This is a genomic window from Curtobacterium flaccumfaciens, assembly GCF_013359815.1.
Taxonomy (GTDB): Bacteria; Actinomycetota; Actinomycetes; order Actinomycetales; family Microbacteriaceae; genus Curtobacterium; species Curtobacterium flaccumfaciens.
Genome location: NZ_JABMCF010000035.1, coordinates 341408 through 397603, shown reverse-complemented (window position 1 = coordinate 397603; position 56196 = coordinate 341408). Strand labels below are relative to the sequence as shown.

55 protein-coding genes and 2 tRNA genes (1 of these 57 running past the window's edge) are annotated in these 56196 nt (G+C 71.5%); 22 read left to right on the top strand and 35 right to left on the bottom strand.

Translation table 11 applies throughout. The features are described 5' to 3' along the window. Positions 1-35 precede the first annotated feature (35 nt). From HP445_RS08035 to galU, 5 genes are all read right to left on the bottom strand, one after another. Complete coding sequence (locus HP445_RS08035) at positions 36-1913, bottom strand: glycoside hydrolase family 25 domain-containing protein (protein WP_128780594.1); 1878 nt, start codon at positions 1911-1913, stop codon at positions 36-38. 197 nt (positions 1914-2110) lie between these two features. After that, a tRNA-Ala gene (locus HP445_RS08030) sits at positions 2111-2186 on the bottom strand. Between the two features lie 73 nt (positions 2187-2259). Continuing rightward, the gene (locus HP445_RS08025) at positions 2260-3360 is read right to left on the bottom strand and encodes a hypothetical protein (RefSeq protein WP_128780593.1); all 1101 of its coding nucleotides are present in this window, start codon (positions 3358-3360) and stop codon (positions 2260-2262) included. Positions 3361-3478: 118 nt separating this feature from the next. Further along, on the bottom strand, positions 3479-4138 hold the full coding sequence (locus tag HP445_RS08020; protein ID WP_110865431.1) for a GNAT family N-acetyltransferase: 660 nt from the start codon (positions 4136-4138) through the stop codon (positions 3479-3481). A gap of 87 nt (positions 4139-4225) precedes the next feature. Continuing rightward, positions 4226-5116, bottom strand: coding sequence for a UTP--glucose-1-phosphate uridylyltransferase GalU (galU, locus tag HP445_RS08015; protein WP_027466560.1), 891 nt, complete (start codon positions 5114-5116; stop codon positions 4226-4228). A gap of 114 nt (positions 5117-5230) precedes the next feature. Here galU and HP445_RS08010 point away from each other — a divergent pair, with 114 nt between their 5' ends. The 3 genes from HP445_RS08010 to mscL all read left to right on the top strand — a co-directional run bounded on the left by HP445_RS08010 (position 5231) and on the right by mscL (position 6679). Then, positions 5231-5815, top strand: coding sequence for a 5-formyltetrahydrofolate cyclo-ligase (locus HP445_RS08010; RefSeq protein ID WP_111024332.1), 585 nt, complete (start codon positions 5231-5233; stop codon positions 5813-5815). A gap of 1 nt (position 5816) precedes the next feature. Beyond that, a complete protein-coding gene (locus HP445_RS08005; RefSeq protein WP_027466562.1) occupies positions 5817-6107 on the top strand; it encodes an FmdB family zinc ribbon protein in 291 nt (96 codons plus the stop codon). 77 nt (positions 6108-6184) lie between these two features. Continuing rightward, on the top strand, positions 6185-6679 hold the full coding sequence (mscL, locus tag HP445_RS08000) for a large conductance mechanosensitive channel protein MscL (protein ID WP_128780592.1): 495 nt from the start codon (positions 6185-6187) through the stop codon (positions 6677-6679). 93 nt (positions 6680-6772) lie between these two features. Here mscL and HP445_RS07995 read toward each other — a convergent pair whose 3' ends face one another. Both HP445_RS07995 and HP445_RS07990 read right to left on the bottom strand, forming a co-directional pair. After that, on the bottom strand, positions 6773-7357 hold the full coding sequence (locus HP445_RS07995; RefSeq protein WP_051596961.1) for a CDP-alcohol phosphatidyltransferase family protein: 585 nt from the start codon (positions 7355-7357) through the stop codon (positions 6773-6775). A gap of 302 nt (positions 7358-7659) precedes the next feature. After that, positions 7660-11487: an ATP-binding protein gene (locus tag HP445_RS07990; protein ID WP_111038986.1), complete on the bottom strand. Its 3828-nt coding sequence runs from the start codon at positions 11485-11487 to the stop codon at positions 7660-7662. A gap of 185 nt (positions 11488-11672) precedes the next feature. Here HP445_RS07990 and HP445_RS07985 point away from each other — a divergent pair, with 185 nt between their 5' ends. The 3 genes from HP445_RS07985 (at position 11673) to HP445_RS07975 (ending at position 14083) form a co-directional block, all read left to right on the top strand. Then, positions 11673-12545, top strand: a complete 873-nt coding sequence (locus HP445_RS07985; protein WP_017887994.1) for an HpcH/HpaI aldolase/citrate lyase family protein — start codon at positions 11673-11675, stop codon at positions 12543-12545. A gap of 10 nt (positions 12546-12555) precedes the next feature. Beyond that, entirely contained in the window at positions 12556-13023 is a 468-nt protein-coding gene (locus tag HP445_RS07980) for a DUF6264 family protein (protein ID WP_111030703.1), read from the top strand. Between the two features lie 181 nt (positions 13024-13204). Beyond that, the gene (locus HP445_RS07975; RefSeq protein WP_071244093.1) at positions 13205-14083 is read left to right on the top strand and encodes an aldo/keto reductase; all 879 of its coding nucleotides are present in this window, start codon (positions 13205-13207) and stop codon (positions 14081-14083) included. Between the two features lie 93 nt (positions 14084-14176). Here HP445_RS07975 and HP445_RS07970 read toward each other — a convergent pair whose 3' ends face one another. Both HP445_RS07970 and HP445_RS07965 read right to left on the bottom strand, forming a co-directional pair. After that, entirely contained in the window at positions 14177-14665 is a 489-nt protein-coding gene (locus HP445_RS07970; RefSeq protein WP_128780591.1) for a hypothetical protein, read from the bottom strand. Beyond that, on the bottom strand, positions 14665-15072 hold the full coding sequence (locus tag HP445_RS07965) for a hypothetical protein (RefSeq protein ID WP_071404030.1): 408 nt from the start codon (positions 15070-15072) through the stop codon (positions 14665-14667). The genes HP445_RS07970 and HP445_RS07965 overlap by 1 nt, the downstream gene beginning before the upstream one ends. Before the next feature lie 148 nt (positions 15073-15220). Between HP445_RS07965 and HP445_RS07960 the strand changes: the two genes are divergently transcribed. Next, positions 15221-16186 carry an NAD(P)H-quinone oxidoreductase gene (locus HP445_RS07960; protein ID WP_128780590.1) on the top strand — a complete coding sequence of 322 codons (966 nt, stop codon included), beginning with the start codon at positions 15221-15223 and terminating at the stop codon, positions 16184-16186. Here HP445_RS07960 and HP445_RS07955 read toward each other — a convergent pair. The 6 genes from HP445_RS07955 to HP445_RS07930 form a co-directional block, all read right to left on the bottom strand. Then, positions 16183-16959 (bottom strand): amino acid ABC transporter ATP-binding protein, encoded by a 777-nt coding sequence (locus tag HP445_RS07955; RefSeq protein ID WP_128780589.1) that lies wholly within the window; start codon positions 16957-16959, stop codon positions 16183-16185. The genes HP445_RS07960 and HP445_RS07955 overlap by 4 nt on opposite strands. Further along, positions 16956-17834: an amino acid ABC transporter permease gene (locus HP445_RS07950; RefSeq protein WP_110862374.1), complete on the bottom strand. Its 879-nt coding sequence runs from the start codon at positions 17832-17834 to the stop codon at positions 16956-16958. The genes HP445_RS07955 and HP445_RS07950 overlap by 4 nt, the downstream gene beginning before the upstream one ends. Before the next feature lie 4 nt (positions 17835-17838). After that, positions 17839-18660 (bottom strand): ABC transporter substrate-binding protein, encoded by an 822-nt coding sequence (locus tag HP445_RS07945; protein ID WP_111032377.1) that lies wholly within the window; start codon positions 18658-18660, stop codon positions 17839-17841. Between the two features lie 83 nt (positions 18661-18743). Further along, positions 18744-19262: a cupin domain-containing protein gene (locus HP445_RS07940; protein ID WP_241660406.1), complete on the bottom strand. Its 519-nt coding sequence runs from the start codon at positions 19260-19262 to the stop codon at positions 18744-18746. Then, positions 19259-20644 carry an amidohydrolase family protein gene (locus HP445_RS07935; protein WP_241660405.1) on the bottom strand — a complete coding sequence of 462 codons (1386 nt, stop codon included), beginning with the start codon at positions 20642-20644 and terminating at the stop codon, positions 19259-19261. The genes HP445_RS07940 and HP445_RS07935 overlap by 4 nt, the downstream gene beginning before the upstream one ends. Beyond that, positions 20641-22362, bottom strand: a complete 1722-nt coding sequence (locus HP445_RS07930) for an adenosylhomocysteinase (RefSeq protein ID WP_128780588.1) — start codon at positions 22360-22362, stop codon at positions 20641-20643. The genes HP445_RS07935 and HP445_RS07930 overlap by 4 nt, the downstream gene beginning before the upstream one ends. Positions 22363-22443: 81 nt before the next feature. Here HP445_RS07930 and HP445_RS07925 point away from each other — a divergent pair, with 81 nt between their 5' ends. The 6 genes from HP445_RS07925 (at position 22444) to HP445_RS07900 (ending at position 26650) form a co-directional block, all read left to right on the top strand. Further along, a complete protein-coding gene (locus HP445_RS07925; protein ID WP_017888006.1) occupies positions 22444-22713 on the top strand; it encodes a glutaredoxin family protein in 270 nt (89 codons plus the stop codon). A gap of 136 nt (positions 22714-22849) precedes the next feature. After that, positions 22850-23824, top strand: coding sequence for an amidohydrolase family protein (locus HP445_RS07920; RefSeq protein WP_206647606.1), 975 nt, complete (start codon positions 22850-22852; stop codon positions 23822-23824). A gap of 42 nt (positions 23825-23866) precedes the next feature. Next, positions 23867-24715: a fumarylacetoacetate hydrolase family protein gene (locus HP445_RS07915; protein WP_128780587.1), complete on the top strand. Its 849-nt coding sequence runs from the start codon at positions 23867-23869 to the stop codon at positions 24713-24715. Further along, on the top strand, positions 24715-25500 hold the full coding sequence (locus tag HP445_RS07910) for an SDR family NAD(P)-dependent oxidoreductase (RefSeq protein WP_128780586.1): 786 nt from the start codon (positions 24715-24717) through the stop codon (positions 25498-25500). The genes HP445_RS07915 and HP445_RS07910 overlap by 1 nt, the downstream gene beginning before the upstream one ends. A 100-nt stretch (positions 25501-25600) precedes the next feature. Continuing rightward, positions 25601-26278, top strand: a complete 678-nt coding sequence (locus tag HP445_RS07905; protein ID WP_110862381.1) for a FadR/GntR family transcriptional regulator — start codon at positions 25601-25603, stop codon at positions 26276-26278. A gap of 96 nt (positions 26279-26374) precedes the next feature. Then, positions 26375-26650: a GlsB/YeaQ/YmgE family stress response membrane protein gene (locus tag HP445_RS07900; RefSeq protein WP_110865416.1), complete on the top strand. Its 276-nt coding sequence runs from the start codon at positions 26375-26377 to the stop codon at positions 26648-26650. A gap of 93 nt (positions 26651-26743) precedes the next feature. Here the strand turns inward: HP445_RS07900 and HP445_RS07895 are convergent, their stop codons facing one another. The 9 genes from HP445_RS07895 to HP445_RS07855 all read right to left on the bottom strand — a co-directional run bounded on the left by HP445_RS07895 (position 26744) and on the right by HP445_RS07855 (position 36985). Continuing rightward, the gene (locus tag HP445_RS07895) at positions 26744-27712 is read right to left on the bottom strand and encodes an aldo/keto reductase (RefSeq protein WP_128780585.1); all 969 of its coding nucleotides are present in this window, start codon (positions 27710-27712) and stop codon (positions 26744-26746) included. Next, on the bottom strand, positions 27709-28053 hold the full coding sequence (locus tag HP445_RS07890; RefSeq protein WP_128780584.1) for an L-rhamnose mutarotase: 345 nt from the start codon (positions 28051-28053) through the stop codon (positions 27709-27711). Before HP445_RS07890 ends, HP445_RS07895 begins: the two co-directional genes overlap by 4 nt. Further along, a complete protein-coding gene (locus tag HP445_RS07885; protein WP_111030695.1) occupies positions 28053-29378 on the bottom strand; it encodes an alpha-L-fucosidase in 1326 nt (441 codons plus the stop codon). The genes HP445_RS07890 and HP445_RS07885 overlap by 1 nt, the downstream gene beginning before the upstream one ends. Positions 29379-29428: 50 nt before the next feature. Beyond that, positions 29429-30319 carry a carbohydrate ABC transporter permease gene (locus tag HP445_RS07880; protein ID WP_111092779.1) on the bottom strand — a complete coding sequence of 297 codons (891 nt, stop codon included), beginning with the start codon at positions 30317-30319 and terminating at the stop codon, positions 29429-29431. After that, positions 30312-31286 (bottom strand): carbohydrate ABC transporter permease, encoded by a 975-nt coding sequence (locus HP445_RS07875; protein WP_111032368.1) that lies wholly within the window; start codon positions 31284-31286, stop codon positions 30312-30314. Before HP445_RS07875 ends, HP445_RS07880 begins: the two co-directional genes overlap by 8 nt. Positions 31287-31394: 108 nt before the next feature. Continuing rightward, positions 31395-32630: an ABC transporter substrate-binding protein gene (locus tag HP445_RS07870; RefSeq protein ID WP_217499764.1), complete on the bottom strand. Its 1236-nt coding sequence runs from the start codon at positions 32628-32630 to the stop codon at positions 31395-31397. A 45-nt stretch (positions 32631-32675) separates the two neighbouring features. Beyond that, positions 32676-34013 carry an enolase C-terminal domain-like protein gene (locus HP445_RS07865; RefSeq protein ID WP_110863061.1) on the bottom strand — a complete coding sequence of 446 codons (1338 nt, stop codon included), beginning with the start codon at positions 34011-34013 and terminating at the stop codon, positions 32676-32678. 240 nt (positions 34014-34253) lie between these two features. Next, positions 34254-34847, bottom strand: a complete 594-nt coding sequence (locus HP445_RS07860; RefSeq protein WP_128780582.1) for a TetR/AcrR family transcriptional regulator — start codon at positions 34845-34847, stop codon at positions 34254-34256. A gap of 77 nt (positions 34848-34924) precedes the next feature. Beyond that, the gene (locus HP445_RS07855; protein ID WP_175330796.1) at positions 34925-36985 is read right to left on the bottom strand and encodes an MDR family MFS transporter; all 2061 of its coding nucleotides are present in this window, start codon (positions 36983-36985) and stop codon (positions 34925-34927) included. A gap of 169 nt (positions 36986-37154) precedes the next feature. Here HP445_RS07855 and HP445_RS07850 point away from each other — a divergent pair, with 169 nt between their 5' ends. Beyond that, the gene (locus HP445_RS07850; protein ID WP_128780580.1) at positions 37155-38105 is read left to right on the top strand and encodes a phosphotransferase family protein; all 951 of its coding nucleotides are present in this window, start codon (positions 37155-37157) and stop codon (positions 38103-38105) included. Between the two features lie 71 nt (positions 38106-38176). Continuing rightward, a complete protein-coding gene (locus HP445_RS07845; protein WP_110893574.1) occupies positions 38177-38566 on the top strand; it encodes a hypothetical protein in 390 nt (129 codons plus the stop codon). Between the two features lie 34 nt (positions 38567-38600). On the opposite strand, the gene HP445_RS07840 is transcribed toward HP445_RS07845, so the two are convergent. Together HP445_RS07840 and nadE are read right to left on the bottom strand one after the other, a co-directional pair. Then, complete coding sequence (locus tag HP445_RS07840; protein WP_128780579.1) at positions 38601-40058, bottom strand: SPFH domain-containing protein; 1458 nt, start codon at positions 40056-40058, stop codon at positions 38601-38603. 175 nt (positions 40059-40233) lie between these two features. Continuing rightward, on the bottom strand, positions 40234-41061 hold the full coding sequence (gene nadE, locus HP445_RS07835) for an NAD(+) synthase (protein ID WP_110863289.1): 828 nt from the start codon (positions 41059-41061) through the stop codon (positions 40234-40236). Positions 41062-41514: 453 nt separating this feature from the next. Here nadE and HP445_RS07830 point away from each other — a divergent pair, with 453 nt between their 5' ends. Then, complete coding sequence (locus tag HP445_RS07830; RefSeq protein WP_111030686.1) at positions 41515-41952, top strand: MarR family winged helix-turn-helix transcriptional regulator; 438 nt, start codon at positions 41515-41517, stop codon at positions 41950-41952. Between the two features lie 208 nt (positions 41953-42160). Continuing rightward, the gene (locus tag HP445_RS07825; RefSeq protein ID WP_128780578.1) at positions 42161-43588 is read left to right on the top strand and encodes an MATE family efflux transporter; all 1428 of its coding nucleotides are present in this window, start codon (positions 42161-42163) and stop codon (positions 43586-43588) included. A 193-nt stretch (positions 43589-43781) separates the two neighbouring features. On the opposite strand, the gene HP445_RS07820 is transcribed toward HP445_RS07825, so the two are convergent. Further along, complete coding sequence (locus tag HP445_RS07820) at positions 43782-44381, bottom strand: copper resistance CopC family protein (RefSeq protein WP_128780577.1); 600 nt, start codon at positions 44379-44381, stop codon at positions 43782-43784. A 41-nt stretch (positions 44382-44422) separates the two neighbouring features. Further along, positions 44423-44590 (bottom strand): hypothetical protein, encoded by a 168-nt coding sequence (locus tag HP445_RS07815; RefSeq protein WP_155896891.1) that lies wholly within the window; start codon positions 44588-44590, stop codon positions 44423-44425. Positions 44591-44812: 222 nt separating this feature from the next. On the opposite strand from HP445_RS07815, the gene HP445_RS07810 reads away from it, so the two are divergent. Continuing rightward, positions 44813-45526 carry an alpha/beta hydrolase gene (locus HP445_RS07810; protein ID WP_128780576.1) on the top strand — a complete coding sequence of 238 codons (714 nt, stop codon included), beginning with the start codon at positions 44813-44815 and terminating at the stop codon, positions 45524-45526. A 91-nt stretch (positions 45527-45617) separates the two neighbouring features. Here the strand turns inward: HP445_RS07810 and argG are convergent, their stop codons facing one another. Then, a complete protein-coding gene (argG, locus tag HP445_RS07805) occupies positions 45618-47060 on the bottom strand; it encodes an argininosuccinate synthase (protein ID WP_042540079.1) in 1443 nt (480 codons plus the stop codon). A 104-nt stretch (positions 47061-47164) separates the two neighbouring features. On the opposite strand from argG, the gene HP445_RS07800 reads away from it, so the two are divergent. Beyond that, a complete protein-coding gene (locus HP445_RS07800; RefSeq protein WP_128780575.1) occupies positions 47165-47617 on the top strand; it encodes an HTH domain-containing protein in 453 nt (150 codons plus the stop codon). Positions 47618-47660: 43 nt separating this feature from the next. On the opposite strand, the gene HP445_RS07795 is transcribed toward HP445_RS07800, so the two are convergent. From HP445_RS07795 to HP445_RS07785, 3 genes are all read right to left on the bottom strand, one after another. Continuing rightward, positions 47661-47735, bottom strand: a tRNA-Arg gene (locus HP445_RS07795). 13 nt (positions 47736-47748) lie between these two features. Next, positions 47749-48852 carry an epoxide hydrolase family protein gene (locus HP445_RS07790; protein WP_128780574.1) on the bottom strand — a complete coding sequence of 368 codons (1104 nt, stop codon included), beginning with the start codon at positions 48850-48852 and terminating at the stop codon, positions 47749-47751. Positions 48853-48900: 48 nt separating this feature from the next. After that, on the bottom strand, positions 48901-49626 hold the full coding sequence (locus HP445_RS07785) for a GntR family transcriptional regulator (RefSeq protein WP_164941170.1): 726 nt from the start codon (positions 49624-49626) through the stop codon (positions 48901-48903). Between the two features lie 175 nt (positions 49627-49801). Between HP445_RS07785 and HP445_RS07780 the strand changes: the two genes are divergently transcribed. The 3 genes from HP445_RS07780 to HP445_RS07770 are packed head-to-tail and all read left to right on the top strand — an operon-like array spanning position 49802 to position 52678. After that, positions 49802-50497 carry an HAD family hydrolase gene (locus HP445_RS07780; RefSeq protein WP_128780572.1) on the top strand — a complete coding sequence of 232 codons (696 nt, stop codon included), beginning with the start codon at positions 49802-49804 and terminating at the stop codon, positions 50495-50497. After that, a complete protein-coding gene (locus HP445_RS07775; RefSeq protein ID WP_128780571.1) occupies positions 50494-51561 on the top strand; it encodes an alcohol dehydrogenase catalytic domain-containing protein in 1068 nt (355 codons plus the stop codon). The genes HP445_RS07780 and HP445_RS07775 overlap by 4 nt, the downstream gene beginning before the upstream one ends. A gap of 7 nt (positions 51562-51568) precedes the next feature. After that, complete coding sequence (locus HP445_RS07770) at positions 51569-52678, top strand: alpha-D-ribose 1-methylphosphonate 5-triphosphate diphosphatase (protein ID WP_128780570.1); 1110 nt, start codon at positions 51569-51571, stop codon at positions 52676-52678. A gap of 29 nt (positions 52679-52707) precedes the next feature. Here the strand turns inward: HP445_RS07770 and HP445_RS07765 are convergent, their stop codons facing one another. The 3 genes in view from HP445_RS07765 to phnC are tightly spaced (each overlapping or abutting the next) and all read right to left on the bottom strand, a layout consistent with a single transcriptional unit that may run on beyond the window. Then, a complete protein-coding gene (locus HP445_RS07765; RefSeq protein WP_128780569.1) occupies positions 52708-53808 on the bottom strand; it encodes a TIGR03364 family FAD-dependent oxidoreductase in 1101 nt (366 codons plus the stop codon). Continuing rightward, entirely contained in the window at positions 53805-55550 is a 1746-nt protein-coding gene (locus HP445_RS07760; protein WP_241660404.1) for a PhnE/PtxC family ABC transporter permease, read from the bottom strand. The genes HP445_RS07765 and HP445_RS07760 overlap by 4 nt, the downstream gene beginning before the upstream one ends. Beyond that, on the bottom strand, positions 55547-56196 hold the 3' portion of the coding sequence (gene phnC / locus HP445_RS07755; RefSeq protein ID WP_128780568.1) for a phosphonate ABC transporter ATP-binding protein. 187 nt of this gene lie beyond the right edge of the window; 650 of the gene's 837 nt are visible here — the last part of the coding sequence; the start codon falls outside the window, past its right edge; it ends in the stop codon at positions 55547-55549. Before phnC ends, HP445_RS07760 begins: the two co-directional genes overlap by 4 nt.

Genomic DNA, 56196 nt, shown 5'->3' with positions numbered 1-56196 from the left:
CGCTCGCGAACCGTCGCAGATCGCGTGCCCCTGCGTCAGCTGCAGGACCAGTCGCGGTCGATCGCGGTCGAGCCGAACGGCGTCACGTACTGCGTCATCCTGATGGGTCCACCGAGCAGACGAGCGCCGGAGCAGGCCGCCTGAGCCTGGTCGAGACGGGCTGCACCGAGCGCGATCCAGCTCGGCAGCGGCCGCAGCGGACTCGATGCCGGGACGGTCCCCATGATCTTGTTGAACTGGTACGAGGTCGAGTAGACCCCGATCTGGGTCACTCCCGCGTCCTGCAGGGCCTTCGTCATGCCCTCGAGCGCAGCACGGTTCTGCCCGGCGTCCGAGGTGACGTACGACAGTCCGGTCTCGACGTCGAGCCACCAGCGGTACTGACCAGGATTGGTGACTCCGCGGGTGTTGGCTGCTTCGTAGGCGCGGGCGTACCCGTACATGTACGAGCACGCTGCCGTCGTCTTCCAGGTCGACTGCGCACCGGACTGCGGTGTGCAGGTGCCGTACGCCGTGGGCACAGCGACTGTCTGGCCGTTCGGCGCGAGGTTCGACGTCGGCCAGACCGAGGCTGCCCGTGCCCCGGGGTTCGTGAAGAGCGAGTAGACCTGCGTCGTCGGCTGGGCGGTGCCCCCGGCGGAGGCCGCGGCCCAGCCGAGCTGCTGTTGCAAGCAGGGGTTCGTCGTGTTGGCCCGTTCACCGTTCACCCCGACGATCCCGAACGACTGGTCGCTGGGGACGGTCTTGCCGCACTGCGGCCAGGAGATGTCCACGCCGGTCCCCGAACCCGTCGATCCATCCAGGAAGTACCCGACGACGTCGACGTAGACCGTTGCAGTCCCGCCGGACACCTTCGCCTGCACCTGTCCTCCGGCTGCGAGCGGCGCGATCAAGGCGTTCCCGATCGTCTGACCCTTGGCGTAGACCTGCGTCGGCACGCTCGAGGCCAGCCCCGCGCCGACGACGCGGAGTGATCCGCCGGTGCTTCCCTTGCCGACCTTCGCGTTGATGACCGCAGCGGTCGCATTGCGCGGGACACCTGCGGTGCCGGCGACGGTGACCTTCTTCGCGGTGGTCCCGGCAGCGACGGTCGCAGCTCGGACCGGGTGCGCGGGGACGAAGACCGAACCGTCGGCGTTCGGCGCGTAGTACCCGACCACGTCGGCGAGCACCCGTGCGGATCCGGAGGAGACTCGCGCCTGCACGGCGCCCCCGGAGAGCCTGACCGTGGTCGTGTTGGCGACGGTGATGCCCTTCTCGTACATCAACGAGACGACCCCGGCGTTGTTGCCGGACGGGGTGATCCGCAGCCGACCACTCGTTGCGGGGCGGGAGACGTCGGTCTGGAGCACCACTGCGGTGGCGTTCGCCGGGACACCCGCCTTCCCCGCGACCACGATCTTCTTCGCCGCGGTGGACACCGTTCCGTTCAACACGTTCGTCGGCGGCAGCGGCGTGTACGTGGAACCGGATGCACTCGTGCCGTACCACCCCGCAACGTCGAGCGAAACGGTGGCCTTGCCCGCGGACACCTTCACCTGGGCCTTGCCCGAGGTGAGGCCGACCGTGGTCGTGCCGGAGATCGGCTGCGCCCGACGGAAGTTCTGGATCGCGGGGCTCGCCGTGCTGCCTGCAGGGGCAACACTGACGTACCCGGCGGCGCTCGGGGCGTTCACCGTCGCGGTGAGCACGACAGCCGTGGCCGAAGCGGGGATGCCGTTCCTGCCGCCGAGGGTGACCGTCGTCGCGGTGCTCGTCGCGGTTCCGGACCAGGCTCGTGCCGGTGCGACGGGGGTGAATCGGCCGGTCGTCGGGGCCGCTGCCGATGCCGGCGCGACCGGCCCGACGACGGCGAGCCCGGCGGCGACGGCGAGCACCGTGCCGATCGATGCGATGGCGGTCCTGAAGCGCACGTGTTCCCCCGTTTCCCGCGCCGGTCGGCGCACGGGGAGTCTAGGGCGGTGCGTTGGACAACACACCACCCCTGTCCGTGAACTGTGTCGAACGATCCACCTGACTCGGCATGTGGAGGACGATCGACTCGCCATGACCGCCAACGACAGAACGGCCCGGAACCTGTGGGTTCCGGGCCGTTCTCGTGGTTGCTACCTGGTGGAGCTAAGGGGATTCGAACCCCTGACCTTCTCATTGCGAACGAGACGCGCTACCAACTGCGCCATAGCCCCAAGTGCTCGACCACACTAGCACCCTCGTTCGGCCCAGCCGAAATCGCCGGTGGGCCTTCGGGCGTGCCGCGGGTCAGACCGCGCGGCGCCGTCGCATGATCGCGTCGAGGTCGGCCTGCTGGTAGGCGTCGTCGTCGAGGACACCCATGCCGGCCCACTTGCTCGGCGGCCCGGCGGGCTCGTCGGCGGGAGCAGGAGCGGCGGGAGCAGGAGCAACGCCGGCCGACGCAGCAGGGGCCCGGAGCCCGAGCCGCTCGGCCAGACGCCCCTGGTCGTGCGCGGACAGCGACGCCGCAGCCTCTTCGAGCTCGGGCCGCATCCGCGACACCCTCGCCAGCGACGGGTCGGACTCCCCGGCGCGGATCGCCGCAGCTTCGGCCTCGGCTTCCGCCTTGGCCGCGGCGACGCGCTCCTTCAGGCGGGCAGCGAGTTCCGCCGACGACTCGGGCGACGCGGCCGGAGCGGCCGGCCGCTCCACGTAGAGGGGTTTCGGCACGTGGTTCGGGGTCCAGGAGCGGTCTGCTGCAGGCCCAGCGGGCTGCTCGGTCGACAGGGGCGGCGCCGGGTCCGTCCATGCGGTGGCCGGCCGGGAGGCGCGGGTCGCGCCCGTCTCGGCGGCCGCGAGACGCTGCTTCCGCGCCGTCGCCACCTGGTGCAGCTGGGCCAGGACCGCTGCGGACCCACCGGCGGCGACGAGTCCGGCGACACCGACGAGCCAGAGTGACGGTGCCGTGACGAAGACCACGAGGGCGATGACGACGCCGAGCGTGCCGAACAGGGTCGCCCCGAGCCGGGAACGGCGCATGCGCATCGCGGTCAGGGCCGGCACGGCGGACGCCCGCTCGAGCACCGGAGCCTGCTCGGCCAGACGGCGGGTGATCTCACGCTGCCGTGCGGCTTCGTGGGCTCGGACGATGGCGGTGCGCTTGGCCTCTTCGGACCGGGCGACGCGTTGCGCCTGGGCGAGGGACTTCGCGTTCATCTCGATGCGGACCTCGTCCGGCAGCTCGGCGGTCTGCGCGAGGATCCGGAGGGTCTGCTGCAGCCGGATGGCGTTCCGCTCGGTGGCCAGGTACTGGCGGCGGGCGGCCCACGACGGCATCAGGTAGACGAGCCAGAGGACGGCCGCGACGAGCAGGACGATGCCGCCACCCCACGAGCCGATTCCTGCCATGCGAACACGGTAGGGGCGGCGGTTCCCGCGCCGCGTCATTGCCGGACGCGTGTTGCGCGTGTCGGGACGGAATCCGTGGGAGGCGAGCCGCGCCTCCAGGCCCGTCAGACGTGGGACGTCAGATGCGGGGCGTCGTGTCCAGCGGCATCGCCGCCTCGTCGCGTGCGGCGAGCGGCACGGCCCCCACGCCGGGCGGCACCTGCCCCTGCACCCAGCGCTCGAGGACGCCCCCGCGGACCTCTTCCGCCACAAGCGCGAAACAGAAGTGGTCGCGCCAGTCCCCGTTGATGTGGATGTACCGGCGTCGGAGTCCCTCGTACCGGAAGCCGAGCTTCTCGACGACGCGCAGGCTCGGGGCGTTCTCCGGCCGGATGCAGATCTCGATCCGGTGCACGCCGAGCGAGCGGAAGCAGTGGTCGACGGCGAGGGCGACCGAGATCGGCGTCACGTTGTGGCCGGCGGCGTCCTCGACGACCCAGTAGCCGATGGAGGCGCTCGCGAGCGAGCCGTAGGAGATGCCGGAGACGTTGAGCTGCCCGACGAAACGGCCGTCGAGCTCCATCGCGAACGGCAGTCCGAGTCCCGCGCGGGCGTTGGCCTGGAGCGCGCGGATGCTGCCCCGGACGTCGGTGGAGACGTGTCCGGAGGGGTTCGTGGCCTCCCAGGTGCGGAGCCACGAGCGGTTCGTCGCGAGTGCCGCGTCGAGGTCGCGGGTGTCGCGGAGCCGGAGGGGCCGGATGGTGACCCGCCCGTGGGACAGGGTCGGGATCGTCGTCATCGCTGGGTTCCTCCGGGGTCCCGCCCCGGTGCGGGACGGGGTGTCCCGCCCGGGTCCGTGATCACCGGACCCGAGCGGGATGGCCGACTATTCGCCCGCGTTGAACTCCTTCAGCCACGACTTGAGGTCGGGGCCGAGGTCATCGCGGTCCGAGGCGAGCTGCACGATCGCCTTGATGTAGTCGAGTTTGTCACCCGTGTCGTACCGGCGTCCACGGAACACGACGCCGTACACGCCGCCGGTCCACTCTTCGGCGCTCGCCATCTTCATGAGCGCGTCGGTCAGCTGGATCTCGCCGCCCTTGCCCGGCTCCTGCTTCTCGAGGACGTCGAAGACCTCGGGACGGATGACGTAGCGGCCGATGATGGCCAGGTTCGAGGGCGCTTCGCCCTGCGGGGGCTTCTCGACGAGGCCGGTGATCTTCACCACGTCGTCGGTGTCGGTCGGCTCGACCGTGGCGATGCCGTACAGGTGCGTCTGCGACTCGGGGACCTCGAGCAGGGCCACGATCGTGGCGTTCTTCTCGCCCTGGACCTCGATCATGCGCTGGAGCAGCGGGTCACGAGCGTCGATGATGTCGTCACCGAGGAGCACGGCGAACGGCTCACGCCCGACGTGCATCTTCGCGCGGAGCACCGCGTGGCCGAGGCCGAGCGGGTCACCCTGTCGCACGTAGTGCATGTCGGCGAGGTCCGTCGACTGGTTCACCTTCTGCAGCTTCTCGTGGTCGCCCTTCTTGCGGAGGGTCTCCTCGAGCTCCGACACGTGGTCGAAGTGGTTCTCGAGCGCGTTCTTGTTGCGCCCGGTGATCATCAGCACGTCGGTCAGCCCGGCACCGACAGCCTCTTCCACCACGTACTGGATGGCCGGCTTGTCGACGACGGGGAGCATCTCCTTCGGCATCGCCTTGGTTGCGGGGAGGAAGCGGGTACCCAGCCCTGCGGCCGGGATCACCGCCTTCGAAATCTGGAAGCCCATGCTCAGACCGTATCCGATCCCCCTTTCGAGGGCATGTCGTCGCTCCGGGGGACACGGGACCCCGCGTGTTCCCGGCGGGAAGCCGCAACCGTGCCCCTCGGTAGACTCCTGCGCATGATCGCCGATCTCGGGAACGAGAAGCGCGCCCTGCGAGCCGAACTCCGGCAGCGGCGGCGCACCCGGACCACGACCGAACGCGACGCGGACACCGAGACCCTGACCGCGACCCTGCAGCGCTTCGTCGAGGAGCGCCAGGTGACGTCCCTCGCCCTGTACCTGTCCGCACCGGACGAGCCGAACGTCCGGCCGTTCCTGAACTGGGCGTTCGGGCAGGGCATCCGCGTGCTGCTGCCGATCACCCGCGAGGACGGCCTGCTCGACTGGGCCGTGGGCGACGGTGAGAGCGAGACCGAGAGCCTGCTCGGCCTGCCCGAGGTCGTCGGCGAGGTCCTGTCCCCGCTCGCGATCAACGACGTCGACGCGATCCTCGCCCCGGCGGCGGCGGTCGGGCACGACGGCGTCCGCATGGGCTGGGGGCGCGGCTACTACGACAAGACCCTCGGGTCCATGGCGAACCGTCCGCCCGTCTATGCTGTGATCTTCGACGCGGAGTACCTCGACGAGGTCCCGCGCGAACCCCACGACGAACCCGTTGACGGCATCATCACGCCGTCGCGCATCATCACGTTCCGGAGCTGACGTGCCCACCTACTCGTACCGTTGCACCGAGTGCGACAACGCGTTCGACATCAAGCAGTCCTTCTCCGACGCCACCCTGACGGAGTGCCCGGTCTGCGGCGGCGTCCTGCGGAAGGTGTTCTCCCCGGTCGGCGTGACCTTCAACGGCGGCGGCTTCTACCGCACCGACTCGCGCCCGGCCCCGAAGTCCGAGGGCTCGTCGAGCACCCCCGCGAAGTCCGAGCCGAAGAAGTCCGAGCCGGCGAAGAAGGCCGAGTCGAAGCCCAGCGGCTCGAAGCCCGCCGCGTCCTGACGCGGTCTGCGCTCTCCGGATAGGTTGGGGCGCGTCGCCACTCGGCGGCCGTCCTCGACCCGGAAGGAGACCCTCGCATGAAGGGCTTCAAGGAGTTCCTGCTCCGCGGCAACGTCATCGACCTGGCCGTCGCAGTCGTCATCGGTGCGGCGTTCACCGCGATCGTCAGCACGATCGTCACCAGCCTCATCAACCCGCTCATCGGTGCGGTGTTCAACGCGTCGAGCCTGGACAAGGCGCTCATCGTCCACATCCCGACGGTCTCCGGCGGGGACGCGAAGATCCTGTTCGGCGCGATCATCGGCGCCGTCCTGAACTTCGTCATCGTCGCCGCGGTCGTGTACTTCGCGCTCGTCGTGCCCGTCAACCACCTGAAGAAGGTGGCGTTCGAGCGCGTCAAGAACGACGAGGAGCAGACCCCGCAGGACGTGCCCCCGACCGACGTCGAGGTGCTGCTCGAGATCCGCGACCTGCTCCGCCCGCAGAACGGCGGCGCGACCAGCACGGGGGCGCACATCGCCCCGTCGAACGCTCCCGAGGGGCCCGGCATCGGCGGCTCGACGAAGCTCTAGCTCCGGCGTCGTCGCAAGACACCGGTGTTCCCGCTCTGCACCCCCGCAAACCGCGGTGCGCAGCGTGAACACCGGTGTTTTGCGCGGGGGGCGTCAGGCGGCGGGGACCGCGCGACGCTTCGCGAACATCGCGACGGCGTACTGCGCGCCGGCGAGCACGTGCCCCGCGGTGCCGAGGTACACGAACACCAGGGCCACGACCCGGACCCACGGCGCGTTCTCGTCGACGGTGTGCACTGCGGAGAACAGCAGCACCGGCAGCCCGACGAACAGCAGGGCCGAGCGGATCTTGCCCGTCCACGTGACGTCGAGGTCCGGGTTGCCGTGGAACAGCACGCTCGACAGGACGACGAGGACCAGGTCGACGAGCACGACGACGGCCACCACCCACCAGGGCAGCAGGCCGACGAGCACCAGCGACAGCACGATCGCGATGATGGCGAGGCGGTCGGCGACGGGGTCGATGGCCTTGCCGAGCTTGGATCCCTGGTCGAACTTGCGGGCGATGAAGCCGTCCGCCCAGTCGCTCACGCCGATCACGACGAGGGCGACGAGCGCCCACCCCGGGTGGCCAGCGACGACGAGGCCGATGAACACCGGGATCAGCACGAGGCGGAACAGCGTGATCAGGTTCGGCCAGGTCTGCCAGTCGGGGCGCTGTCGCGCGGTGTCAGTCATCACGGGCCAGGCTACCGGTTACCAGTGCGGTGGGACGTCGCGCCGGAGCTGGTCGTCGTTCTCACCGTCGCGGTGTCGCGCCGGTTCCGGCGGCGGCGTCGGGTCGTAGCCCGCCACCGGCTGGGTGGTGACGCGTCTGCGGCGCCGCACCGGGCCTCCCGGCTGGTCCGCCGTCTCGCCTCCGTCAGCGGCGGGACGGACGGGAGGCGCGGCTGACGACGCGTCGTCGACTCGCGTCCACGTGCCCACCAGCTGGTCCGTCTCCGGCGTCACCGGACCGGCGGGCCGCGAGGCCCGGCGGCTCATCGGCGCGCGGGGATCGGCGGGATCGAGATCTCCTGCGTGGCGCCGCGGTCGACCCCGAGCACGGACGCGACGGTGTCGGCGACGCGGTCCGGGTCGGAGAACAGCTGGAACGCGTGCACGCGCACGTAGTGCCAGCCGAGTCGGCGGAGGACCTCGGGGCGCAGGCGCAGGGACTCGCGCAGCGATCCCTTGACGAGCGACGCATCGGTCTCGATCGTGACGCAGACCCCGCCGTGCGCGGCGACGAGGCCGAGCTTGCCGCGGTGTCCGAGCGCGACCGGGATGCCACGCATCTCGAGGCGCCGGGCCAGGTCGACGAGCAGCGGGTCGGAGTCGTCCGGCACGTACTCGGCGGTGGTGCGGGCACGCACCTCGGCCAGGATCTCGGCGAGGGCGACGGTGCCGTGGCCCATGCGCTCGGCCTCGATGTCCGACGGCTGGAAGCAGGTGACGATGACCATCGAGCGACGCGCACGGGTCATGGCGACCGCCAGCAGCCGCTCGCCGCCGGGCTTGCCGAGCGGACCGAAGTCGCGGAGCACGCGGCCGTGCGGGGTGCGGCCGTAGCCGATGGAGAACACGACACGGTCGCGGCTCTGCGCCACCGACTGCTCGAGCGTCGCCACGATGAACGGCTCGGCACGGTCGCCGATGACGAACTCGGTCAGGTCCTTGTGGCCCTGGGCGGCGGTCAGCACGGCCTGCTCGACGCGCACGGCGTGCTTCGCCGACGCGGTGATGACCATGAGCGACTCGGTCGGACGGGTGCGGGCGTGGTCGATGACGAGCCGGACCACGCGGTCCACCTCGGCGTCGACGCTCTCGACGGCACCGGACTCGGGGTCGGGCACGGCCTTGCCGTCGCTGACGTAGTCGAGCGCGATCGAGCCGTGGCCGAGGAACGAGCCGGCCCACGGCAGGGACTCGATCTTGCCGCCGTAGAAGCGACGGTTCACGAGCTCGGCCAGGTCCTCGCCGCCGGCGCGGTACGACCGCGACAGTGACAGGGTCGGCAGCAGGGTGGACAGCTTCGCCAGGGCGGAGTCGGCGTGGAACGCGTCGAGCGTGCCCTCGTCGACCTGCAGCGCCCGGTGCTCGGGGTCCACGGCGATGCGGAACGGCGACGGCGTCTGGGTGACCGGGTCGCCGAACACGACGGTCTGCCGGGCACGTCGGACGGCACCGACGGTCTCGGCGATCGTCACGGCGCCGGCGTCGACCAGGATCACGGTGTCGAAGGGCATCGTGTCGGCGATCTGGGGCACCTCGTACGGGCTGGCGAGCCAGACGGGTGCGATCGACCGGGACAGGTGCGGTGCGGAGTCCTGCAGCAGGCGCGAGGTGATCGCGCCGTCGCGGAGCTGGGTCTTGAGCGCGGTCGCTTCTTCGGGCCAGTCGACGAGACCGACCTTCCAGTTCTCGGCGAGCTGCCACGCGAGGCCCTGGGAGACCCCGGCCGCGTGGGCGTCGTCCACCAGGCGGAAGTCGGCCTCGACCCGGTCGAGCATGTCGGTGTTGGCGCCGAGCAGCGCCCGGTCGGACTCGAGCATGGTCTCGAGGGCGGACTGCCACCAGGCGAGCTCGAGCTCGGCCGGCACCTGCACGTCCGGCACGTGCCGGTTCGCCAGGTCGGTGATGAGCGGCTCGAGCTGCAGGTCGCGCAGGGTCTGCATGAGCTCGGTGCGCTCCTGCAGGTTGTGCAGGACGTCGGACTCGGCGGCGAGCTCGGCGATGGTCGGGACGAGCTGGTCGACCGGGGTGTTCGCGAGCTGGCGGTCACGCTCGGTGCGGCCCAGCGGCTCGTCGAGGCGCGCGAGGTCCTCGGCGACGTTCGAGAACAGCACCTGGACGTCGGCGATGCCCGTGGGCACCTCGGGGTTCACGCCGGCGGCGACGTAGCGCTGCCAGAGCACCCGCTGCTGCTGGACGCGGGTCAGGGCCTCGTGCAGGTCGGACACGTGCACGCCCGGACGGACGTACTCGCGGGCGAGCTTCTTGAGCCGGCGACGGTTCGTCGACGACATCGGAGCGCCCTCGCCGCGGGGGGCGGTGGCGGCCACGAGCTCGGACACCGAGCGGTCGAAGACCACCGGCAGGAAGCGGTCGAGCGTGTCGCGGATCTCGGTGAGCAGGCGCAGGTAGATGCCGAGCTCGTTGATCGTCGTGAACTGGCGCATGTGCGTCGAGCTCACCAGGTCGTGGGCGCGGCGGAGCAGGGTCGGCAGGCCGTCGGCGTCGAGGTCCTTCGCGATGCGGTGCGCACGCTGGGCACCGTCGCTCGAACCGAACTTCGCGCCGTACCAGGGCGAGTCGTCGGGCCCGTAGCGGAACTCACCGAGGTTCGCAGCGCTGACCATCGTCTCGGCGACGCGCGAGCGGCCCTCGACCATCGAGGCGACGGACTGCTTCGACAGGCGCGCGGTGGTCGACGGGGCGACGGGCAGCAGCGACAGGCGCGACAGCTCCACCAGGCAGTCGAGCACCGAGACGCCGAAGTCGGGGTCCTTGCGGGTGAGCGAGCCGCGGTAGTCCTTGAGCACCTTGCGCAGGCGGACCAGGGCGTCGTCGACCTCGCGGAGGTTCGGACGCGCGGCCTTCTCGTTCCGGGCGATCGCACGGACGACGTCACGGCGCAGGGTCGACGGCGTGACCGCGACCCCGGGCAGCTGGACCTCGCCGAAGCGGGCGGCGATGCCCCGCAGGGTGGCGCGGCGCGGGCTCACGACGAGCACGCGCTTGTTCGCGGCGACCAGGCCGCCCAGGGCGTTCACGATGGTCTGCGTGCCGCCGGTGCCTGGAAGGGTCTTCACGACGATGGAGTTGCCGGCCGTGATCTGCGCGATCACGTTCTCCTGCTCGTCGTCGGCGTCGAGCAGGAGCGTGTCGGTCTCCGGGCTGCGCTCGTCCGACGGGGTCTGCTCGACCGGGTGGTACGACTGTTCGACCTGCCACTTCGCGCTCGGGTTGCCGGCGAGGGCGTCGAGCACGGGGTGCGACAGGTCGCCGGTGTCCTCGACCATGCCGGTCGCGACCTCGGCGAAGGTGGACACCACGAGGCGTGCGTGCACCGAGAAGCCGGGGATGTGCGCGGTCAGGCCGCGCAGGCGGTCGATGACGGGGTTCGGCGTGAACGAGCCGTCCTGCTGCGCGAGGGCCACGAAGGACTGCGCGTCGAGGATGACCCCGAACTGCTCGTGCAGCGCGTCGGCGAGGCCCGGGTTGAGCACCGGTTCGCCGAGCAGGCGCACCTCGAAGTCGCGTCCGTGCCGGCGGATCGCCAGGGGACGCAGGAGCACCGGGCCGCGGAACTGCTCGTCGCCGTGCTTCCAGTCGGCCATGCCGATGCCGAGCTTCACGGCGTCGATGCCGCGCACGGTGGCGAGCTCGGTGCCCTTCGCCTCGACGTGTCCGGCGGCCACGCGGGCGGCACGGAGCGCCACCTCGTCGCGGATCAGGCTCGACAGCAGGGTCGTCTTGCCGGTGATGAACTGCGCGAGACCGCCCGGGTGGGTGGTCGAGAGCTCGATGCGGGCGCGCGGGTGGTCGCTGAAGTGCGTGAGCGGGCTCGTGCCGCCGACACCGGTCAGCTGGGTGCGCCAGCCGTCCCACGTCGGTTCGGCCGCGTTGCCGGCCTGCAGCCGCGGGTCGCCGAGGCTGATCGCCTGCGGGCTCGTCATCTGCAGCTCCGGGCGGAGCGTGCGGTCCGGCTCGTCGTCGGTCCGTTCCTGGTCCACGTCCTGCTGCTCGTCTCGATCGTCGTCGGGGCGCGCGCGGGCACCCTCGACGGGGACGTCGTCGTTCACGTCGTCCTCACCGTCGGTCACCCTGTCCGCTCGCCACACATCCGACACTGTAGGCGGAACCGGACGGCCTCTCTGGCAATGAACCGAGGTTTCGGGGTTTCCGCACGGACGTGACCGCCGTGCGGCCCGACGCGCGCCGCCGTCCGACCCGACGTGCGGCGCGCCCGATCCGACGGCAGCCCCGTCCGGTGTGGTACCAACGGGGCATGGCCATCGACGACCGCACCGCTCCGTCCGCCCCCACGCCGAACCGGCGTCGATCGGTCCCCGCCGAGATCTCACGGTCGTGGCTGCTGGTCTCCGGCACCGCCACCGACCGGTTCGACAAGTCCCAGCGCTCCCGCGCCGACCAGATCATCCTGGACATCGAGGACGCCGTCGACCCCGCCGCGAAGCCCTCGGCCCGGCAGGGCGTCGCCGCCTGGCTGGCCGGCGGTGGCGAGGCCTGGGTGCGCATCAACGACGTCACGACGGACTTCTGGGCGGACGACGTCGAGGAGCTCCGCGGCCTTCCCGGGCTGCAGGGCGTCATGCTCGCCAAGACCGAGTCCCCCGCCCAGGTCACCGACACCTGGCACCGGCTCGGTGGCCAGACGCCGGTGATCGCCCTGGTCGAGTCGGCCCTGGGCATCGAGGAGTCCGTGTCGATCGCCAAGGCGCAGGGCGCGTTCCGCCTGGCCTTCGGTTCCGGCGACTACCGCCGCGACACCGGGACCAGCGCCGACACGCTCGCGATGGCGTACCCGCGGTCGAAGCTGGTCGTCGCCTCGCGCGTCGGCGACCTGCCGGGCCCGATCGACGGCCCCACGGTCGGCTCGTCGCACCCGATCCTCCGCGAGCAGTCGCAGGTGGCCGTGTCGCTCGGCCTCACCGGCAAGCTCTGCCTGGACACCGAGCAGCTCCCCGTCATCAACGAGGTCATCTCCCCCACGCCGACCGACGTCGCCTGGGCGCAGGACTTCCTGGACGACTTCGAGGCCCGCGGCCGGGTCATCCGCGACGGTTCCGACCTGCCACGGCTCGGTCGGGCGCAGAAGATCCAGCGGCTCGCACAGGCGTTCGGGGTCGAGGCGCGGTAGGACTGCACGCATGACCTGGTCCAACGTCCCCGGCCCTCCGCCGCAGTCCTCCTCCGGCCCCACGGACGCGCAGCGCGCGGCGTGGGAGCGCGGTGGCACCACGCTGTTCCCGCCGGCGAAGCTCGCCGACCGGATCTCGACGGTGCTGCTCCTGGTGTTCGGCGCCGTCATGACCGCGATCACGGCGGTCGTCGGCATCGTCGCGATCGCCTCGGCCACGGCGGAGTGCGACGCCTCGTCGGGCTGCACGCCCGGCGGGTACTTCGGTGGCGCGGCCATCGCGGTCGGTGGCGCCTTCGTCATCGGGGTCGCCACGATCGTGCTGTCGATCGGCGCGTGGATCCGGCGGAAGCCGTCGTGGTGGATCGCCGCGATCGGCTTCGTGCTCGCGATCGTCGTCATCGTGTGGGGCGGGGTCGTCTTCGCGAACGCCGTCGACAGTGGTTCCGCCTCGTCGTCGGTGTCCGCCAGCGCCTGACCGGCACCACGCTTCCGACAGGACACGCGTCGATCGACGCGTGTCCTGTCCGAGAACGCGTGTGCGTTCCGGCCTGGAGGCGCGAAGGCGGGGCCGCCACGCGCCTCCAGTCCGCCTGTCGGTCACGGCCACGGCGTGACCACCTGGGCGTGCGAGCGCACCCCCGGCGCATGCTGGGCCGATGAAGCAACGAGTCATCGGAGACGTGTCCGTCAGTGCCATCGGTCTGGGCGGGATGCCCATGTCGATCGAGGGCCGACCGGACGAACGTCAGTCCATCGCCACGATCCACGCAGCGCTCGAGAACGGTGTCACGCTCATCGACACCGCCGACGCGTACCACCTGGGCGGCCACGACGAGGTGGGGCACAACGAGGAGCTCATCGCGCGGGCCGTCCGGGAGTTCCACGACGACACCTCGGACGTGCTCATCGCGACGAAGGGCGGACACCTGCGCCCCGAAGCCGGCAACTGGGCACAGAACGGGCACCCGGAGTACCTGAAGGAGGCGGCGAAGGCCTCGGCGAAGCGGCTCGGCGTCGAGCAGATCGGCCTGTACCAGTTCCACCGCCCCGACCCGGCAGTGCCGTACGCCGACTCGATCGGGGCGCTCGCCGAGCTGCTCGACGAGGGCGTCATCCGGATGGCGGGCATCTCGAACGCCGACCCGGACCAGATCCGCACCGCGAACGAGGTGCTCGGCGGACGCCTGGCGTCGGTGCAGAACCAGTACTCGCCGAAGTTCCGGTCGAGCGAGCCGGAACTCGAGCTGTGCGACGAGCTCGGCATCGCGTTCCTGCCGTGGAGCCCCCTCGGTGGCATCGGGAGCGCGGCGGACCTCGGCACGGCGTTCGAGGACTTCGCGTACATCGCCCGCGACCGTGGGGTCACCCCGCAGGTCATCGCCCTGGCGTGGGAGCTGCAGAAGAGCGACGTCGTGGTGCCGATCCCCGGTGCGTCGCGGCCGCAGTCGATCCTGAACTCGATCACGGCGCCGACCGTGCGGCTGCGGCCGGAGGACGTCGCACGCCTCGACGCCTCGCAGCCCGCGGCCGTCTGACGCCCGTCCCCCCGACGGGGGAAGCACGTCGCCCCGCCGCTCCTGGTCCAGGAGCGGCGGGGCGTCGTCGTGCGTGGCCGGGCGTGTGCCCGCTCAGCTCTTGGCGGGGCAGACCGCCGAGACCTGGTCGAGCGTGGTCTGCACCTCGGACTGGGCCTTCGTGACCTCGGTGGAGTCCTCGGCCGCGCCGGAGCGGATGGCCGAGCTGTAGCCCTTGGCCGCGCCGGAGAAGTCCTCGAACGTGTCGTGCACCTGGTCGTTCGAGACCTTCGTCAGTGCCGAGTCGATGCGCTGGACGAACTCGTCGACGAGCGCCGCACGGGCCTTCGGCTCGGCCGGGGCAGAGCTGGAACCCTGCTCCTTGAGGAACGACGCGAGTTCGTTCTCGAGCAGCGAGCAGGCTTCCTGCTTGGTCTGGGCGGGTGCCGCGGCGGCGGTCTTCGAGGCCGACGGTGCGCTGGACGAGCCCGAGTCGCCCCCGGAGGAGCCGCCGTCGGACGAACCGCCGTCGCCGCCCGAGCAGCCGGCGAGCAGCGTGAGTGCGAGGCCGGCGGTGACGAGCGCGGTGAGGGTGCGGCGCATCAGGAGTTGCACTCCTTCTGGAACGCGTTGCCGGCGTCCTGCACCTTGGTGCTGGACTTCGTCAGGGCCGAGACGTCGGCCGACTGCGGGTCGTCGGCGATGTCCTCGATGTCGTCGACCAGGTCGCCGTAGGCCTCTTCGAAGGCGTCGCCCTTGGCCTTCAGGTCGTCGTCCGACAGGTCGTCGACGCCGTCGGAGATCTTCTCGTCGAGCTCCTTGAGCTTCGTGACGGCGGCGTCCGGGTCGGACTGCAGGTTCGCGGCCTCGGACTGGACGCCCTGGGCGGCGGACTTGACGGTCTTCTCGAACTGCGTGCACTGCTCGGCCTTGGACGGCCCGGTCGAGCAACCGGCGAGCAGCGTGAGTGCGAGGCCGGCGGTGGCCAGCGCGATGAGCTTCTTGGGCATGGTGGAGAGTCCCCCTCGATCTGTCCGCACTCCCCCGGATGAGGTGCAGATCCGTCATCGAGCGTACAGGGAACTTCCACAGGGAGACCGGCCGGGTTGTGGGAGCCCGGCAGCCGGCCGGAGGCGGGTGGCGCGTACCGTCGAGGGCATGCGAGCCATCACGTTCGACGACGCCACCATGTCCGTCACCGACCTGCCCGACCCGGAACCCGGTACGGACGAGGTCCTGATCGAGGTCGCCGCGGCCGGCGTCAACAACGCCGACCTGCAGCAGCGCGCGGGGAACTACCCGCCGCCGCCCGGGGCCTCGGAGGTCCTCGGGCTGGAGGTCTCGGGCACCGTGCGGGCCGTCGGCGCGGGCGTCACGACCGTGGCGGTGGGAGACCGGGTGTGCGCGCTGCTCTCCGGCGGCGGGTACGCGGCACTCGTGGTCGCGCCGGTCACCCAGGTGCTGCCGGTCCCCGAAGGCGTCGACCTGGTGGAGGCGGCCGGCCTGCCCGAGGCAGCCTGCACCGTCTATTCCAACATCGGCATGCTCGCCGGGCTCCGACCGGGGCAGACGCTCCTGGTGCACGGCGGTACGGGCGGCATGGGGTCGCACGCGGTGCTGTGGGCGAAGGCCCTCGGTGCGACGGTGATCGCGACGAGCGGCGGCGACCGCAAGGTCGCCGCGTCCCGTGAGCTCGGCGCCGACCTGGTGGTCGACCACCGCACGGAGGACTTCGTGGAGCGCGTCATGGCGTTCACCGACGGTGTCGGCGTCGACGTGGTGCTCGACGTCGTCGGACCGTCCTACCTGGAGCGGAACCTGCAGGCCCTCGCCCCGAACGGGCACATCGCGGTCATCGCCTCGGGCAGCGGCCGCACCGCCGAGCTCGACTTCGGGGTGCTGATGCGGAAGCGCGCGACGATCAGCGGCACGACCCTGCGCGCACGGCCGCTCGCCGAGAAGGCCGCCATCGTCGAGGCGGTCCGCTACAACGTCTGGCCGCTGGTCGCCGACGGCCGGGTGCGCCCGGTCGTCGACTCGGTGCTGCCCCTGGCCGAGGTCGAGGAAGCCCACCGCCGCGTGCGCGACGGCGAGGTGATCGGCAAGGTGCTGCTGACGCCCTAGGCGTGCACGCGGGCGAGGAACTCGACGAGCGCCGGGTGCTCCGGGTGGTCGAGGACGTCGGCGGGGGAACCCTGTTCCACGACCTCGCCGCGGTGCAGGAACACGATCCGGTCGGCGACGTTCCGCGCGAAGTGCATCTCGTGCGTCGTCATCAGGATCGTCGAACCCTGCCGCTTCAGCTCGGTGACCAGGTCGAGCACCTCGCCCACGAGCTGCGGGTCGAGGGCGCTCGTGACCTCGTCGAGCAGCAGGAGTTCCGGGTCCGACGCGATCGCCCGGACGATGGCGACGCGCTGCTGCTGACCACCGGACAGGCGGTCGGGGTACGCATCGGCGAACGAAGCGAGACCGATCCGGTCGAGCAGCCGGCGCGCGGTGTCCTCGGCCTGGGCCCGTCCGATGCCGTGCACCTGGCGGGAGGCGAGCGTGACGTTGTCGAGCACGCTCATGTGCGGGAACAGGTTGAACTGCTGGAACACCACACCGATGCGCGCCCGAACGGCGTCGACGGCGACGCGCGGGTCGGCGATGTCCGTGCCCTGCAGCAGGATCTCGCCGTCGTCGATGCCCTCGAGCAGGTTGACCGTCTTGAGCAGCGTCGACTTGCCGGAGCCGGAGGCCCCGATGACGCAGATGACCTGGTGCCGGTGGACCGTCAGGTCGATCCCGCGCAGGACCTCGTGCTCGCCGAAGGCCTTGCGCAACCCGCGCAGTTCGAGGACCGCGGCGTCCGTACCGGACGCACCACGGGCCTCCAGGCCGGCCTCGCTCATACGGTCCCTCCGATCTGTTCGCGCCGCTGCTGGCGACGCGCGATCGCGTCCGTGACGCGGATCAGCGGCAGGCTGATCACCACGAACAGCAGCCCGGCGACGAAGTACGGCGTGAAGTTGTAGGTCTCGGCCTGCGCGATCTGGGCGGAGCGGACCGCGTCGACGGCCCCGAGGATCGACACCAGACCGACGTCCTTCTGCATCGACACGAAGTCGTTCATCAGCGCCGGGGTGACCTTGCGGATCGCCTGCGGCAGCACCACCAGCCGCAGGGTCTTGGCGTGCGAGAGTCCGAGCGACCGGGCGGCCAGGCGCTGCGAGGGGTGCACGGCCTCCATGCCGGCGCGGAGCACCTCGGCGATGTACGACGAGTAGGTCAGGGTGATCGCGATCGTGCCCCAGACCTCGGCGGGGAGCCGCGGGAACACCCCGAGCCCGGGGATGCCGTAGCCCACCAGGTAGAGCACGATGATGAGCGGCAGGCCACGGAACAGGTCCGTGTAGCCGGTCGCGAGCATCCGCAGCGGGAAGAACACCGGGTTGCGCAGGCCGCGGACGACCGCGAGCAGCGTGCCGAACACGGCGACGCCGATGGCGCTGAAGAACAGGATCCGGACGTTCAGCCAGAGGCCCAGCAGGATGTCCGGGAACGTGTCGACCGCGGTCTCCGGGTCGAAGAACGACTGCTGCACCGCTGCCCAGCCGGGGGTGTTCACGACGCCGAAGTACACGACGGCGAGCACGACCAGGGTGGAGACGACCGACACCACGACCGAGCGACGGCCACGCTGGCGGCGGTAGAGCCGACGCTCGAGCTCGACCTGGCTCGGCGCGGGTGCGGCGACCGGGGTGCCGGCCCCTGCTGGCAGGGTCATCCGGTTACTTCAGGACCGGCGTGCCGGTCTCCGACGACAGCCACTTGGTCTGCAGGTCCCGCAGGGTGCCGTCGTCGTCGAGGGTCTTCAGGGCCTTGTCGACCTTGCTCGTCAGCTCCGAGTCCTTCGGCAGGACGAAGCCGAACTGGTCGCCCTTGCCGTCGTCGGGGAACTGCGCGGACACGGTGCCGTCGTCGACCTGGGCCGAGGCCATGTAGAACGCCGTCGGCAGGTCGGTGACGATCGCGTCGATCTGCCCGGACTTGAGCGCGAGCACGGCGTCGTCGTTGGAGTTGAACACCTGCGGCGTGACCCCGAGGACGTCCTTGACGCTCGCGATGCTCGTCGAACCGGTCGCGACGCCGATCGCATCCTGCTTGAGGGCAGCGATCGTGGTGTCGCCGGCGGCCTTCGACCCGGACGTCGTCACGACCGCCTGGGTCGTCGTGTAGTAGGCGCTCGACATGTCGACGGCCTTCTTGCGCTTCGCGTCGATCGAGAACTGCTGGACGTTGAGGTCCCAGTCCTTCGGGCCCGGTGCGATGGCGCTGTCGAAGGTGCTGCGCTTCCACACGACGTCGGACTTGCCGTAGCCCATCTCCTTCGCGACCGCGTAGGCCACGGCGGACTCGAAGCCTTTGCCGGACTGCGGCTTGTTGTCCTCGACCCAGGGCGAGTACGCCGGGTCACCGGTGGCGATCGTGAGCTTGCCGTCGGTCACGGTGCCGTCGGCGTTGCTGCTGCCCCCGGCGGAGCAGGCCGACAGGGCGAGGGCGGCGACCGCGGCGGTGGCGACGGCGAGGGTGAAGCGGAGGTGACGGGTCACGGTCGGGCCTTCGTGCGAGGGGGGTGGGGGCAGGTCGAAGTGTACTTCGCAGTGGGATACCAACGCGAAACGGTGTCGCGGTGCTACTCGGCGGCAGGGTCCCCGTCGTCGGCCATCGTGAAGTCGTCGAACGAGAAGCCCGGCGACACCAAGCAGCTCAGCAGCACCTCGCCGTCGCCCGGGATCGTCCGCTGCCACACCCCGCCGCGCACGAACGCCTGCGCGTCGTTCACCCGGTCGCGTCCGGCGTCCGGGCCGAGCGTGATCGTCGCGCCGGGCTCGGGGACGTCGCCGTCGCCGCCGAGCTGCAGGTCGACGGTGTCCGGCCCGTGCCACATCCAGATCTCGTCGCTCGTGACCCGGTGCCATGCGGAGGCCTCGCCCGGGGGCAGCAGGAAGTGGATCAGGGTGGCGGCGGGACGGTCCCCCGCGGGGGTGGTGACCGTCGCCGGCGAGGTCCAGGTGCGGACGTACCAGCCACCCTCGGGGTGCGGTTCCATGCCGAGGGCGATCGCGCGCTTCGGCACGTCGAGCCACTCGATCAGCTCACCGGTGACGGTTCGGCGTGCGGCCATCCCGGGGTGGGGTGCGGACTCGGTCATCGTTCCTCCTGGTGCGGTGCGGGGATGTCCATGTGCGGGGAAGCCGGTTCGGTGACGACGCCCGCCGCGGCGCGGACGACCCCACGGATCACGGTGGCGGCCGCCCGCCCGGCGCCGTCCTCGACGAGCTCGGCGAGCGCGTCCGGCACGGTGCGGGCATCGACGTCGAAGACCGCCAGGTCGGCGCGCGCCCCGACGGCGAGGTGCCCGATGCGGTCCGACCCGACGGCGAGGCCCATCGCGTGCGCACCACCGAGGGTCGCCGCCGCGAGCAGCCGCTCGTGCAGGTCACGGTGCCCGTAGCCCTGGGCGCGCGCGATCCGGTGCAGCGCGGTGACGTCGGCCATCAGGTCGAGGGACGGCGAGGACGACAGGGAGTCGGTGCCGATCGCGATCGGGCTGCCCTCGCGCAGGTAGTCGGCGACGGGCGGTGGGTCGAGCCCGATGACGGCGTTCGAGCGGGGGCACAGCGCCACCGCGGTGCCACGGGCACGCAGGAGCGCCCGGTCGGCGGCGGTCATGTACACCCCGTGGGCGATGTGGCAGTCCGGCCCGAGCACGCCGAGGCGGTCGACGAACGCGGTCGCGCTGGCACCGAAGCCCAGGGCCCGAAGCGCCCGGAACGACGGCACGTTCGCCAGGTGCCAGTCGTTCCCGTGGCCGACGCCGTCGACCCCGTCGAGCCCGGGGACCGGGCCGAGGGCGGTGCGCTCCCCCTCGAACGCCGCCTCGCCGAGGTGCAGGTGCAGTCGCAGACCGCGCTGCCGCACGATGTCGGGGAGCTCGAGCAGCGGGGCGACCTCGAGCGAGTACGGCGCGTGCGGGGACAGGCCGGCGCCGGGCGTCGTGGGGATCCGGTCGAGTTCGTCGAGCACCTGGTCGCGACCGTGCGACTGCCAGGCGTCGTTCTCCCAGTCCATCACCTCCCAGTACGCGATGCCGCCGAGCCCGGCGTCCTGCAGCGCGGTCGAGGCCTCGATGTCGGTGACGATGTCCGCGATGCTCGTGACGCCGGCCAGGATCGACGCCCGTGCACCGTCCGCGGCTTCGGCCCGCCAGTCGTGCGGTTCGGCGTAGTCGACGTTGAACGCTGCGGCCCAGTCCTCGAATCCGCTGTACTGCCGTTGGCCGACACTGGCCATGCCGGTGTACTGGAGGTGCGAGTGCGCGTTCACGAGTCCGGGCAGGAGCGCGCCACGCCACTGCCGCTCGGTGAAGGTCGCGTCGGACCCGGTGAGCTGGTCGATGACCCACGACCGGTCGCCGACGTGCAGGATCCGGCCGTCCTGCACGGCGACCGCGCCGTCCGCGATCGGTGGCGCCGTCATCGGGACGACGACGCGCGCCGAGTGCACCGTGACCGGGTGCTGTCGGGCGCTCACTCCGGGGCTCCGAAACGGTGCGTCCGGACGTCCGGCTCGCGGTCCGCCGGGTGTTCAGGGGGAAGGCCGGGAGGGCCGACGTACGTTCCGAAGGCGGCGAGCGCCGCGCGGGCGGTCACGTCGTCGACCGCGGGGTCGATCGGCACGACGGCACGCTCCAGCTCGTCGCCGCGCTCCAGGAGCATCCGGACGGCGCCGAGCTGCACGGCGAACGACAGGTCCATGATCTCGACCGGGTTGCCCTCGGCCGCGGTGATGTTGATGCAGCCCCCGTCGTCGAGCACGATCGGCCCACCGTCGGACCCGGGGAACACGAACCGCTCGGCCTTCGGGCCCACGTCCTGGCGCCGGGCCCCGGCGGCGAGCGCGTCGTCGACGGCGATCTCCTGGTCGACCCCTCCGGCGACGGCGAGGACCGCACCGTCCGCGCAGGCACGGAGCACCTCGAGGTCGATGGTGTCCGGCACCCCGGTGGCGCTCATCACGAGGTCGGCGTCGCGCACCGCCTCGACGAGCGGGGCCACGGCGCACCCGGCGAAGCGCGCCTGCAGGGCGCGGACCGGGTCGGTCTCGGCGACCGTCACCCGGAACCCGAGGGCGGTGAGCACCAGGGCGACCCCCTCGCCGACGTGCCCGAACCCGGCGACGACCGCCGCGCCTCCCGGCATCGCCCGGTGTGTGCCGGACGCGAGCCCGTCGACCAGGTCGAGCACCGCGAACACCGTCGACTGCCCGGTGCCGTACCGGTTGTCGAAGAACGTCTTGGTGCGGGCGTCGTTCACCGCGATCACCGGGATGCCGAGTTCGCCGCGCGCTGCCAGCACACGCAGGGGCCGCAGGCCGCTCGTGGTCTCCTCGGCGGCGCCGAGCATCGTCGGCAGCAGGTCGGGGCGTTCCTGGTGGGCGAGCCGGATGACGTGCGAGCCGTCGTCGAGCAGGATGTGCGGCGCGGTGTCGAGCATCGCGAGGGCCAGCTGCTTCTGCTCGGGGAGCGTCGCCGTGCTGCTCGCGAAGACCGTCAGGCCGGCCGACCGCAGTGCGTCGGCGACGGCGTCGTCGGTCTCGTCGGCGTGGGCGTAGACGACGACCTCGGCACCGGCGTCACGGAGCAGCAGGCTCAGCACGGCCGTCTTGGGCTCGAGGAACATCGCGACGCCGATGCGTGTGCCGCGCAGGAGTCCGCCGTCACGGAGTTCCGCGGCGACCGAGCGGGCAACCGGCATGGACCGTCGTGCCCAGCGCAGGCGTGCGTCCGCTGCGGGGTCGTCCTCGGGGTCGCGGCCGGTGGAGACGAGGAAGACGTCGTCGGACAGCATCGGGACGGCGAGCACGCCGGGGCGGGCAGGTGCGACGGGGCCGAAGGCGTCCTCGTCGACGGCGGGCAGGTACCGGCCGGCGTCGATGACGATCAGGGTGGTGCCGCGCGGGCGGTCGGCGGCCTGCTCGACGGCGGGGGTCGATTCGTCGGGCGTGCCGAGGCACCAGAGCTGGTCGACGAGGTCGGACGGGTGCTGCCGGTGCTGGTGTTGGTGGTTCGGCTGCTCGGCCTCGCGCGCGCCGAGTGCGGTCAGCAGGTGCCGCAGTGTCGCGGCGTCCCGGGGGTCACCGCCGACGATGCGGAACCGGCGGGCGGCGACGAGCAGGTTGGTCGCTGCAGCGAAGCGCCGGACGGCCACCGATGCCCAGGCCAGCGTCGCGGGATCGGGTGCTGGCGGCATGTGCCAATCGTAGGGTGAGCGGGGCGCGGGTCCGGCGGCGCTCCGGGAATGCCCGGGGGCGCTCCGACGTACTCTCTGCACATGAGCGATGCGACGACTGCCCCCGACCGCGTGACCATGTTCGGTGCCGACTGGTGCCGCGACTGCCGTCGGTCCAAGGCGCTGCTCGACACCCTCGGCGTGGACTACGAGTACGTCGACGTGGAGCAGGACCTGTCCGCGGCCGACCGTGCCGAGGCGATCAGCGGCCGGAAGAACATCCCCGTCGTGGTGCTGCCCAACGGCAAGCACTTCGTCGAGCCGTCGGACGCCGAGCTGCGAGCAGAGCTCGAGGCCTCCGGGGTCGTCTGATCGCCACTGGCCGCTGCGACTCCACGCGCCCAGCGACACCTCACGGGCACTGTGGCGCGTGAGGTGCCGCTGAGCGCGAGAGATCGCCGCGTCGGCACCCCGAGCGGACATCGGATGAATCGGGCATCATGAGCGCGTGATCATCGACGCTCACCACCACCTCTGGGATCCCGCCGACCGGCCGTACCCCTGGATGGACGACTCGGTCGCTCCGATCCGCCGCCGGTTCGACGTGGACGACCTCCGCGCCGCCACCCGGAGTCTCGCCGTCACCCGGACGATCGTCGTGCAGGCCGTGCACGACCCCGGCGAGACCGCCTGGCTGCTCGAGCAGCCCGAGCCGGTCGCCGGGGTCGTCGGCTGGGTGGACCTGACCGCCCCGGACGTCGTCGACCGGATCGCCGCACTGATCGCGGGGTCCGGCGGGGACCGGCCGGCCAGCAGCCGGCTGGCCGGCAATCGGCCGGCCAGCAGCCGGCTGGCGGGCAATCGGCCGGCCAGCCGCCAGCTGGTGGGCAATCGGCCGGCCAGCACCCGCCTGGTCGGCATCCGCCACCAGGCGCACGACGAACCGGACCCGGACTGGCTCGCCCGCCCCGAGGTCGTTCGCGGGGTCCGTGCGGTGGCCGCCGCCGGCCTGGTGTTCGACGTGCTCGTCCGAGCGCGTGAGCACCGCGCTGCCCTCGCGCTGCTCGACGCCGTGCCCGAGGGATCGTTCGTCCTCGACCACGCCGGCAAACCCGACATCGCGGGTGGGGATCCCGGGTGGGTGAGCCGGATCGACGACTTCGCCGCGCGTCCGAACGTGGCCTGCAAGGTGTCCGGACTGTTCACCGAGGCCGGACCGGAGTGGCGACGGCAGCCCGTCGACCGGTACGTCCGTGCGGTGGTCGAGCGGTTCGGCCCGGACCGGTCGCTGTTCGGGTCGGACTGGCCCGTCTCGACGCTCGCCACGACCTACGACGACGTGGTGCGGCGGACCACCGACGCGCTGGCCGACCTGACCGCGGACGAACGGCAGTCGGTGCTGAGCGGGACGGCGGAGCGCACGTACCTGCATGGAAGGACCCTCAGCACCGACGACCTTGTCGGCAACCCGGAGCAGACATAGGATGTCTCTGGTTGCGCCGGTGCAGCCGGAGAGCGAGGAACGATGCAGTTCGCACGACTCGGCCCCGCGGGCGGCGAGATCCCCGTCGCGGTCGACACCGACGGCGAGGTCCTCGACCTCCGCCCGATCACGACCGACATCGGCGGGGCCTTCCTGGCGTCCGACCCGGTCGCCCGCGTCCAGCACGCGCGGAGCGCCGGAGACCTCCGAGCGCTGCCCGACGCCGAGGGTCTCCGCCGCGGAGCACCGGTGGCCCGTCCCGGCAAGGTCGTCTGCATCGGCCTGAACTACCGCGACCACGCCGCCGAGACCGGCGCCGAGATCCCGACCGAGCCGATCGTGTTCATGAAGGACCCGATGACGGTGATCGGCCCGGACGACGAGGTCCTGATCCCCCGCGGCAGCGAGAAGACCGACTGGGAGATCGAACTCGCCGTCGTCATCGGGCAGACCGCCCGCTACTGCGACTCCGACGAGGCCGCGAGCGCCTGCATCGCCGGCTACGCCATCGCCAACGACGTCTCCGAACGGGCATTCCAGCTCGAGCGCGGCGGGCAGTGGGACAAGGGGAAGTCCTGCGAGACGTTCAACCCGCTCGGCCCGTGGCTGGTCACCCCCGACCAGGTCGACCCGGCGGCGCTCGCACTCCGGCTCGCCGTCAACGGCGAGGTGCGGCAGGACGGCACCACCGCCGACATGATCTTCCGACCCGTCGAGATCGTCCGGTACCTGTCGCAGTTCATGGTGCTGTACCCGGGCGACGTCATCAGCACCGGCACCCCGGCCGGGGTCGCCCTGGCCGGACACGCGCCGTACCTGCAGCCCGGCGACGTGGTCGAGCTCACCGCCGACGGGCTCGGCTCGCAGCGCCAGACAGTGGGAGCAGCCTGATGGACGACACGACCGCCCAGACCGGCACGACGGGGACGCCCGGCACCCACGCGGGTCTCCGCGCGATCGTCACCGGCGGCGCCTCCGGCATCGGCGCGGCCATCGCGGCCGCACTGCAGGAGCGCGGCGCAGCGGTCGCCGTGCTCGACCTGCAGCCGTCCGCCGCCGAGGGACTCGTCTCCGTCACCTGCGACGTGTCGTCCGACGAGTCCGTCCGTGCCGCCGTCGCGTCGGCCGTCGACCAGCTCGGCGGTCTCGACGTGCTCGTGAACAACGCCGGCATCGGCGCCCAGGGGACGGTCGAGGACAACACCGACGACGAGTGGCGCCGCGTGTACGAGGTCAACGTGCTCGGCGCCGTGCGCCTGTCCCGCGCCGCACTCCCCCACCTCCGAGCGTCGGACAGCGCGAGCATCGTCAACACGTGCTCCGTCGCGGCCACCGCCGGGCTGCCCCAGCGGGCGCTCTACTCCGCCACGAAGGGGGCGATCTCCGCACTCACCCGCGCGATGGCCGCCGACCACGTCCGCGAGGGCATCCGCGTCAACGCCGTCAACCCCGGCACCGCCGACACCCCGTGGATCGCGCGACTCCTGTCGTCCGCGGACGACCCGGCCGCCGAACGCGCCGCACTCGAGGCACGCCAGCCGCACGGACGTCTGGTGCAGGCGGCGGAGGTCGCCGAGGCGGTCGCCTACCTGACGAGCCCGCTCGCCCGGTCGACGACGGGCGTCGAGCTGGCGGTCGACGGCGGGATGCAGGCACTCCGGCTGCGGCCGGCCTGATGGTCGTCCCGCGGCTCCGCCGCACCGGCCTGGAGGCCCGTCCCGGGTATCGTCGGGACGTCCCGTCGCGCACGCGGCCGGGTCCACAGGAGGTGGTGACGTGGCGTCGTTGACCGACGATGCGATCGCACGCATCCAGCAGATGATCGTGAGCGGCGAGCTCCAACCCGGCCAGCGCCTCCCGCCCGAGAAGGAACTGAGCGAGTCGCTCGGGCTGTCCCGCAACAGCCTCCGTGAAGCGGTGAAGGCGCTCGAGCTGATCCGCGTGCTCGACGTCCGACGCGGCGACGGCACCTACGTGACGTCGCTCGAACCGGGCGTCCTGCTCGAGGCGGTGTCGTTCGTCGTCGACATGCACCACGACCGGTCGCTCGTCGACCTGCTCGAGGTGCGCCGCATCCTGGAACCGGCGTCCGCCGTCCTGGCGACGGCCCGTGCCACGGAGCAGCAGATCGACGAACTCGCGACCCTGATGCAGTCCGTCGGCGAGGACACCGGCGTCGAGGACCTCGTCGCCCACGACCTGCTGTTCCACTCGACCATCGCGGGCATCGGCGGCAACCAGTACCTGTCCGGGCTGCTCGACGCCCTGTCGAGCAAGACGGTGCGGGTGCGGGTGTGGCGCGGACTGACGCAGAACGGGTCGGTGCAGCGCACGCTCGACGAGCACGCGGCCATCGTCGACGCCATCCGGCGCCGGGATCCGCAGCTCGTGCAGGCCCTCGTCGTGTCCCACGTCGAAGGTGTCGAGCGCTGGTTGCGGCGCTCCCTCGACTGAACCCGACAATCCTCCCAGGAACCTCGGAGTTGTGTCGGTCCTCGGCCCTGACTCCGGCAACCATGCCGCGGCAACCGCACCCACGAGGAGGACACCGTGCTCGGTCTCATCATCAGCTTGATCATCATCGGACTCATCGCCGGCGCTCTCGCCCGGCTCATCATCCCCGGCAAGCAGAACATCGGCATCCTCATGACGATCGTCCTGGGCATCGTCGGCTCGTTCGTCGGCGGGTTCCTCGGCTACCTGATCTTCAACCACGACGGGAACGACGGCTTCTTCCAGCCCGCCGGCATCATCGGCTCGATCATCGGCGCCATCATCGTGCTGTTCATCTACACGCGCGTCGCCGGCCGCGGTTCGCGCCGCTAGGCACCACGTGTTGCCGGTCCGACCGGCGCACCACCGAAGTCACCCCGAACCACGCAGACGCGTGGTTCGGGGTGACTTTCGTCGTACGTGGCGTCACATCGCGAGCAGGCCCGCTGCACGCAGGTCGTCCCAGAGCGCCTCGGGCACGACGGCGGCGGCCCGGGCGACGTTCGAGCGCACCTGGTCGGCGGACTGCACCCCGAGGGCGATCGCCGCGACCGCCGGGGCCCGACGCGGGAACGCCAGCGCGGCCTCGGGCAGCGTGACCCCGTGGCGCTCGCAGACGTCGGCGATGGAATTCGCCCGCGCGAGCAGCTGCGCGGAGGCCTCGGCGTAGTCGTAGGTCGCACCCGCCGAAGGGCGCTCCTGCCCGAGCAGCCCCGAGTTGTAGACCCCGACCGCCACGACCGCGACGCCCAGCGACGCACACCGGTCGACGAGCGCCGCCGCCGGTTGCTCGAGCAGGGTGTACCGCCCGGCGAGCATGACGACGTCGCAGAGCCCGGTGTCGACGGCCGCCGACAGCGCCTCGACGGAGTTCGACCCGACGCCGACCGCCCGCACGACGCCCTCGTCGCGGAGCTCGGCGAGCGTCGGCAGCGCCTGGGTCAGACCGTCGGTGAGTGAGTACACGTCCGGGTCGTGCAGGTAGGCGACGTCGACGTGGTCGAGCCCGAGCCGGCCGAGCGACTCGTCGAGCGAGCGGCGCACGCCCAACGGCGACGGGTCCCACTGCCGCACGGTGTCGTCCGGCACCGCGAAGCCCCCGGACGCCAGGTCGTCGCCGTCACCGCGCCCGGGCACGAGCACCCGCCCGACCTTCGTCGACATGAGGAACTCCCTCCGGGGGCGTCCGGCGAGCGCCGCCCCGAGCCGCCGTTCGGACAGGCCCAGGCCGTAGTGCGGGGCGGTGTCGAACCCGCGGACCCCGGCGTCCCACGCGGCGTCGACCGTAGCGCGGGCGTCGTCGTCGGACACCGGACGGAGCAGGTTGCCGATGCCGGCCCCGCCGAACCAGAACGGACCGCGGTCGAGGTCCAGGTCCAGGTCGAGGGCCGTCACGGGTCCACCTGGTCCGCGTGGTGCACCTGGTCCGCCAGCGACCAGACCCGTGGGACCCCGTCGTCGTCGCCCGAGTAGTCGTCGTCCGCCTCGAGCAGCGGGTTGATCGTCTCCTGCCACTCGGCGTTGACCGGGTCGTCGGCGAGCGCCCGGCGCATCGCCCGGTGGTCCTCGACCTCGATCAGGTGGACCAGGTCGAGCCCGTCCCGCCAGATCGTCCAGTCGTGCACGCCGGCCTCGCGCAGTCGCGCCGCGAGCGCGGGCGGGACCGAGGCGTGCACGGCGTCGTACGCCGCCTCGTTCCCGGCCCGCAGTCGCGTCCGCGTCAGGATCCGCTGCATCAGTCGCGCAGGAACAGCTCGACGACGGGCACGGCGACGTCGGGTCGCACGATGGGCAGCGTCAGGGTGAGCGTGCCGGCGGGCTGGCCGCCGAGCCCGGTGTTCTGCGCCCGGGTGCCCGGCGGGATCTCGCGGAAGTGGATCTCCGATGCGTCGTTGAGCAGCTGCGCGTACGCCACCCGGCCGGCGAGGTCGGGCAGGTGCACGTGCTCGAACGGCCACGCGAACAGGTGCAGGTACAGGCGGTTGCCGTTCTGCGTGTAGACGGTGTTCCGCGGGGCGACGAACCGCGACGGCCCCGCCCCGTACACCGAGCGAGCGTGCTGGTGCATCCACGTCCCGATGCCGTCGAGCGTCTGCCGCGAGACCCCGTCGAACTCACCGCGACCGGTCGGGCCGATGTTGAGCAGCATGTTCCCGTTGTTCGAGACGCCGTCGACGAGCATGCGGACGAGCAGGTCGACCGGCTTCAGGTTCAGGTTGTCGCGGTCGTAGCCCCACGAGCCGTTCAGCGTCTGGCAGGCCTCCCACGGCACCGGGACGCCGTCGACCTCCATCGGCTTGTCGGGCTGGTACTGCTCGGGGGTGACCAGGTCACCGGGGATGTCGAGCCGGTCGTTCACGATGATGCCGGGCTGCAGCCGCTTCGTCAGCGCCATGAGCTCCTCGGACCCCCACTCGTCCCGGCCCTTGCCGCCCCAGATGTCCTCGTGGTCGTTGTCCCGGTACGAGAAGTCGTAGAACAGGTAGTCGATCTGCCCGTAGTCGGTGAGCAGCTCCTCGACCTGACCGTGGAGGTACTCGCGGTAGCGCGACATGTCGCGGCCCTCGTTGAACGCCTCGATCTCCTCCGGCGAGTCGTCGCGCCGGGGGTGCACGCCGTCGACGGTGAAGTCCGGGTGGTGCCAGTCGATGAGCGAGTGGTAGAAGCCGACCCGCAGCCCTTCGGCACGGACGGCGTCGACGAACTCGCGCACGATGTCACGGCCGAACGGGGTGTTCGTGGACTTGTAGTCGGTCAGGGCGGTGTCCCACAGGCAGAAGCCCTCGTGGTGCTTCGTGGTGAGGACGACGTACTTCATCCCCGCCTGCCGTGCCCGACGTGCCCAGTCCGCGGCGTCGAACAGGTCCGGGTCGAAGTGGTCGAAGTACTTCTGGTAGTCCTCGTCGGTGATCCGTTCGCGGTTCTTCACCCACTCGTGCCGTGCCGGCAGGGCGTACAGCCCCCAGTGGATGAACATGCCGAACCGGTCGTGGGAGAACCACGCGGGGAACCCCGCGGAGTCGGTCGCGGTCTGCGGCTCGGCAGGTGCGGTGATGGTCATGAGGCCAGTGTTCCTTTCAGTGGAGGACGAGAGAGGGCCGGTCGGCGGTGTCACCGGCCGCCGAGACCGCTGGTGACGATCCCCTTGACGAGGTGCTTCTGGAGCAGGATCAGCAGGACCACCGTGGGCAGCATCGAGATCACCGACGCCGCCATCACGAGGTTCCACTCGGAGCCCTGCTGCCCGAAGAACTGCTGCAGGCCGAGCGGGATGGTGCCACGGGCCTCGACGTCGTTGACGATGACGAGCGGCCAGAGGAACGAGTTCCAGTACGCGATGAACGAGAAGACGGCGAGGACCGCCATCGTCGGTCGGGCCAGCGGGAGCATCACCGAGAAGAACGTCCGGATCGCTCCGGCACCGTCCACCCGGGCGGCGTCGTCGAGCTCCTGCGGCACGGTGAGGAAGAACTGCCGCACCAGGAACGCGCCGAGTGCCGTGAACGCCCACGGGATGATGAGCGCCTGGAACGTGTCGACCCACCCGAAGCCCTGCATCATCACGTACATCGGGATGACGAGGACGTCCTGCGGGATCATCAGCGTCGCCAGGAACAGGACGAACACCGTGTTCCGGCCGCGCCACCGCAGTCGTGAGAACGCGTAGCCGGACAGCACCGCGACGGCGACGTTGATCGCCGTGCCGGCCGCGGCGACGAAGACGCCGTTCAGGATGAACCGGGCGAACGGCAGGTACGTGAACGCCTGTGCGTAGTTGCCCCACTCGATGGACGAGCCCCAGAGCGTCGGCGGGGTCGTGAACACGTCGGCCGACGGCTTCAGGCTCGTCGCCACCATGTAGATGAGCGGCGAGACGAACAGCAGGGCCACCAGGCAGAGCAGCACGTAGCCCACCGCGTGGCGCACCCGGCCGGTCTGCCGGTGCGTGCGGGGCAGCGCCCGCGGGTTGATCGTCCGGTTGGACGAGGTCAGCTCACTCATAGTGCACCCACCGCTTCTGTCCGAGGAACTGGATGGCCGTGATGCCGAGGATGATGACGAACAGCACCCACGCTCCGGCCGATGCGAGTCCGAGCTGCTGGGTCTGGAACCCCGTGTTGTAGATGTACTGCACCAGGGTCTCGGTGGCGGTGCCGGGGCCGCCCTTCGTCAGGACGAACGGCTGCACGAACACCTGGAACGAGGTGATCAGGGTCATCATCGTCGCGAAGAAGATCGACGGCGAGATGAGCGGGAACTTGATCCGCCAGAACATCTGCCAGGCGTTCGCCCCGTCGAGCTGCGCAGCCTCGATCTGGTTCTCCGGCACCGAGTCGAGCGCTGCCGAGAAGATCAGCATGTTGTAGCCGAACCCCTGCCAGACGCTCATCGCGACGACGGCGAGCATGGCCCAGTTGTCGTCGGCCAGGAAGTTCGGTGCGTTCACGCCGACGGTCGACTGCAGCGTCGCGTCGATGGCACCGCCCGGCTGGTACAGCATCCGCCAGACGACGACGTTCGCGACGATCGGCGTGATGGTCGGGATGAAGAACAGCACGCGGAAGACGTGCCGGTGGCGGATCTTCGGCGTGAGCCAGGCCGCGAGCCCGAGGGACACGACCAGGTTGAGCGGCACGTAGAGCACGACGAACAGCACGGTGTTCAGCGTCACGGTGCGGAAGATGGGGTCGGAGAAGAGCTGCGCGTAGTTCGACAGGCCGGCCCACGAGCGTTCGCCGAGCATCGGCCAGTTCATGAAGCTCACGACGAGCGACGCGAGGATCGGGAACGCCGTGAACACGACGAGGCCGATCGAGTGCGGAGCGGCGAAGGCGGCGCCCCACCAGGAGCGGCGGCCGAGCTCGGCGTCGGCGCCGCTGTCCTTCCGGCGCGGAGCTGCGCCGGTCGCGACCGCGACCGCGGGGGCGGGCAGCGCCGCCTCGGCGGGTGGGTCCTGGATGGTGGTCATGCGACGACCTCCTCGTCGTTCGCGCGGTCCTGGTCAGGGGATGGGACAGGCCGGGAGGCGCGGGGCGGGGTCCACCCGCGCCTTCCGTCCGTCAGGGGGTGACGCCCGTCACTGCGAGCCGAGCTGGCTCGCGATGGACGACATCGTCTCCTTGCCGGAGGTCTGTCCGTTCACCGCCTGCAGGGCGTACTGCGCGAAGAGCTGGTTGAGCTGGTCGCTCTGCTTGTTGCCGGGCAACGGGGTGGCGTTCTCGAGCCCGGTCTTCAGGGCGTCCTCGACCCCGTCGATGCCGGCGTTGTCGTACCAGGCCTGCTGCGCCGCGGTGCGTGCCGGGAAGGCGCGACCCTGCTCGGCGAGGGAGGTGAGCGTGGCCTCGTTCGTCATCGTGGTGATGGCCTTGAACGCCTGCTCGGGGTACTTGCACTGCTTCGAGATGCCGAAGCCCGACCCGGCGGCGAACGAGCTGGGGCCGTCCGTGCCCGAGGGGATCGTCGTGATGCCGAGGTCGAACTTGACCTTGGCCTTCTGGCTGATGATCGACCAGGGGCCATCGCTGTACATGGCGACGTCACCGGACACGAACGCGTTGTCGTCGGTGGAACCGTCGGTGCTCGCCTGTGTGGCGTAGCCGTCCTTCACCAGACCGCCGATCCAGTCGAGCCCCTCGGCGAACTCCGTGTTCGAGGCGTCGAGCGTGCCGTCGGCCCCGATGACCCGACCGCCGTTGTAGCCGAGGATCATCGACTCGAGGGGGATGTCCTCGACGCTCGTGCCCCAGATCGGTGTGCCGGCGGCCTTGAGTTGCTTCGCGGCGTCCTCGAACTCGTCGACCGTCCAGCCCGGCTTCGGCTCGGGGACGCCCGCCTTGTCGAAGATGTCCTTGTTGTAGAACATGACCATGGGGCCGGTGTCGTACGGCAGCCCGTAGAGCTTGCCGTCGACCTTCATGCCGTCGAGCCCGGTCTGGTCGTACTCGCTCAGGTCGAGGTCGGCCTGCTTCGCCATGTCGTCGATCGGCACGAGCACGTCCGTGTAGTTCGCGGCGCGGAGCGACTGGATGCTCACGATGCACGGGGCGGTGCCGGTCGACAGCTGCGTGCGGAGCTTCGTCCAGTAGTCGTTGAACGGGGAGCCCTGGATCGACACGTCCACGTCGTCGTCGGTCTTGACGGTGTCGGCGACCTTCTGCCACGCGGCCTTGTCCTCCTTCCCGGCGATCCACATGGCCCAGGTGAGGGAGTCCTCGGACTGACCGTCGCTGGCGTTGCTGCCAGCGGAACAGCCGGTGAGCACGAGCACGGCAGCTGCTGCTGCCGCCAGCCCGGCGGTGCGTCGTCGTTGCATCGGTGTCTCCACTTCGTCGTGGTGATGGGGTGTGCGGTGGGGTGTTCAGGCGACCCGGACGGCGTCCGGGACCCGATCGGGATCGGACTCGGCCCAGACCGGGCCGTCCGGGAACGCGTGGGTGGTCAGGGTGTCGGCGAGCATCTCGGTGCCGGCGCCGGGCGTGGTCGGCGGCCAGTAGCGGCCGTCGTGGACGTCGACCGGTGTCACGAAGTGCTCGTGCAGGTGGTCGACGAACTCGATGCACCGGGTGTCGAGGTCACCGGTCAGGGCGACCGCGTCGAACATCGACAGGTGCTGCACCGCCTCGCACAGGCCGACGCCGCCGGCGTGCGGGCACACACGGACGCCGTGCTTGGCGGCGAGGAGCAGGATCGCCAGGTTCTCGTTCACCCCGGCGACCCGGGTGGCGTCGATCTGCAGCACCGACATCGACCCGGCCTGGATCAGCTGCTTCGCGATCACCCGGTTCGCCATGTGCTCCCCCGTCGCGACCGGGATCGGGGCGATGCGCCGGGCGATCTCGGCGTGGGCGAGGATGTCGTCCGGGCTCGTCGGCTCCTCGACCCACGCGACGTCGAAGGGGCGGAGCCGGTCGATCCACGCCACGGCCTCGTCGACGTCCCAGCGCTGGTTCGCATCGATCGCGATCCGGACGTCCGGGCCGACGGTGGCACGGGCGATGCCCATCCGTCGGACGTCCTCGTCGACGTCGCCGCCGACCTTCAGCTTGATCTGGGTGAACCCGTCGTCCACGGCTTCCCGGCACAGCCGCGCGAGCTTCTCGTCGTCGTAGCCGAGCCAGCCCGGGGTCGTCGTGTAGGCACGGTAGCCCGCACGCTCCAGGCGCGCTCGACGTTCGGCACGCATCGGTTCGGCGGCGCGGAACAGTTCGAGCGCCTCGGCCGGGGTGATCGCGTCGGTCAGGTACCGGAAGTCCACCAGGTCGACGAGCTCCTCGGGGCGCAGGTCGGCGAGCAGGGCCCACAGCGGCTGCCCCGCACGCTTCGCACGCAGGTCCCACAGGGCGTTCACCACGGCGCCGATCGCCATGTGCATGACGCCCTTCTCCGGGCCGAGCCACCGCAGCTGCGAGTCGTGCACCATCGCGCGCCAGGTGCCGCCCATGTCGGCGAGGACCGCCTCGGCATCGGCGCCGACGACGTGCCCACGGAGGGCTGCGATCGCCGACTCCTGCACCTCGTTGCCGCGGCCGATGGTGAAGACGAAGCCGGTGCCGACCAGGCCGTCGAGCGCGTCGGTGGTGAGCTCGACGTAGGCGGCGGAGTAGTCGGGTGCGGGGTTCATGGCGTCGGACCCGTCGTGCTCTCGCGAGGTCGGGAACCGGATGTCGTGCACGTGCAGACCGGTGATGCGGCTCATCTGTGTCTCCTGCCGTCCGGTCTCCGTCGACCGAACGGTGCAATCAAAACATCCGATGTCTCGCGCGTCAAGAGCCTTGTTCTTGCGATTTTGGCGAAAGTGGTCGCCCAACCGTCCGATGACTGCGCGACCGACGGCGTGGACGCGACAACGGCCTGGAGGCGCGGTGCGGGTCCGACCCACACCGCGCCTCCAGGCCGTGGTCGCCCCGCGCCGGGGGCGACACGATGGTCACGCTGGTCAGGCGGTGGCGAGCCGCCCCATCTCGGCGACGACCGCGCGCAGCCGCGCCGCGAGCTCGTCGCGGGAGCCGTCCGCCGACCGGTGGGCGGACTCGATCACGGCGGCCATCACGAGGGTGGTCGCGGTCCGCGCGGTGTCCTCATCGACGCGCTCGGCGGCGACCGCCAGCACGGTCTGCCGCGCGTGCGCCATCCACTGCATCATCGCCGGGACCATCTCGGGGCGGGCTCGGACGAGCTCCTTCATGCGCCGGCGATCCTGCGGCAGGGTGACCGTGTGCGCGACGAGGTCGCAGAGGTCCGACACGAGCGGCCCCGTGGAACCGAGGAACGCAGCGCGCGCCGCGTCCGGGACCGTCGTCGCCGGCAGTCCGAGGGCTGCCTCGGCCTTCGACGGGAAGTAGTTGAAGAACGTCCGCGGGGAGACCCCGGCGTCCGCGCAGATCTGCTCGACCGTCACCCCGGCGAGCCCGTGGTCGGTGACCAGGGCGAGTGCCGACCGGTGGATGGCCGACCGGGTCTGCTGCTTCTTGCGTTCCCGCAGGCCGCAGTCGCTCGCGACGAGGTCCTCGGTGGTGGTGGGCTGGTGCACGTGCTGCGCTCCGTCCTGCTCTCGGGTCCGTGCGACGCCGGGCCTCCGCGTCGTGTGACGGGGAGGCCCGGCGTGGTTCAGACCTGCGACCGACCGCCCTGGACGGGGATCGAACCGGTGACCGGAGCGGTGGGCGAGCCCATCGTGTCCGCGGCCCGCACGGCCTGCGCCTCGAGGTCGTCGGCGGTGCCGGCGTCGTCCGCCTGTTCCTGCAGGGCCGAGCTCTTGCGGAGCGGCGGCGCCTTGAAGAAGAAGCTCAGGACGAACGCGAGCAGGATCACCGCGAAGCCGACCCAGTAGACGGTCACGGCCGAGGCGTTGAACCCGGACATGAACGGCCGGGTCAGGGCCGAGTCCGCACCGTTGAGGTACGACGTGTCGCTCGTCTCGGCGTTCGAGTCGCTCGAGTCGTTCGCGCCCTTGTCGATCTGCTTCGACAGTTCCGGTGCGAGCTGGTCCACCCAGTAGGTGCGCTGCCCCGAGTCCGACCAGTCGACGACGAGTCGGCCGTCCTGCACGCTCGCCTGCGCCTTGTCGGCGGCGGCGGTGAGCGCCTGCTGCTGCACGGCATCGGGAGCCCCGGCAGTGGCCTGGGTCACCTGGTCGGTGGCGGTGTCGAGTCCGGACTGCACCTGCTGCTGGAGCGGGGTGACGATCGGGTTCCAGATCTGGTCCATGACGCCCTGGTTCGCCTTGGCGCTGGCGACCTCCGGGTCGAGCGCCGCGCTGAGGGCGGGCTTCAGGTTCGACTCGTCCGCCGTGGCGTGCAGGATGTTCGTCGGCATGAGCGAGAACAGGACGGACAGCAGGACGGCGGTGCCGAGCGTGCCACCGATCTGGCGGAAGAACGTAGCGGACGACGTCGCCACACCCATGTCACGCGGCTCCACCGAGTTCTGCGATGCCAGGGTGATGCTCTGCATGAGCTGGCCGAGCCCGAGGCCGATCAGGAACATGCCGATCATCAGGAACCACAGCGGCTTGTCGATCGTCATGAACGTCAGGACGACGTAGCCGAGCGACACCAGGGCCGTGCCGATGACCGGGAAGATCCGGTAGCGGCCGGTGCGGGCCACGATCTGCCCCGAAGCGATCGAGGCGATCATCAGGCCACCGATCATCGGCAGCGTCGCGAACCCGGACTCGGTCGGCGTCAGGCCGGTGACGATCTGCAGGTAGAGCGGGATGGTGAGCATCGCGCCGAACATCGCGAAGCCGACCAGGAAGCCCAGGATGGTCGCCATCGAGAACGTGCTCGAGCGGAAGAGCTTGAGCGGGATGATCGCGTCGTCCTGCATGCGGGTCTCGATCGCCAGGAAGGCGACGAGGCCGAGCGCACCGATGACGTAGCAGGCGATCGCGCTGGCCGAACCCCAGCCCCACGTGCGGCCCTGCTCCGCGACGAGGAGCAGCGGGGCGAGCGTGACGATGACCGAGGTCGCGCCCCACCAGTCGATGCGCGGCTTGGCCTTGGCCTCGCCGAACTTCGGCAGGTGCAGGAACGCGATCACCATGAGGAGCGCGGCGACGCCGATCGGCACGTTGATCAGGAACACCCAGCGCCAGCCAGTGATGCCGACGATCGAGCTCGCACCGGCGAACAGGCCGCCGATGAGCGGGCCGATCACGGACGAGATGCCGAAGACCGCCAGGAAGTAGCCCTGGTACTTCGCGCGCTCACGGGGCGCGAGGATGTCGCCCATGATCGCGAGCGGCAGCGACATCAGCGCACCCGCACCGATGCCCTGGAACGCGCGGAAGGCGGCGAGCATGGTGATCGACGTCGACAGGGTCGAGAGCAGCGACCCGAGGATGAAGACCGCGATGCCGAAGATGTAGAGCGGGCGACGGCCGAAGACGTCGGAGAGCTTGCCGTAGATCGGCGTGGTGATGGTCGACGCGATCAGGTAGGCCGTCGTGACCCAGGCCTGCTGGTCGAGGCCGTGCAGGTCGTCGCCGATCGTGCGGATCGCCGTGCCGACGATGGTCTGGTCGAGCGACGACAGGAACATGCCCGCCATCAGGCCGTAGATGACGAGCAGGATCTGGCGGTGCGACATGATCGGCTTGCCCGGCGTGTTCGCCGGGGAGTCCTGTCGTCCGCGCGACACCTCGACGGGTGCGGTGGCAGTGGACATGCGGAGTTCCTCACAGGGGATGTGGCGTGGTGGTCGTCGGCCTGGTCGGGACCCCGAACGGGTATCAACCTTGCAGGCTCTGCAACTTTACACCGCAGGCACCTTTGCTGCCAACGCAAAGTTGCCGAGCATGCACGTTCGTGTACGGGTTCTCAGGTAGCGTCGGCGCATGGGGCGAACCACCTGGACCGATGTACCGACGACGCTGCGGCAGCAGGTGGAGGGGGTGCTGGGCGGTCCGGTCGTGACCGCCGAGTCCCAGGCGAGCGGGTGGTCTCCCGGCAGCGCCGACCGGGTGTCGACCGCGGCGGGACGACGGGCGTTCGTGAAGACCGTGTCGCGCTCGCGCAACGAGGCAGCCCTCGAGCTGCACCGCCGCGAGGCCGCCGTCATGGCCCAGCTGCCGACCACCGTGCAGGCGCCACGGCTGCTCGACGCGCTGCATGCCACGGTCGACGGCGACGACTGGGTCGCGCTCGTGCTCGACGACGTCGCAGGCCAGCACCCGGGGCGGCACCTCGACGGATCGGACACGACGGCCGTGCTCGACGCACTCCACACGCTGCCGCCCGCGACCGGTGGGCTGGCGACGCTCCCCCGCATCGCCGAGGACCTGCGCGGTGAGTTCGGAGCCTGGGACCGGATGCTGGCCGACGACGCGGACGCCGTCCGTGTCGCCGAGGTCGTCCCGCCGCACGTCCTCGACGCCGGGCCCGCGATCGCCCGCGCGGCAGCGGGAGCCGCTGCACTCGTCGACGGCGAGCACCTCGTGCACGCCGACTGCCGAGCGGACAACCTGCTCGTCGACGACGCCGGGCTCGTCTGGGTGGTCGACTGGCCCTGGGCGAGCGTGGGCGCGCACTGGCTCGATCCGCTGACCTACCTGCTCGACACGCTCGTCCGCGGTGAGGACGCCGACGTCGAACACCACCTCGCCACGCACCCGGTCTTCGCCGAGGTGCCGGCCGACACGATCGACGCCGTGCTGGCCGGGCTCGCCGGGCTGTTCTTCGAGCACGCCCTGCCCCCGGCGCCGCCGAACATGCCCACGATCCGCGACTTCCAGCGGCGCGAGGGCGTGGCCGCCGCCGAGTGGATGCTCCACCGCTGGGCCGACTGACAGCGCGCCCGCCCGAGCGGGGGACGCATCTGTCCAGGGAGCGCAGCGCACCGGAGCGTACGGTCCACCGCATGACTGACGAGCACCGCACCCCGCGTCCCGAAGACGACGCCGCGCGCCTCGGTCTCGTCGTCGTCGGCGAAGCAGCAGCCCTGCAGTCCGGCGACGAGGCAGCACTGGACGCGAGCGAGCAGAACATCCGCGACACGATCGACGAACTGGTCGACGAGCCCCTGACCCCGCGGCAGGAGGAGGTCGTCGAGCGACTCGCCTCGGCCGGCGGCACCCTGACCGCCGGACTCAGCGGCGCCCTCGCCGCCCAGAGCGGTCGCAGTGTCGACGACGTGCTCGAGGGTGCGGCTCGCAGCGTCGTCTGGCAGCAGCGGCTCGCCGACGAGCGTGAGGACGCCGGCGCACAGCAGCGCGACCCGCAGAACGAGAACGGGCGCGACGAGGGCTGATCCCCCGTCGCGCCCGCTGCAGGCACCCGCTCGGTTACTCGGCCGGTTCGACCTGCGGCACCGACTGCCCGCGCACGACGGCACGGGCAGCCGCCTGACCCGTCGTGGTGCTCTTCACGATGTCACTCAGGGTGAACCCGGCGGTGGCACCGAGCAGCGCGTCCACCTCGCTGAACTGGCTCACGACGCTCTTCGACAGTGCACCGGCGCCGTCGGAGGACACCACGGTGAGCGAGTCGATGTTGCTCATCGGAGCGGCGAGTTCGCGAGCGATGCTCGGCAGCGTCTCGATCGCCTTGACCCGCAGGACGGCCTCGGAGTGCTGGGCGAGCGCGTCGGCCTGCGCCTTGGTCGCATCGGCCTCGGCCTGACCCTTCGCACGGATCGCGTCGGCGGCGGCTTCACCTTCGGCGCGTGAGGCGTCAGCGGCGAGCTTGCGGGCATCCGCCTCGGCCTTCGCCTCGGCCGCGACGGCCTCGGCGGAGATCCGGCGGGCCTCGGCCTGGGCGCGGGCGGTCTCGACCTGGGCCCCAGCGGCGGCTTCGGCCTCGACGCGGGTCTTGCGCGCCTGGGCCTCGGCGACGGCGGAGACCTCGGACTCGAGCTCAGCACGGCGCAGTTCGGCACGCTTCTGCGCGGTGATCTGCTCCTGCTCGACGACGCCCTGGGACGCACGCGCCTGGGCGAGCGGGCCGGCGGCAGCGGCCTCGGCGGACGCACGGTCGGCGTCGAGCTGCAGCGCGGCACGGCGGATGGCCAGGGTGTTCTCGGCCTCGGCGATCGCCTGGTCGGCGGTCGCGCGGGCTTCTCGCGCTTCACGGTCGGCCTGGGCCTCGGCGTTCTCGGCCTCGAGTCGCACGCGTGCACGCTCGGCACGGCCGAGGTCGCTGATGTACTCGTTGCGGTCCGAGATGCCCTTGATCTCGAACGAGTCGACGTCGAGCCCCTGGCTGTGCAGGGCGTCCTGCGCGACGGTGAGGACCGCGACGGTGAGCTGATCACGGTTCCGGATGATCGTCGAGACGTCGGTCGCGCCGATCGAGGCACGGAGCGAGCCGGACAGGACCTCGCGCGCGAAGTCGTCGATCTTCTTCTCCTGGCCGAGGAACCGCTGCGCTGCCGCCCGGATGGACGCGTCGGCCTCGCCGACCTTGACGAGCGCCACGGCCTCGACGTCGATGGTGACGCCGCGGGAGTCCTGCGCGTTGACGTTGATGTCGATCGCACGCGAGCTGAGCGACAGCTTCGCGACCTTCTCGAAGAAGGGGCGGACGAGCACACCGGCGCCGAGCACGACCTTGATGCCGGACTCGACGGTCTCGGTGCCGTCGGCGTTCTTGACCTTGCGAGAGCGCTTGCCGGTGATGATGAGCGCCTCGTCGGCACCGGCGTTGCGGTACACGACCTTGGCGTAGATCAGCGCGATCACGGCGAGGACGATGATCCCCACGATGATCAGCGGGACGGCTCCGAGCGCGAACAGGACTTCCATGACTCCCCCTCCGGACCAGGCGCCAGCCTGGATTCCGCATCTGTTGTTCCGTTGGCTCCCATCCTAGGAGCGCACGCGGACAGCCGGGGCGCGCAGGGAAGGGTTGGGGACAACAGGAAGGAGGCGCGGTGCAGGTTCACCTGCACCGCGCCTCCCGGCCGTGTCGCGTCAGCGCCTACGCGCCCGCACGCCACCAGTCGTCGAAGGGCGTCGCCGGCACCTGGCGCTTGTGCTCGGTAGCGCGGTAGCGCGACTCGATCGCCTCGGCGACCTCGACCGGCACGTCGTGGCCCTGCAGGTAGGCGTCGATCTCGGCGTAGGTGAGACCGAGGTTCGCCTCGTCGGTCTGCCCGGGCAGTTCGTCGAGCAGGTCGGCGGTGGGTGCCTTCTCGTACAGGCGGGCCGGTGCGCCGAGGTGCTCGAGCAGCTGCCGCCCCTGGCTCTTCGAGAGCCCGGTGAGCGGGGTGAGGTCGACGCCGCCGTCGCCGTACTTGGTGAAGAAGCCCGTCACCGCCTCTGCCGCGTGGTCCGTGCCGACCACCAGCAGGCCGCGCTGCCCGGCGATCGCGTACTGGGCGACCATGCGCATGCGCGCCTTGACGTTGCCCTTGACGAAGTCGCTCAGTTCGACGCCCGAGGCCGCGGTGTCCTGCATGACCCCGTCGACGCCGTGCTCGATGTTCACGGTGACGCCCGGGTCGGCCGCGATGAACTGCAGGGCGAGCTGGGCGTCGTCCTCGTCGGCCTGCACGCGGTAGGGCATGCGGACGGTCGTGAACTCGGCCGGGTGCCCCTCGGCGCGGAGCGACTCGACCGCGAGCTGGGTCAGGCGGCCGGCCAGGGTGGAGTCCTGCCCGCCGCTGATGGCGAGGAGGTACCCCTTCGCCCCGGTCGTCAGCAGGTAGTCGCGCAGGAACCCGACACGACGGGCGACCTCCTGCTCCGGGTCGATGGTCGGCTGGACGTTGAGGTCCGCTGCGATGGCGGCTTGGAGTTCACGCACCACCCCAGTATCACGCCGATCCGGCTCCGTGGACCGGCGGGTTCCCGAAGACGTCGATCGGAGCGACCGGGAGGTCCGGGGCGGCGGTGACCCGATCACCACCGCCCCGGGGATCCGCGACGACCCGAACGCGTCGCGGACCCGGTGAGGCGAACGCCGGTACCCGCCGGCGCCCGTCCTGGTCAGGCGCGACGAACTCGTCGCACCGGGATCGCGGTGGGTGGTCCGTGGTGTGGCACGGTGCCTCCTCCCCCGACGGGGTCTCCGCCGCTGATCCGCCCCCGGTGGTGACCCAGGGGGTGTGGGACCCGTCGAACGGGCCGAGGGCGGCTGGTGAGGCCGCTTGCTGTGGAAGGTATCAGGGTCCGGGCAGGACTCCACACCCCCGTTGTGGGGTCATGACCGGGACTGCCTTCGTTGACAGTTCGATGGCTAACAGTTAGAGTCCTGATCATGCAGGCACCGGACTTCACGACACCGCTCCAGCTCATGCGGTGGATCGGATGGGCACAGCGCAAGGGCGCCGAGGAGTGGGTCCGTGAACGCGACCTCACCCACGAGCAGTCCTTCGTGCTCGGGTACCTGCAGGAACACCCCGGCGCCATCCAGCGGGACGTCGCCGAGGCCACCCGGACCAGCGCGGCCAGCGTCTCGAGTCTCCTGCAGGGGCTCGAGCGGCGTGGCCTGATCGAACGACGACCGGACGCCACGAACGGGCGGACGAAGACGGTGCACGCCACCCAGGCGGGCATCGACCTCATCGCCGGGTTCACCGACGCGATGGTCGCCCTCGACGACTCCCTGCTCGCACCCCTCGACGAGGACGAACGCGAAACCCTGCGGCGACTGCTGCAGAAGGTGACCGCGGAACTCGCGCCGCCGACCCGCTAGCCGCACCACCGCACCACCGCGCCACCGGCGCCACGCGCACCACCCGCGCCACCGCACCGACCCGCTCCACGCACCACGCGCCTCCCGGCCGGATCCGCCGGCGCGCCCTCGCGAACCCGCGATCCCGCGACCCCACCGGTCGCGCGCTCCCCCCTGCCGTGCCGGCGTCCGTCGGCGCGCCCACCGTCATGCCCGGAAGGGAACCGTCATGTCCTCCACCACCACCGCTGCGGCGACGAACCGCTGGTACCTCTCCGCTGCCCCGATCGCCCGAGCCCTGGTGCACCTGTGCGTGCCGATGGCCGCCGCGATGGTCGTCAGCGCCCTGTACAACGTCATCAACGCGGGCTTCATCGGCGCCCAGCACGACACATCCCTGCTCGCCGCGATCACCTTCGGCACGCCGCTGCTCGGCCTCGTGATGGCCGTGGGCGGGGTGTTCGGCGTCGGCGGCAGCGCGTTGATGTCCCGGCTGCTCGGCGCCTCGGAACACGATCCCGACAAGGCGCGGGACATCAAGCACGTCGCCTCGTTCGCCCTGTGGGGAGCCGTCGTGACCGGCGCCGTGCTCGGCGTCGTCGGACTCCTGCTGCTCCGCCCGCTCGTCGCCGTCCTCGGTGCCGACGCGGCAGCCGTACCCGCCACGAGCGAGTACGTCGCCGTGATGCTCGCGTTCGTCCCCGTCCTCGCCGCGTCCTTCGCGCTCGAGCAGATCGTCCGCTCGGAAGGCGCCGCGAGGCAGGCGATGATCGGCCTGGTCCTGTCCACGGTCGGCAACCTGGTGTTCGACGTCCTGTTCATCCTGGGGCTGCACTGGGGTGTCGGCGGCGCCGCACTCGCGGTGGGCCTGGCCAACGTGGTGTCGATCGCCTACTGGGTGACGTGGCTGCAGCGGAACAGCGAGAACGTCAGCTTCGCGCCGAAGTGGTTCACCCTGCGTGCGGACATCCTGAAGCCCGTGTTCGGCATCGGCGTCGGCGAGCTGCTGCAGTCCGCGTTCCTCATCGTCACGACACTCGTCCTCAACAACCTCGCCGCCGCCTACGGTGACGACCCGCTGGCGGCGATGGGCGTCGCGGTCCGCATCGCCCAGGTGCCGGAGTTCCTGGTGATGGGCGTGACCATCGGCGTGCTGCCGCTGCTCGCCTACGCGTTCGGAGCGGGTGACGCAGCTCGACTGCGCTCCGGCCTGCGCGCTGCGGCCCTGACCGTCGGCGGCATCGTGCTCGTCTTCTCCGGGACCGTGTTCGTGTTCCGCGAGCAGGTCTTCACGATCTTCTCCGGTGACCACTCGGTGCTCGCGATCGGCATGACGATCCTGACGGCACAGCTCGTCGCCGCCGTCGTCAACGGGTTCACGGGGCTGCTCACCTCGCTGTTCCAAGCGACCGGGATGGTCATGCCCGCGATGGTGCTGTCGATGGCGCAGGGCGTGCTGTTCATCCCGATCGTGATCGCCGGCAACGTGTGGTTCGGGCTCGCCGGGATCATCTGGGCACTCACCGTCACCGAGGGCATCGTGTTCGTCGCCGCGGTCGTCCTCTGGCTGGCGACGCGGGGCCGCATCGCCCGAGGCCTGGCCGAGGGCAGCGCGGCGCGCGCCGACGCCGCGCTGGAGGCCGCCCCCGTGGCGTGAGGCGCGTCGCCCCCGGCGTCGCGTACCACGTGCGGACGGGAGGCCCGGTGCCGGTCCGGCGCCGGGCCTCCCGTCCGTCGCGTGGTCGCGTGACGTGCGCCGCGTGCGCTTGGTGAGCAGAAATGGTCGGGTGCGCGCGTGCGACCCGACCGTTCCTGCTCACGAAGTGGGCTGGCGCTACGCGCACTCCGCGCTACGCGCTGCGGCCGCGGCGCAGCAGCAGCACGACGACCGCGCCGGCCACCAGGACGGCTCCGGCGCCGAGGCCGATCCACACGCCCGGCGCGATGCCCGGCGACGAGGACGGAGCACCGTCCGAGGCTCCGGTGGCCGTCGCGGTGGCACTCGACGTCGGAGCGGTGCTCGCCGTCGGGGTCGGGGTGGCACTCGCGCTCGGGGTCGACGCCGGGGCTGCGGCCCGGTACTCGAACGCGAGCGTGCCCTCGATCGGGTGGCCGTCCGGCGACACGTACCGCCAGAGCACGGTGTAGCTGCCCTGGTCGAGGTCGACCGCGCGGCGCATGGTCGTCCCGGAGACGGTCACGTCACCCGTGGCGACGTCGGCGCCGGAGGCGTCGGTCACCTGGATCCGGAGTCCGGCGTCGAGGCTGGCGAGCGGCGCTTCCGAGAAGGTCAGGTCGACGGACTCGAGCGGTTCGGTGACGACCGCCCCGTCCGCCGGGGTACTGCTGGTCAGGGCCGAGTGGGCCGACGCGGGCTGGACACCGACGAGCGTCAGCAGTCCCGCCGCGACGATCGCCAGTGCCGCCGCCGTGGTTCGGGCTGTGCGCATGCGCAGACTCTACCGACGGCCGAGCGGCAGCCCGCTGGGGGTCAGAGCTGCTCGCCGAGGAAGTCAGCGTAGGTGGGCTCGTAGCGCGCTTCGCTGACGCTGACGAGCTGGTGGCCGGTTCCTTCGAGGCGTTCGGCGACGAGGGCGGCGAGGTCCTCGGGCGAACGGAGGCCGTGGCGGTGCCAGGCGTTCTGGATGGTGGCGGTCATGGCGACCTGCCCTTCGTCGAGATGATGCGCATCTCGGATCCGTCCGGGCCGACCCGCTGTGCCAGACCTCACAGATCGTGAGGAGCATCGTGACGACGAGTCCCTGATGACTGACCCGGTACCGCAACGATACGGTCGCGCCCGATCGCCGTCGAGATGGATGCGTTTCGCGGCTGACGGACGCGACGGACCGGCGAGGCGGGTGCGCTGTAGCGTCGGCCCATGGAGATCCTCTTCGTCCACGGCGCGCTCGTCCGCGACGGCGACTGGTGGTGGCAGCCCACCGCCGACCTGCTGTTCGAACGCGCCGGTGTCCGCAGTCGATCGGTGACACTGCCGTCCTGCGGCGAGGGCCCGTCCGGCCGCCCCGAAGGCGGGCTCGTCGAGGACGCGGCAGCACTCCGGGCCGCACTCGACCGCAGCGACGGCGCGATCGTCGTCGGGCACTCGTACGGCGGCACGGTCGTCGCCGAGGCCGGCCCGCACGATGCCGTCGAGCACCTGGTCTACGCGTCGTCCTACCTGCCCGACGTCGGATCGGCCCAGGCCGGGATCATGTCGGACGAGCCCGATCCGGTGGCGATCGGTGATGCCGGGGACGGAGCCCTGGCAGTGGTCGGGTACGACGCCTCGTCGTTCGGCGCGCGGTTCCTGCAGGACGCCGACCCGGAGGTGCAGCGAGCTGCGTGGGACCGCGTCACCGCCCAGTCCGCTGCCGCGTTCGTCACGCCGACCACCGCGGCGGGCTGGCAGGGCGTCGACTCCACCTACCTGGTCTGCACCGAGGACCGGAGCACCACCGTCGGCCTCCAGCGAGCGCACGCGGCACGGGCGACGCGGAGCGTCGACGTCCCCACCGGGCACCATCCCTTCATCACCCGGCCCGACCTGGTCGTCGAGCAGCTCGAGCTGCTGCTCGGGAGCACCGCGGCTTGAGACGTCACGACGACGGACGGGAGGCCCGGTGCCAGCTGGCACCGGGCCTCCCGTCATCAGGGGTTCGCGCCCAGGGCGCGGGTCCGCCCGATCAGTCGGTGCCGGAGTCGAAGGCCGCGCCCTCGGAGGCGAGGTCCGTGCGACGACCCATCGCGTCCTCGGCGTCGGAGGCGACGATCGCGCCGCCGAGGATCTCCTCGGCCTCGCCCGCCTCGAGCTCGCCGACGAGCTCGGCCGTCGCGCCACCGATGAGGCCGGCGGCGGCGTACTGCTCGAGCCGCGAACGGGAGTCCGCGATGTCGAGGTTGCGCATGGTGAGCTGACCGATGCGGTCGTCCGGGCCGAAGGCGGCGTCGCCGACGCGCTCCATCGACAGCTTGTCCGGGTGGTACGACAGCGCGGGACCCGTGGTGTCGAGGATCGTGTAGTCGTCGCCACGACGCAGGCGCAGCGTGACCTCGCCGGTGACGGCGGAGGCGACCCAGCGCTGGAGCGACTCGCGGAGCATGAGCGACTGCGGGTCGAGCCAGCGGCCCTCGTACATCAGGCGACCGAGACGGCGACCCTCGTTGTGGTACGAGGCGACCGTGTCCTCGTTGTGGATCGCGTTGAGCAGGCGCTCGTAGGCGATGTGCAGCAGCGCCATGCCCGGAGCCTCGTAGATGCCGCGGCTCTTCGCCTCGATGATGCGGTTCTCGATCTGGTCGGACGCACCCAGGCCGTGGCGGCCACCGATGGCGTTCGCCTCGTAGACCAGGGCGACCGCGTCGGTGTACTCGACGCCGTTGATCGCGACGGGGCGGCCGGCTTCGAACCGGACGCTGACGATCTCGGTCGCGACCTCGACGTCGTCACGCCAGGCGGCGACGCCCATGATCGGCTCGACGATGTCCAGGCCGCTCGACAGCTCTTCGAGGCTCTTCGCCTCGTGCGTCGCACCCCAGATGTTCGCGTCCGTCGAGTACGCCTTCTCGGTGGAGTCGCGGTACGGGAACCCGCGGGCGACGAGCCACTCGCTCATCTCCTTGCGGCCACCGAGCTCCTCGACGAACTCGGAGTCGAGCCACGGCTTGTAGACGCGCAGACGCGGGTTGGCCATCAGGCCGTAGCGGTAGAACCGCTCGATGTCGTTGCCCTTGTAGGTGGAGCCGTCGCCCCAGATGTCGACACCGTCTTCCTTCATCGCGCGGACGAGCATCGTGCCCGTCACCGCGCGGCCGAGCGGCGTCGTGTTGAAGTACGTCTTGCCGCCGGAGCGGATGTGGAACGCACCGGTCTGCAGGGCGACCAAGCCCTCTTCGACCAGGGCGCTCTTCGCGTCGACCAGACGGGCGATCTCGGCGCCGTACTCGTGGGCGCGGCTCGGGACGGCGTCGATGTCCGGCTCGTCGTACTGGCCGATGTCGGCCGTGTACGTGCAGGGGATCGCTCCCTTCTCGCGCATCCAGGCAACGGCGCAGGAGGTGTCGAGACCCCCTGAGAACGCGATGCCGACTCGTTCGCCGACGGGGAGACTGCTCAGGACCTTGGACACGGGGTCAATCGTACGGGGCCAGCGGGCTCGACTACCGTCCGGGGCGACGGTTGTGGAGAACTGACCTGCCACCTGACCCGCCGTCACACCAGGAAGGGATCGAGATGACTGCTGAAGCCCTCGACGTCCGGGCGGAACTCCGCGCGCTGATCGAGCACCGTTCCGTCGCGCTCGACGCGATCGCGCAGATGACCGGGATCTCGGAGTCCACGCTCTCCGCGTACCTGGACGACCCAGGGACCGAGCACCAGGGTCTGACCGCCCTCGGGACCGGGCTGACTCCCGACGAATCGCAGCGGCTCGCCGTCCTCGCAGCCATGCTGGCCGCTGCTCGGAGCGTGCCGGACGACGACCGCGTCCGGGGCATCCTCGAGGGGCTCACGCAGGTCTCCGGGCTGACGGTCGCGAACATCGCGTCGCTCACGGGGATCGCGGAGTCCGACCTCGACGCGTTCTCGAGCGATCCGACCGGGGTGAGCGCTGCGGTGAAATACACGATCGCGACCCGGACCTCGTACCTCGTGAACGCCGTCAACCTCGCGACACCGAGGCACTGAGCGGCATCAACGCGCGGCAGGGACTCGAACCACTTCGACCTGCTGGTGCCCCTGGAGGGACTCGAACCCCCAACCGTTTCCTTAGGACGGAACTGCTCTTCCATTGAGCTACAGAGGCTGGCCCGTCCACTCTAGCGGCGGAAGCCCTGCAGGAACGCGTGCAGTTCGTCGACGAACAGGTCGGGCTGCTCGAACGGCGCGAAGTGCCCGCCGCGGTCGAGTTCGTGGTGGAACACGAGGTTCGTGGTGCGCTCGAGCCACTCGCGCGGCGCCCGCACGATGTCGCCGGGGAAGATCGAGAACCCGGACGGCACCTCGACCCGTCGCTCCAGCTGGTCCGCCGGGATCGCCGCGTTCGCGTGGTACATCCGCATCGCCGAACCGATCGTGGCGGTGGCCCAGTACTCGGTCAGCAGCGCCAGGACCTCGTCGCGCGTGTAGACCGACCACAGGTCCCCGCCGCAGTCGCTCCACGCCCGGAGCTTCTCGACGATCCAGGCCGCGAGACCCGCGGGTGAGTCGTTCAGCCCGACGGCCGCGGTCTGCGGCTTCGTCCGGTGCAGCATCGCGTAGGCGCCCTCGGCGGTGCGCCACCGGTCGGTCGCGGCGACGAACTCCCGCTCGGCGGCGGACAGCGTCGACGGGTCCAGCCCCGGCCAGGCGAGCCCGCCGTCGATGCGGTGCACGGCGACGACCCGGTCGGGGTGGTCGAGCGCCAGGTAGCGGGCGACGTGCGTGCCGATGTCGCCGCCGGACACCGCGAACCGTTCGTACCCGAGGTCCGTCATCAGCGTCGCCCACATGCCGGCCACCTGCCGGGCATCGAGGACCTGCGGCGGTGCGTCCGAGAAGCCGTACCCGGGCATGTCCGGCACGACGACGTCGTACCCGGCGTCGACGAGCATCGGCAGCACCTTGCGGTACCGCCAGCCGGAGTCCGGCCAGCCGTGCGCGAGCAGGACCGGCAGGGCGTCGGACCGCTCGGCACGGGCGTGCAGGACGTGGATGCCGATGCCGTCGACGACGACACGGCGCGAGGGCAGCGCGGCGAGCTCGGCTCGGTGTGCGTCGAAGTCGAACCCGTCGGCCCAGTACTCGACGAGCGGGCGCAGGACGTCGAGGTCCACGCCGAGCGACCAGCCGACCCCGGCGGGCGCGTCCGGCCAGCGCGTGGCACGCAGCCGAGCGCGCAGGTCGTCGATGGTCGCGTCTTCGATGTGCGGTGTCTCGCCCATGCCGGCGACGCTAGTCAGCGCCACCGACGAACGGAAGCCCGCAGCCGATCAGGTCAGCGGTGCGTCCCGACCGGCCTCGAACAGCACCCGGATGGCGTCCGCCCGGATCCACCGCTCGCTCAGGCAGAGCGGTCGCTCGTCGTCGCGGTCCGACGTCAGGCTCTCGATGAACCAGCCGAGCGTGACCTCGTCGAGGTCCAGGTGCCGGGCGACGTCCTCGGACACCACGTCGGCGGTCGCACGGACCCAGCGGCGGTGCGGCGTGGAACGTCCCACCTGCCGGAGCACCTCGTACAGCGAGTCACTGACCTGCAGCGCCTCGGCGAGCTCGGGCACGATCGCCGGCGGGACCCACTCCACGCCCCACGCCGCTGGCAGGCCGTCGACCAGTGAGCGCCGGGTCAGGCGGTGCACGGGCGCTCCCGGCTCCAGGTCGAGGGACTCCGCGATGCGCGGCGGGACGGGGACGAGTGCGCACGACAGCGTCACGCTGGACGGCTTGCCTCCGGCCGCGCGGACGGTGTGGCTCCACGACGGTGCCGCACGCGAACCGATCAGGTAGTCGATGCGGCGTGCGACGAAACTGCCGACGCCCTTCACCCGGCGGATGCGGTTGCGCCGCTGCAGGTGCTGCAGCGCCGCCCGGGCGGCGGACCGCCCGACGCCGAACCGCGCCGCCAGCTCCGCCTCGCTGGCCACCCGCGAGCCGATCGGCAGATCGGCCAACTCGCCCTCCAGGGCGGCGGCGATGTCGAGGTATCGGGTCTCCGGCACGCTCGGACTGTAGCCGGTCCCCTGGCGGACCGCATGCCTGTCCGGACAGGCCGCCACGAGCCTCCCGGCGTCGTTCACCTGGCGGACACCTGCGCACCGTCTGCCCGCCACGGCGCACTCCGACGCTGGTCGGACCGCGCCGGTCCCGGCGTGACGGCACGAACCCAGGAGTCCCATGATCTCGCTCGTCTGCCTCGACATGGCAGGAACCACCGTCGACGACGGTGGCGTCGTCCTCGACGCCTTCCGCACCGCACTCACCGACGTCGGCCTCGAGCACGGCAGCTCGGAGCACGACCGCGCGGTGCAGTACGCGGTCGACACCATGGGCCAGTCGAAGATCGCCGTGTTCACGGCGCTCTTCGACGGGGACGGCGTCCGCGCCGAGGCGGCCAACACCGCGTTCGAGCGTGCGTACGGCCGGACCCTCGACCGCGGCGTGCGTCCGGTGGACGGCGCCGTCGAGACACTCGTCGCACTCCGCGCAGCGGGGCGACGGATCGCGCTGACCACCGGGTTCTCGCCCGCGACGCGCGACGCGGTGCTCGACCTGCTCGGCTGGCGGCCGCTGATCGACCTCGCGCTCTCCCCCGCCGACGCCGGCCGCGGGCGCCCGTTCCCGGACATGGTGCTCACCGCCGTGCTCCGGACCGGCACCGACGACGTCCGTGACGTGGCGGTCGTCGGGGACACCGTCGCCGACCTGCTCACGGGACACCGCGCCGGTGCCTCCGTCGTGGCGGGCGTGCGGACCGGGACGCACCAGGACGCCGACTTCGCGACCGTCCAGCACACCCACGTCCTCGACTCGGTCGCCGAGTTGCCGTCGGTGCTCGCCGAGGTCGAGGACGCCGCCCGGGTCCTGGCGTGACGCCGGTGCGCGCCGACGCCCGCTACGCCCTGTGGCACGGCGTCGGCGCCCCGGTCACCGTCGAGACGCTGCCGTCGACGACGCTGCCGGACGGCGGTGTGCTCGTCGAGGTCGAGCTGGCCACCGTGTGCGGCAGCGACCTGCACACCGCGCTCGGCCACCGTCCGGGTCCGACGCCGAGTGTCCTCGGCCACGAACAGGTCGGCCGCGTCGTCGCGGTCGACGCCGTGCCGCCGACCACCGTCCAGGGACAGCCGGTCCGGGTCGGTGACCGCGTCGTGTGGTCGGTCGCCGCGTCGTGCGGTGACTGCGACCGGTGCGCGTCGGGCATCCCGCAGAAGTGCCGCTCCCTGCGGAAGTACGGCCACGAGGCCGTCACCGCGGACTGGACGCTGAACGGCGGCTTCGCCACGCACTGCGTCCTGCTCCCCGGCACGGCGATCGCGGTCGTCCCCGCGCACGTGCCGGCAGCCGTCGCCGCGCCGGCGGCCTGCGCCACGGCGACCGTGGCCGCGGCGCTCGACGCGGTGCAGCGACCGCTCGACGGTGCACGGGTCCTGGTCACCGGTGCCGGCATGCTCGGGATCACCGCCGTCGCGATGGCCGTCGATGCGGGTGCCAGCGTGACCGTCTCCGACCCGAACGCCGGCCGACGTGCCCGGGCGGTCTGCTTCGGCGCGGCGCGGGCCGCTGCCCCGGGTGACGCGATCGGGTCCTTCGACGTCGCGGTCGAGCTGTCCGGCTACCCCGACGCGGTCGAGGCGGCGGTGGACTCCCTCGACGTCGACGGCGTCGCCGTGCTCGTCGGAGCGGTCTCGACCAGCCGTCCGGTGACCATCGACCCGGAGCAGATCGTGCGGCGGCTGAACCGGATCGTCGGGGTCCACAACTACGCGCCCCGGCACCTCGCGACCGCCGTGGCCTTCCTCGCGCGCAGCGAGCTGCCCTTCGCGGACCTGGTCGAGCGGCCGGTCGGCCTCGACGCGGTCGGGCACGCCGTCACGACACCGCCGTCGGACGGGTTCCTGCGCCGCGGGGTCGCCCCCGCGGTCGCCGTGGTGTGATGGCTGCGTGACGACCTTCACCGCTGCCCGTGTCCACCGCGGGGACGGCGGGACGCCGGGCTCGTCCTTCGCCGTGCGCGACGGCGTGGTCGTCGAGGCGTCGGCCGGACCGGCGGTCGACCTCGGCGACGTCGACGTCCTGCCGGGGCTGGTCGACCTGCACGCCGACTCGTTGTCCCGCTTCGAGCAGCCGCGCCCCGGTGTGCCGGTCCCGCTCGGGCACGCGCTCGAGTCCTTCGCGGCCGACGCCCTGCTCGCCGGCGTGACGACCGCGCTGCTGTGCTGCTCGGTGGAGCACGCGACGGCTCCGGCGCGCAGCGCCGAGCACGCCGCCGCCGTCCTCGACGCGGTCGCCGCGTCCGACCTGCCGGTCGACGTCCGCGTGCACCTGCGCGTCGACGTCACCCACGACGAGGCCGTGGCAGCGGCCGGGAGGCTCGTGGCGGCGCATCCGGATCGCGTCGCCCTGGTCTCGTACATGGACCACACCCCCGGCCGCGGCCAGTACTCGACCGTCGCCGCCTGGAGACGGGCCTACCGCGCACTCGACCGCGCCGACGACGAGGTGCTCGATGCCCGCCTCGCGGCGTTCCACGCCGGCGCCGAGGGCATCGGCCGGCGACGAGCGGCCGTCGCCGAGCTCGCGGACCGGGCCGGTGTGGTCGTCGCAGCACACGACGACGAGACACCCGAAGCCGTCCTCGAGGCCCGGCGGCTCGGCGCCCGGATCTCGGAGTTCCCGGTCACCGAGCGCGCTGCGGCCGCGGCGATCGACGCCGGGCTCGGGGTCGTCGTCGGTGCCCCGAACCTCTGGCGGGGCGGGTCGCACGGCTCCGGGCTGTCCGCTCGCGCGGCGATCGCGGCCGGTCGGGCCGACGTGGTGGCGTCGGACTACCAGCTCGGGTCGCTGCTGCCGGGGCTGCGAGCGGCCGCCACCGCCGGGGTCGCACCGTTCGCCGAGCTCGTCGCGACGGTCACCCGGAACCCCGCGGAACACGTCGGACTTCCGGACCGGGGGTTCCTCGCACCGGGTCGCCGTGCGGACTTCGTCGCCGTGCGCGAGGACCGTGTGGTCGGTGTCTGGCGTGACGGCCGGCAGCGGCTGTTCCGCGACTGACGATCCCCCTCGATCGAGGACGGCCGGGGTCAGCCGAGGACCGTCGGCGCGATGCCGAGGCCGGTGGTCATGCCGATGCCCGTGGTGACCGTCACGACGTCGACCCCGGGGACCGGCTGGTCGATGAGGAACTCCCGCCCCGGGGCCGAGGCGTAGACGCCCTGCCACCGGTCGACGACGGAGACCGGCGCACCGAACAGCCGCTCGGTCTCGGTGACGAGCAGCCGGAAGCCGTCCTCGTCCTGGAACGGCGGCGCATCGACCCCGCGCTCGTGGGTGTCGCCGACGATGACGCTGCCGTCCGGCGGCGACGTGTACATCTGGTTGAGGTCCCAGCGGATCCCCTCGGGCAGGTCGGCGGCGAGCCGGTCCCGCAGGGCACCCGCTCCGGGCATCGCGGCGAACCCCGAGTAGCGCAGCAGCGACCACCCGGTCAGCAGCGGTGTGGCGAGCGGGAAGGCGAGGGGGATCGTCGCACGCAGCATGTGGAGCCGGCAGCGGACCAGGCCGATCGACTCGGCGAGCTCCGGGAAGAGCTGGTCGAGGTCGTGGTTGGTGCAGACGACGATCCGGGTCCCCTCCACGACGCCGCGACCGGTGCGGACGGCGCCGGTGGTGACCTCGAGCGCGGGGGTGCGCCAGTGGAAGGTGACCCCCTGCCCGGCGAGCCAGCGCGCGATCGCGGGAGCTGCCTCGCGGGGGTCGACCTGCAGGTCGTGCGCGAGGTGCGCGCCGCCGAGGGCCGAGCCGGGGTCGACCGGAACCGCCGCGGCGATCTCGGCCGCGTCGGCCAGCCGCAGGTCCGCGCCGGAGTCGCGGTACTCCTCGAGCACCGCCAGCTCCTCGGGGCGACGGGCGACGACGTGTGCACCGCGTTCGCGCGCCGTGAACCCGGCGAGCTGCGCGAGTTCGAGCCAGCGGCGGCGTGCCTCCTGCGCGTACCCGGCCGCCTCCCCGGTCTGCGGGGTGACGCAGGCGTGCCCGAAGTTCCGGACACTCGCACCGACGACCGCGGCCGCACGGTCGACCACCGCGACGCGGGCGCCCTGCCGGAGTGCCTCGTAGGCCATGCCGAGCCCGACGATGCCCGCGCCGACCACGACGACGTCGTACCGTTCCGTCGCGCTCACCGGAACACCCGCCGCAGCCACATGGCCAGGCCCTCGGTGACGAGCACCGTGACCAGGATGAGCAGGACGATCGCGGTGACGGACGCGTAGTTCGAACCCTGCGCCGCGTTGAGCAGGTAGTAGCCGATGCCGCCACCTCCGACGATGCCGAGGATCGTCGCCGCACGGATGTTCGTGTCGAGCAGGTAGAAGGTGTGCCCGAGCATCGCGCGGAACCCCTGCGGCACCGTCGCCGAGGCGTAGCGCTGCAGGCGACCCGCGCCGGTGGCCGTGACGGCGCGCTCCGGTCCGGGAGCGACCTCTTCGAGCGAGTCCGCGATCAGCTTGCCGAGGAGCCCGATGCCACCGAAGGCCAGGGCGAGGGTGCCCGCCTGCGCACCGAGCCCCGTCACGACGATGAGCACGACCGCGAGGATCGTCTCCGGGATCCCGCGGACGACGACGAGCAGCAGCCGTGCGCCGCCCCGGACCCCGCGCCCGGGAGCGACGTTGCGGGCGGCCAGGGACCCGATGACGAGCGAGAGCAGCAGCGCGAGCACGGTCGCGGCGAGGGAGATCGCGACGGTGTCGAACATCGCGCTGAACATGATGCCGGCACCGTAGCTGCCGAAGGACGGCGGCCAGAACTGCACGGCGACGGCGGGGATCTTGCCCCACACGGTGACCAGGTCACCCCAGGCGATGTCGCAGACCACGACACTGCCGACGACGACGGCCAGGGCGACCCAGCACCAGATCGCGTTCCGGACCCGGACGGGGGTCCACGGGCGGCGGAGGGTGCCCTCGACCGTCGCGGCGACCGGTCGCCGCGTGGACGGTGCGGCCTCAACTCGCTGCCGGTCCCGTCGACGCATCCATCGACGGGCAGCCGTGGCACCGATGCCGCGCCCGGCCGGGGCCACGCCGAGCATGGCGGCGCGCACCGAGCTGGAGACGATCTCCATCAGGACGCACAGGCCGAAGATGACGATCGCGTACCCGATGCCGAGTGAGTAGTCGAGCGACTTGAACGCGAAGGACATCTCGCGGCCGAGGCCGACGATGCCGACGTACCCGAGGATGACCGACCCGCGCAGGTTGATGTCGTTGCGGTGCAGGATCGTCGCGACCCACGACGGCAGCACCTGCGGGAGCACCCCGGCGGTGAACTGCTGCGCACGGCTCCCCCCGGCTGCCCGGATCGCGTCGCGCGGCCCTTCGTCGATCTGCTCGATGGCGTCGGCGAAGAGCTTCGAGATCATCCCGACGGAGTGGATGCCGATCGCCAGGATCCCGGGCAGCGGACCGATCGTGAAGACCAGGACGAACACCATCGCGAGGACGACGTCCGGCACGGCCCGGGTCAGGACGCTGACGAACCGCGCTGCGGCCACACACCCGCGGCCCGGACTGGTGTTCGCTGCCGCCAAGTACGCGACAGGGACGCTCAGCGCGGCGGCGAGCAGGGTGCCGAGCAGGACGAGCCCGACGGTGAGCGCGGTCTGCTGCAGCAGCACCGGGGCGGCCGGGAACCGGACGGTCCCCACACGCTGGAAGAAGTGCTCGGCGTTCGACCACGACGCGATGATGTTCGGGATCGAGATGTCGACCCGCGCGACCGCGACGCACGCCAGCACGCCGAGGGCGACGAGGGTCAGCACCGCCGCCGTGCGCTCCGGCGAGACCCGGCGGCGGGGTGCCCGACGGGCCACGTCCTCGGCGAGCGCCGCCACGGTCCCGGGTCGGGTGTCGAGCGTCGTCACGAGGTCCGCTCCCCCGTGTCGAGTGCGTGCAGCTCGGCCTCGATCGTGGCGAACTCGTCGGTGCTCGTCGCGACCTGCCCGTAGATCTCCATGACCTCCGCCTTGCCGAGGCCGTCGGTCCGGGTGTCGAGCACGACCTCGCCGTGCCGGAGCCCGATGATCCGGTCCGCCCACGACAGGGCCAGGTCGACCTGGTGCAGGCTGCAGAGCACCGTCAGCCCGCGGTCGGCGGCGATCTCGCGGATGAGGCGCATGACCTGCCCGCTGGACTCCGGGTCGAGCGAGGCGACCGGTTCGTCGGCCAGGAGCACCGTCGGGTCCTGCATGAGGGCCCGCGCGATCGCGACGCGTTGCTGCTGCCCGCCCGACAGGGTGTCGGCACGCTGGTACGCGCGGTCGAGCAGCCCGACGCGGTCGAGGTGCCCGAGTGCGGTGCGACGGAGGCCGCGCGGGTACGACCAGAGGCCGAGCCGCGGGCCGCGGAGGGTCGCGAGCGCTCCGGTGAGCACGTTCTCGAGCACGGTGAGCGCCGGCACGAGTTCGAACTGCTGGAACACGAACCCGACGCGACTCCGCAGCTCGCGCAGACGGCGCCCGGTCAGACGGTGCACCTCGGTCCCGTCCACCTGGACGCTGCCGGACGTCG

Coding starts and splice junctions, on each gene's coding strand:
- HP445_RS08025 (WP_128780593.1), bottom strand. CDS start 3,360: ATGGCAGGAATCGGCTCGTGGGGTGGCGGCATCGTCCTGCTCGTCGCG.
- HP445_RS08020 (WP_110865431.1), bottom strand. CDS start 4,138: ATGACGACGATCCCGACCCTGTCCCACGGGCGGGTCACCATCCGGCCC.
- galU (WP_027466560.1), bottom strand. CDS start 5,116: ATGGGCTTCCAGATTTCGAAGGCGGTGATCCCGGCCGCAGGGCTGGGT.
- HP445_RS08010 (WP_111024332.1), top strand. CDS start 5,231: ATGATCGCCGATCTCGGGAACGAGAAGCGCGCCCTGCGAGCCGAACTC.
- mscL (WP_128780592.1), top strand. CDS start 6,185: ATGAAGGGCTTCAAGGAGTTCCTGCTCCGCGGCAACGTCATCGACCTG.
- HP445_RS07995 (WP_051596961.1), bottom strand. CDS start 7,357: ATGACTGACACCGCGCGACAGCGCCCCGACTGGCAGACCTGGCCGAAC.
- HP445_RS07985 (WP_017887994.1), top strand. CDS start 11,673: ATGGCCATCGACGACCGCACCGCTCCGTCCGCCCCCACGCCGAACCGG.
- HP445_RS07980 (WP_111030703.1), top strand. CDS start 12,556: ATGACCTGGTCCAACGTCCCCGGCCCTCCGCCGCAGTCCTCCTCCGGC.
- HP445_RS07975 (WP_071244093.1), top strand. CDS start 13,205: ATGAAGCAACGAGTCATCGGAGACGTGTCCGTCAGTGCCATCGGTCTG.
- HP445_RS07970 (WP_128780591.1), bottom strand. CDS start 14,665: ATGCGCCGCACCCTCACCGCGCTCGTCACCGCCGGCCTCGCACTCACG.
- HP445_RS07965 (WP_071404030.1), bottom strand. CDS start 15,072: ATGCCCAAGAAGCTCATCGCGCTGGCCACCGCCGGCCTCGCACTCACG.
- HP445_RS07960 (WP_128780590.1), top strand. CDS start 15,221: ATGCGAGCCATCACGTTCGACGACGCCACCATGTCCGTCACCGACCTG.
- HP445_RS07955 (WP_128780589.1), bottom strand. CDS start 16,959: ATGAGCGAGGCCGGCCTGGAGGCCCGTGGTGCGTCCGGTACGGACGCC.
- HP445_RS07950 (WP_110862374.1), bottom strand. CDS start 17,834: ATGACCCTGCCAGCAGGGGCCGGCACCCCGGTCGCCGCACCCGCGCCG.
- HP445_RS07940 (WP_241660406.1), bottom strand. CDS start 19,262: ATGACCGAGTCCGCACCCCACCCCGGGATGGCCGCACGCCGAACCGTC.
- HP445_RS07930 (WP_128780588.1), bottom strand. CDS start 22,362: ATGCCGCCAGCACCCGATCCCGCGACGCTGGCCTGGGCATCGGTGGCC.
- HP445_RS07925 (WP_017888006.1), top strand. CDS start 22,444: ATGAGCGATGCGACGACTGCCCCCGACCGCGTGACCATGTTCGGTGCC.
- HP445_RS07915 (WP_128780587.1), top strand. CDS start 23,867: ATGCAGTTCGCACGACTCGGCCCCGCGGGCGGCGAGATCCCCGTCGCG.
- HP445_RS07910 (WP_128780586.1), top strand. CDS start 24,715: ATGGACGACACGACCGCCCAGACCGGCACGACGGGGACGCCCGGCACC.
- HP445_RS07890 (WP_128780584.1), bottom strand. CDS start 28,053: ATGCAGCGGATCCTGACGCGGACGCGACTGCGGGCCGGGAACGAGGCG.
- HP445_RS07885 (WP_111030695.1), bottom strand. CDS start 29,378: ATGACCATCACCGCACCTGCCGAGCCGCAGACCGCGACCGACTCCGCG.
- HP445_RS07880 (WP_111092779.1), bottom strand. CDS start 30,319: ATGAGTGAGCTGACCTCGTCCAACCGGACGATCAACCCGCGGGCGCTG.
- HP445_RS07875 (WP_111032368.1), bottom strand. CDS start 31,286: ATGACCACCATCCAGGACCCACCCGCCGAGGCGGCGCTGCCCGCCCCC.
- HP445_RS07870 (WP_217499764.1), bottom strand. CDS start 32,630: ATGCAACGACGACGCACCGCCGGGCTGGCGGCAGCAGCAGCTGCCGTG.
- HP445_RS07865 (WP_110863061.1), bottom strand. CDS start 34,013: ATGAGCCGCATCACCGGTCTGCACGTGCACGACATCCGGTTCCCGACC.
- HP445_RS07855 (WP_175330796.1), bottom strand. CDS start 36,985: ATGTCCACTGCCACCGCACCCGTCGAGGTGTCGCGCGGACGACAGGAC.
- HP445_RS07850 (WP_128780580.1), top strand. CDS start 37,155: ATGGGGCGAACCACCTGGACCGATGTACCGACGACGCTGCGGCAGCAG.
- HP445_RS07845 (WP_110893574.1), top strand. CDS start 38,177: ATGACTGACGAGCACCGCACCCCGCGTCCCGAAGACGACGCCGCGCGC.
- HP445_RS07840 (WP_128780579.1), bottom strand. CDS start 40,058: ATGGAAGTCCTGTTCGCGCTCGGAGCCGTCCCGCTGATCATCGTGGGG.
- HP445_RS07830 (WP_111030686.1), top strand. CDS start 41,515: ATGCAGGCACCGGACTTCACGACACCGCTCCAGCTCATGCGGTGGATC.
- HP445_RS07825 (WP_128780578.1), top strand. CDS start 42,161: ATGTCCTCCACCACCACCGCTGCGGCGACGAACCGCTGGTACCTCTCC.
- HP445_RS07820 (WP_128780577.1), bottom strand. CDS start 44,381: ATGCGCACAGCCCGAACCACGGCGGCGGCACTGGCGATCGTCGCGGCG.
- HP445_RS07815 (WP_155896891.1), bottom strand. CDS start 44,590: ATGACCGCCACCATCCAGAACGCCTGGCACCGCCACGGCCTCCGTTCG.
- HP445_RS07810 (WP_128780576.1), top strand. CDS start 44,813: ATGGAGATCCTCTTCGTCCACGGCGCGCTCGTCCGCGACGGCGACTGG.
- HP445_RS07800 (WP_128780575.1), top strand. CDS start 47,165: ATGACTGCTGAAGCCCTCGACGTCCGGGCGGAACTCCGCGCGCTGATC.
- HP445_RS07790 (WP_128780574.1), bottom strand. CDS start 48,852: ATGGGCGAGACACCGCACATCGAAGACGCGACCATCGACGACCTGCGC.
- HP445_RS07780 (WP_128780572.1), top strand. CDS start 49,802: ATGATCTCGCTCGTCTGCCTCGACATGGCAGGAACCACCGTCGACGAC.